The sequence below is a fragment of the Actinoplanes sp. NBRC 103695 genome, assembly GCF_030269485.1.
GTDB lineage: Bacteria > Actinomycetota > Actinomycetes > Mycobacteriales > Micromonosporaceae > Actinoplanes.
In genome coordinates, this window is the sequence record NZ_BSTL01000025.1 from 1 (window position 1) to 56,683 (window position 56,683).

The window sequence follows — 56,683 nt, forward strand, 5'->3', positions numbered from 1 at the left end:
GTCCGGTTGCCAGGCGGCCGGGCTGCCCGCTCACCGTCGCTGCCGCGCTCGCGGTGGTAGGACCGGGCGCTATCCCGCCCGGCTGACCGCTCCTGGCTACCACGCGCGCGGACAGTGGTAGCTCAGCGCGGCATTTCGGGCCGAATACCGCCCTGGCCCACCACTGCGTGCCTGGTCCTACCACTCGCGCTTGGTCCTACCACTCACGCCTGCTCCTACCACCGACCGCGCCCCGCCACGGCCACGAGCGGCGGCAGCAACGGCGACCAGGCAACCCCGGCGCCTGGCAGACCCGACCGAACCCCACACCGGACCCAAGCGGCTGCAGCAACAATGACTAGAACGCGCGGGTGAGGTCCTCGATCAGGGCGGCCCGGTCCTGCTGGACGACGGGGTCGGTGGTCGGGTGCCAGGGGCAGGCGATGTCCAGGGCGACCACGCGGTCGGTGTCCAGGATGCGGCGGACGGCCGCCACGACGTCGCCCGTGGACGGGCCGCCGGGGGCCGCGAAGAGCAGGCCCGGCAGTTCGGACGGGTCGATCACGTCGAGGTCGATGTGGACGATCAGCGGACCCTCCGGGAGGGCGGCCACGTTGAGGTCGGCCACGCCCGTACGCAGGATCCTGCTGGTGCGGAGGAAGGCCGCCTCCGCCGGGTCGAGGTCGCGGGCGTCGACCAGCACGCTGCGGTCCTCGGGAACCGGGCGGACGCCCAGGGGCTCCGCGAGGCGGTCGGCGTGGGCGCCCTGGAGCAGGCGCAGGGAGAGGCCGCCCAGGTAGCCCGAGGTGCTGCTCTCCAGGGTGTGCACGTCGCCGTGGGCGTCGAACCAGATCACCGCGGGGTCGTGGCCGGCTCGCTGGGCGCCGGCCAGGGTGGCCATCGCGACCAGGCAGTCGCCGGAGAGGACCGTGGTGTCGCCGTCGGCGCGGATCTCGGCGGCGATCGCGTCGGCCGCCGCGTCGTGCAAGGACACCAGGCGGGGCCAGATGTCGCCGGCCGGGAGATCCGGCGAGATCACCGTCGCGGCAGCGGTCAGGGGCAGCACGTCGTCGGCCAGGCGCTCGTCCTGGTGGTAGGGAACGAGGATCATCAGTGGCCCCAGCGCGCTTTCTCCAGCAGGTCCAGGGCTTCCGCGGCGGCGTCCTGGCCGTTCGCGCGGAGCACCCGGGCGGCCTCGTCGACCGTCTCGGTGAGCCGCTGCCATTGGGCGTCGCGCTCGCGGGTCGCCTCGCCCTGCGCCTTGAGCTGCTGGGTCTTGGTCCACAGTTCGACGAAGATGGACACCTTGGCGCGCAGCACCCACGGGTCGAACGGCTTCGTCAGGTAGTCGACCGCGCCGACCGCGTACCCGCGCAGGGCGAGCTGGGCATCGCGGTCGGCCGCCGTCAGGAACAGGATCGGCACGTGCCGGGTGCGTTCCCGGCGCTTGATGTGGCTGGCCGTCTCGAAGCCGTCCATGTTGGGCATCTGCGCGTCCAGCAGGATCACCGCGAAGTCGTCGGTGAGCAGCTGTTTCAGCGCTGCCTCGCCGCTCTCCACGGCCACCGCGGTGACCGGCAGGCCCTGCAGGATGGCCTCCAGGGCGAGCAGGTTGTCGCGTCGGTCGTCCACCAAGAGGGCTTTGGCCCGGTCAGCCACGCTCTGTCTCCGTCTCGTCGGCGTTGACCCAGCGGGCCATCAGCTCGATCAGCTCGTCCAGGTCGACCGGCTTGGTGATGTAGTCGCTGGCGCCGGCGGCCAGAGCCGACTCCCGGTCGCCCGGCATGGCCTTCGCGGTGAGGAACACTACCGGCAGATCGCGGAAGCGCTGGTTCCGGCGAATGCCGCGGGTCGTCTCATACCCGTCCTGGTCGGGCATCATGGCGTCCATCAGGACGATATCCACCTCGGGGTGCTCGGCCAGGATACGGACGCCGTCCACGCCGTTGTCCGAGTAGAGGACGTTCAGCCCGTGCATCTCCAGCGCGCTGGTCAGGGCGAAGACGTTGCGCACGTCGTCGTCCACGATCAGCACGGTGGCGCCGTCCAGCTGCCGGCTGGCCGGGGTCACCACGTGGTTGTCCTCCGGCCGCGGGCTGATCAACGGGAAGTCGAGGCTCGGCGACGTGCTGCGGGGCTGGGCCACAGCCGCCGGCACCGGTGGCAGGAGTGGTGCCGTCCGGGCATCGGGTACGAACGAGTCCGGCATGAACAGGGTGAACGTCGAGCCCTCCCCGGGCACCGACTCGACCACGATCTCGCCGCCCAGCAGCGCGGCCAGTTCCCGGCTGATCGACAGGCCCAGCCCGGTGCCGCCGTACTTGCGGGCGGTGGAGCCGTCGGCCTGCTGGAACGCCTCGAAGATCAGGCTGAGCTTCTCGTCGGAGATGCCGATGCCGGTGTCCGTGACCGCGAACGCGACCACCTGGCCGGACTGCCGCAACGACGGCATGTCGAAGGCGGCGCCGGGCGGCGCCGACGTGATGCTCAGCGTGACCCGGCCGGTGTCGGTGAACTTGACCGCGTTGGCGAGCAGGTTGCGCAGGATCTGCTGGAGCCGTTGCGAGTCGGTGACCAGCGCGTCGGGCAGGTCGGACGCCAGGTCCACCCCGAAGTCCAGGCCCTTCTCGTCGGCCTGTGGCCGGAACGCCTGCTCGACGTAGCTGCGCAGGCCCTCCAGGTCGACCTGGTCGGGTTCCACGTCCATCCGGCCGGCCTCGATCTTGGACAGGTCCAGGACGTCGTCGATCAGGGACAGGAGGTCGGAACCGGCGCTGTGGATCGTACGGGCGAACTCGATCTGCTTGCTCGTGAGGTTTCGGTCCGCGTTGTCGGCGAGCAGCCGGGCCAGCAGGAGCAGCGAGTTCAGCGGCGTACGCAGCTCGTGGCTCATGTTGGCGAGGAACTCGTTCTTGTACGCCGACGTGCGGGTGAGCTGCTGCGCCTTCTCCTCCAGGCCGAGCCGGGCCAGTTCGATCTCCCGGTTCTTGGTCTCGATGTTGGCCTTCTGATCGCTGAGCAGCTTGGCCTTGTCCTCGAGTTCGGCGTTGGTGCGCTGCAGCTCGGCCGACTGGTCCTGCATCTCGCGGGCCAGCCGCTGCGACTGGGAGAGCAGCTCCTCGGTGCGCCGGTTGGCCTGGATGGTGTTGAGGGCCACGCCGATGCTGGCGACCAGCCTCTCGAGGAAGGTCAGGTGCAGGCCGGAGAACGCGGCAACCGAGGCGAACTCGATCACGCCGAGCATCTCGCCCTCGAAGACCACCGGCAGCACGACCAGGTCGTTCGGCGGCATCGACATGAGCCCGGACCGCATCGTCAGCACGCCGTCGTGCGTCGCGCGTACCCGGATGGTCCGCCTGCTGACCGCGGCCTGGCCCACCAGTCCCTCGCCGGGCCCGAACATCACCTCGTGGTTGCGCGCCACGTAGCCGTAGGAGGCGGCGAGCCGCAGGCGCATCACCGCCTGCTCGTTGTCGACCAGGAAGAACGCGCCGAGCTGCGCGTCCACCAGAGGCGTCACCTCGGTCATGATCATCCGGCAGACCTCGCCGGGGTCGCGCTGGCCCTGCAGCAGACCGCCGATCCGGGCCAGGTTGGAGTCCAGCCAGCCCTGCTCCGCGTTCGTCTTGGTGGTGTCGCGGAGCGTGACGATCATCTGGTTGATGTTGTCCTTGAGCTCGGCGACCTCGCCCTGAGCCTCGACGGACACGCTCTGGGTCAGGTCGCCGCGGGTCACGGCGGTGGACACCTCGGCGATGGCACGAAGCTGGGTGGTGAGCGTGGAGGCCAGCTGGTTGACGTTGTCGGTGAGGTCCTGCCACGTACCCGAAACGCCCTTGACCTGGGCCTGACCGCCCAGCTTGCCCTCGATGCCGACCTCCCGGCCGACCCGGGTGACCTCGGTGGCGAACGAGCTGAGCTGGTCGACCATCGTGTTGACGGTCTCCTTGAGCTCGGCGATCTCGCCCTTGGCGTCGACCGTGATCTTCTGGCCGAGATCACCCTTCGCGACCGCGGTGGTGACCGAGGCGATGTTCCGCACCTGCGCGGTCAGGTTCGTCGCCATGTAGTTCACGTTGTCGGTGAGGTCGCGCCACGTACCCGCGACGCCCTTGACCTGGGCCTGACCGCCCAGCTTGCCCTCCGAACCCACCTCGCGCGCCACCCGCGTGACCTCGTCGGCGAACGACGACAGCTGGTCCACCATGGTGTTCACGGTGTTCTTCAGCTCGAGGATCTCGCCCTGGGCGTCGACCGTGATCTTCTGCGACAGGTCACCCTTGGCCACCGCGGTGGACACCTGGGCGATGTTCCGCACCTGGGCGGTCAGGTTCGTCGCCATGTAGTTCACGTTGTTGGTCAGGTCGCGCCAGGTGCCGGCGACGCCCCGCACCTGGGCCTGACCGCCGAGCTTGCCCTCCGAGCCCACCTCGCGGGCCACCCGCGTGACCTCGTCGGCGAACGAGCTGAGCTGGTCCACCATCGTGTTGACCGTGGACTTGAGCTCGAGGATCTCGCCACGGGCGTCGACCGTGATCTTCTGACCCAGGTCGCCCTTCGCCACGGCCGTGGTGACCGAGGCGATGTTCCGGACCTGGTTGGTCAGGTTGGTGGCCATGTAGTTCACGTTGTCGGTGAGGTCGCGCCACGTACCCGCGACGCCCTTGACCTGGGCCTGACCGCCCAGCTTGCCCTCCGAACCCACTTCGCGCGCCACCCGCGTGACCTCGTCGGCGAACGAGCTGAGCTGGTCCACCATCGTGTTCACGGTGTTCTTCAACTCGGCGATCTCGCCGCGCGCATCCACTGTGATCTTCTGCGACAGGTCACCCTTCGCCACCGCGGTGGACACCTGGGCGATGTTCCGTACCTGGTCGGTGAGGTTGTTCGCGAGCTGGTTCACGTTCTCGGTGAGGTCGCGCCAGGTGCCGGAGACGCCACGGACCTGCGCCTGACCGCCCAGCTGACCCTCGGTGCCCACCTCGCGCGCGACCCGCGTGACCTCGTCGGCGAACGAGCTGAGCTGGTCCACCATCGTGTTCACAGTGTCCTTGAGCTCCAGGATCTCGCCCTGAGCCGCCACCGTGATCTTCTGCGACAGGTCGCCCTTCGCCACCGCCGTCGACACCTGGGCGATGTTGCGCACCTGGCTGGTCAGGTTGGACGCCATCGAGTTCACCGAGTCGGTGAGGTCCTTCCAGGTGCCGGCCACGTTCGGCACCTCGGCCTGGCCGCCCAGCTTCCCCTCGGTGCCCACCTCGCGGGCCACCCGGGTCACCTGCTCGGCGAAGAGCCGCAGGGTGTCGGTCACGCCGTTCATGGTGTGCGCCAGCTCGGCCACCTCGCCGCGCGCCGACACCGTGATCCGCTGGGTCAGGTCGCCACGCGCCATCGCGGTCGCCACCTGCGAGATGGACCGCACCTGGTGGGTCAGGTTCGAGGCCATCGTGTTCACCGAGTCGGTGAGGTCCTTCCAGGTGCCGGCGACGCCGCGTACGTCAGCCTGGCCGCCCAGCTCACCCTCCGTGCCCACCTCGCGGGCCACCCGGGTCACCTCGTCGGCGAACGACGACAGCTGATCCACCATCGTGTTCACGGTGCGGCCGATCCGGAGGAATTCACCCCGCAGGGGTCGGCCGTCCATCTCCAGTGCCATGTGCTGGGAGAGGTCGCCGTCGGCCACGGCCACGATCACCCGGGAGATCTCGGTGGTCGGCCGGCCCAGGTCGTCGATCAGCGAGTTAACCGAGCGCACCGAGTCGGCCCACGCCCCGTCGAGACCCTCCTCGTCCAGGCGTTCGGTCAGCCGGCCGTCCCGGCCCACGATGCGGCTGATCTTGCGTACCTCGAGATTCTGCCGCTCCTGGAGCGAGACCACCTCGTTGAACGCGTCGGCCACCTCACCTGCGGTGCCCGACCACCGCGGGAGGCGTACTTTGAGATCGCCACGGCGCACCCGCCGCAGCGCCTCGGCCAACTCGCCGAGCAGAACCCCGTCGTCGGGCACGCCGACGCCGACCTGTTTGGCCGCAGTCATGCTGTCCTCACTCGCTGTCCACCGTCATAAGGTGCTTCATCATCCCTCGCCCGAGCGGGTCAATGCGAGACACGGCTTTGTGCATCGAGTGGGGAACAAGGGAGGATGCTGTCGTGTCGGTTGAAGCAGGAGCCGCGAGCGCATTGGTGCGCCGGGTCCGGCTGCCCAACGACCGGCGTACGCCCGCCGCCGCCCGCGCCCTGGTCCGCTCGGTGCTCGAGGAGGCCGGCCAGGACGCGCTGCTCAACGAGGCATTGTTGCTCACGACCGAGCTTTCCACGAACGCGGTGGTGCACGCCAACACCGAGCTCGACATCGAGGTGGCGGCCGACCACGAGGGCCTGACGGTCACCGTCACCGACTTCGCGCCCGGCCCGGTCGAGCAGCTCGCGATCGGCCCGCGCAACGAGAGCGTGGACATCGGCGAGGTAGCGGAACGTGGTCGCGGCCTGCTCCTGGTCGATCACTTCGCCAGCCGTTGGGGAACAGTTCACGAGGGCACCGGCAAGGGCGTCTGGTTCCGCCTGGAATCCCGGACCGGCGGCGCCACCGTGGTCGCGACCGTACCCACCGGCGCCTCGCCCGAGGCCGACCTGCCCAGCGTCGGCGCGCTCTCCACGCTGCTCGAGGTGCGCCCGGAGAGCAGCTCCGAGGAGGGCCTCGCCGACTTCGCCCTGGAGATGCTGTCCCGCCTGGCCCGGCTCACCGGTGCGGCCGGCGGCGTGGTGCGCCTCGACCGCGGCGACGGCACCGGGCGGCAGATCATGGCCCGCCATGGTCGCGCTCCCCGCGACGATGCGGCCACGATCCGGGTCGGGCTGGCCGTTCAGCGTCCGTACGCGGGTGAGCTGGAGCTGGACGCCTCCCCCGACGGGTACGGGCGCCCGCTCGCCGAGATCGTCGCCGAGCGCCTCTCCCTGCACGTCGACAACGACCGGCTGCGCCGTGCCGACCTGCGCCGGCAGACCTGGCTCACGTTCCTGGCCGAGGCCAGCGAGCTGCTCGCCCAGTCCCTCGACGTCAACCTCACGATGGCCCTGATCCCGCAGCTCGTGGTGCCGCGGCTCGGCCGGTGGTGCGCGGTGCACACCACCGACGCGTGGGGCCGGCTCCAGCTGGCCGCGGCCACCCACGCCGACGAGGCGGCGGTCGCGCAGCTGCACGCCACCCTGGCCGAGAGTGGCCCCGACTCGGTCCTGGCCCGGCTCGAGGAGGCATCCCGGCTGGGCACGCAGGTGATGTTCGGTGCGCCCGCCGACGGCTTCGCGGTGCCGCTCGTGGCCCGTGGGCAGCGCCTCGGCACCCTCGCGGTGGGCCGCCATCACCGGCACCGGCACGACGCCGACGAGGTCGCCGTCGTGGAGGACGTGGCCCGCCGGGCCGCCCTGGCCATCGACAACGCCCGCATCCATGACGAGAGGCGCAAGGTCGCGCGTACGCTCCAGGCCTCGCTCCTGCCACCCGCGCTGCCGCATGTCGACGGGGTGGGCTTCGCCGCCGAGTACGTCCCCACGGGCAGTGAGGTGGGCGGTGACTTCTACGACGTGGTCCCGACCGCCGCCGGGGACGGCTGGGTGGTCGTGGTCGGCGACGTGTCCGGCAAGGGCGTGCAGGCCGCCACGGTGACCGGCCTGGTCCGCGACGTGATCCGGATCCTGGTCGACGACGGCAAGCCGATGTCCGAGATCCTCTGCCGGGTCAACCGGACGCTGGTCCAGCGGGGCGGCGGCCGGTACTGCACGCTCGCCATGGCCTCGGTGTCCAAGGAGAAGGACGGCACCCTCTCGGTCTGCCTGCACCTGGCCGGCCACGACCGGGCGGTGCTGGTGCGGGCCGACGGCAAGACGTCCTTCGTCGGCGAGGGCGGGACAGCCCTGGGCCTGCTGGAGACGATCTCCTCGCCGGACGAGCTGGTGACCCTCGGCCCGGGCGACTCGCTGATCTTCTACACCGACGGCGTGACCGAGCGGCGGCGCGGACGCGAGCTCTTCGGCACGGCACGCCTGCGCGAGGCGGCGGCCCCGCTGGCCGGTTACCCCGCCGACGTGATGGCCGCCCGGCTGCGCTCCACCACGATCAACTACTCGGTCGAGGAGCCGCGCGACGACATCGCGATCCTCGTGCTGCGCAACGACGCCTGATTTTTGTCGTACCCCTTTGGCAGGCTTTCCGCATGCCTTCCACCACGTACTACACCGCCACCACGCTCGACGGGTTCATCGCCGATGCGGACAATTCGCTCTCGTGGCTGATGGAGGCCGACTCCGGCGACAACATCGACTTCCCGGCCTTCTTCGCGTCCGTCGGCGCCTTCGCGATGGGCCGCACGACCTGGGAGTGGGTGATCGAGCACGAGGGCCTGCGTTCCGACCCCTCGAAATGGCACGAGTACTACGGCGACACGCCCGCCTGGGTCTTCAGCAACCGCGAGCTCGAGCCGGTCCCCGGGGTCGACGCCCGCTTCGTCCGGGGCGATGTGCGTCCGGTGCACGCCCAGATGACCGCCGCCGCCGGTGGGAAGGACATCTGGCTGGTCGGCGGTGGCGAGCTGGTCGGCCAGTTCGCCGACGCCGGGCTGCTCGACAAGCTGATCGTCGGCGTCGCCCCCGTGACGCTGGGCGCCGGCGCTCCGCTGCTGCCCCGCCGCCTCGACTCATCCCGCCTCACCCTGACGGAGGTGCGGCAGGTGCATCAGTTCGCCTACTTGACGTACGCGGTCAGCTAAGCCATTTCACCCCCTTTTGTCCGCCGGGGATGGCATCGTGATCGTCGTGAAGACGCAGTACTACACCGCGACGAGCATCGACGGGTACATCGCCGACCCGGACAATTCGCTCGACTGGCTGTTCGAGGTCAACGAGGGCACCGACAACCCGTTCGGCGCGTTCTTCGCCGGCGTCGGCGCCTTCGCCATGGGCGCGACCACCTACGAGTGGATCCTCCGCAACGACAACCTGCTGGAGGAGCCCCAGAACTGGCACGACATGTACGGCGACGTGCCCTGCTGGGTCTTCACCCACCGCGACCTGCCACCGGTGCCGAACGCCAACATCTTCTTCATCAGCGGCGACGTCCGGCGCGTCCACGAGGCCATGGTGGTCGCCGCCCAGGGCAAGAACGTCTGGCTCGTCGGCGGCGGCGACCTGGTCGGCGAGTTCACCGACCAGGACCTCCTCGACGAGATCATCCTCGGCGTGGCGCCGGTCATGCTGGGCTCCGGTGCGCCGCTGCTGCCCCGGCGCCTGACCTCGCAGCGGTTGGCGCTGACGCAGGTGGCCCAGATGGGGCAGTTCGCCTACATGACGTACGCGGTCGGCAAGCTGGCCGACTTCGGCCGCCACAAGGCCGCGGAGGTCCTGGCCGCCCAACACCCCGCCGACCCGGCCGACCTCATCCACTGACCGGCCGTCGCCGACCCACCCGCTACCGCGGACCCACCCGCCGTGCGCCCACCCGCCACCGCGGACCCACCCGCCGCGCGCCCACCCGCCACCGCGGACCCACCCGCCGCGCGCCCACCCGCCACCGCGGACCCACCCGCCGCGCGCCCACCCGCCACCGCGGACCCACCCGCCGCGGACCCACCCGGCGCCGCGGACCCACCCGGCGCCGCGGACCCACCCGGCGCCGTCTCATCGTGCAGCTGCCGACCCACCCGCGGCCGTCCCACCTGCCCGAGGCCGCCCATCCACCCGCCGCCCGCCGACCATTCGCGGCCGCCCGACTTACCCGCGGCTGGCACCCGACCCGCGGCTGGCACCCATCCGTAGCGGTGTGTCGATGGAGACTCAGCGGGGGCTCGAACACTGCGGGCGTCGCCGCGCTCTGAGTGACCGCTCCCGCTTGGGCTCAGCCTGCGGAGACGGCGGTGACCTTCAAAGGGCATTTGACACGCATGGCGGTAAGGCGAGATGAGCGGCCAGGAAGAAGCGAAGCCGGCCAACCCGAGCCGCGTGTCGGCGGGTGCAGATCGTCAAGCCGGGCGGCGCAACGGCAGGTCGGGCATCTCGATGCCGATGGCCGTGATCGGCTCGGTGGCCTCGGTGACGTGTTCCTCGCCGGCCGTCCAGAAAACCGCATCGCCCACGGTGACCTCACGCCACGTGCCGTCGCCGCCCTGGACCCGGCCTCGGCCCGCCGTGATCAGCAGGAGCTGGTCGACCGTGGCGGGGTGGCGGCCGATCGAGCCGCCGGCCGCCACATGCAGGACCGTCACCGCGACGTCGGGCGCACGGACCAAGGCCTGCACTGCGAAGCCCGTGCTGCCGAAGGCGGTGACCTCGTGGCCGGCGCCACGGTCGAACGTCAGGATCTCCACCGTGTCACGCCAAGTTCGTGCGGTAGATGCGGTAGTCGGTCGGCACAGCCCACAGGGGTGCGAGGGCCGGATATCGGTCCTCGATCTGGCTCAGCCGGGTCGCGGTGTCGCCGACTGACTCCTCGTAGACGGCATTCACCAGCGAGGTGATGTCGTCGACCAGGGCCGGGTCGCCGGCGGTCAGTCGCTCGATCATCGGTCCATCTAATCGCCTCAGAACAACCAGCGGAATCGGCCTGAAACAAACTCACGCCGCACCGCCATGTCGACCCCCGCGGGCGGGCGCGGGATGCGCGCCCGAGCCCGTCGGCATTCGCGGAAGGCGCGCCCGACCCGCGCCCGGTCGCGGAAGGCGCGCCGGCGGCTCAGAACAACTCGCGCCGGTCCGCCATGTCGACCCCGCGCGCGGTCGCGGAAGGCGCGCCGGCGGCTCAGAACAACTCGCGCCGGCCTGCCATGTCGACGTCGCGGGCGGTTGCGGGAGGGGCGCTGACGATCACGGCGCGGCCGCTGCGGGCCATCAGGATGCTGCGGACCGTGTCGACGATGCGCTCGATGCGTTCGGGGTCGAGGTTGCCGGGGAGGACGGCGTGCACGGTGCCGACGCCGGCCGAGCCTCGGACGGGCACCGGGCCGCTGGCGGCGTCGCGGAGCGCGTACACCGCGGCGTGCAGGTCCTCGATGCGGACCGAGATGCGCAGGGCGACGTCTTTCGGGCCGAAGGGGTACCTGCCCCACCAGCTGGGCGCGAGCTCGGCGATCTCGGCGCCGGGACCGAGGATCTTGGCCAGCCGGCCGGAACGCTCGACCACGGACTGGGCGCCGCCCTCGAGCAGCACCGCGACCGAGCCGGGCGGCTGCGCGACGGTGCGGCCGGGAGCGGGCGTGGGCAGGTCGACCTCGACGGCGCTGGGGTCGACCTGCTGGGCCAGCGCCTCGTCGACCAGATTGTGCACCTGGAGCGGGGTGGAGACGGGCACCGAGACCCAGCGCCGCGCGGCGGGCAGCGGCTCGAGGCGCAGCGCCGCGGACAGGATCACGCCCTCGAAGTCGTCGCCGACCAGCTCCGCCTCGCGACGGCTGCCGGTGAGGTCGACGTAGCCGACGCCGGCGACCTGGCCGGCGGGTGTGCCGTACTTGTGGCGGAGCGGCCCGGACTCGTTGACGGCCAGCATGCCGCCGATCGTGGCCGAGCGGGACGGCGGGTCGACCGCCAGCCGCTGACCGCGCAGTGCCAGGGCGGCCTGGAGTGCCCGGACCGGGGTGCCGGTGCCGACCTCGGCGGTCAGCTCGGAGGGGCGGTGGTTCCAGAGGCCACCGAGGCGCCCCGTATCCACCAGGAGGTCGACACCGGGCGGCGGCGTACCCCAGTCGATCTTGCTGCCTGAACCTCGCGCCATCGCGGCGAGGCCGCGTTCCGCGGCAACCCGCAGGGTGTCCTCCACCTGGCGGGCGGTCGCCGGGACGGAGACGAAGCTCACCCGCCGGCCGCCGACGGTGTCGATCGAGCGGGCGGTGCGGGCGAAGTCGGGGCCGCAGATGTCGGCCAGTGCACGAAGCACCGGCTCGCGGCGTGGCGGCAGCGGCGGCAAGTCATTGGTCGCGGGCATCCACAATCCCCTGACATCGATGACCGGCGAAGATCGTCCATTCTGGCGTATCGTACACATGTTCGAAAGAGCCTGGGGAGGGCTGTTCATGCGACTAGCCGCCGCTGACTTGGGGGAACGCGCCGGTAACCTGTGCGGGGTGACGAGCAATGTGCCCGACAGCCCGCCCTCGGTCGCCCGTGTGCCCTCGGAGCGGACCTTCCACGGCGACACCGTGACGGACGAGTACGCCTGGCTGGCGGATAAGGACAACCCCGACACCATCGCCTATCTGGAGGCGGAGAACGCCTTCACCGAGCGGTCCACCACCCATCTGGCCGGCCTGCGCGAGACCGTCTTCGGCGAGATCAAGGCGCGGACGCAGGAGACCGACCTGACCGTCCCGGTCCGCAAGGGCGAGTGGTGGTACTACACCCGCACGGAGGAGGGCAAGCAGTACGGCATCCACTGTCGAGTGCCGGCCCGGCCCGGTGAGACGGACCCGCCCGCCGAGGGCCAGGCCGGGGAACAGGTGCTGCTGGACGGCAACGAGCTCGCCGCCGGCCAGGAGTTCTTCCAGCTGGGCGCGTTCGACGTGAGCCCGGACGGCAACTGGCTGGCGTTCTCCACCGACTTCTCCGGCGACGAGCGGTTCACCCTGAAGGTGAAGGATCTGCGGTCCGGCGAGGTGCTGGCCGACGAGGTCACCGACACGGGTTACGGCAGCGCGTGGTCGCTGGACGCGTCCGCGCTGTTCTACATCACTGTGGACGACGCCTGGCGGCCCTACCGGGTGTGGCGGCACACTGTCGGCCGCCCGGCCGCGGAGGACGTGAAGGTCTTCGAGGAGCCGGACGAGCGCTTCTTCGTGGGGGTGGAGCTCACCCGCAGCCAGAAGTTCATCCTGATCGACGCGCACAGCAAGATCACTTCTGAGGTACGCGCGATTCCCGCCGACGCCCCGGCCTCGGAGCCGATCCTGATCGCCCCGCACCGGCAGGGCGTGGAGTACTCGGTGGAGCATCACGGCCACCGCTTCCTGATCCTGCACAATCTCGGCGCCGAGGACTTCGCCCTGTCGTACACGTCGGCGGACGCGCCGGGCGACTGGGTGGACCTGATCCCGGAACAGGCGGGCATCCGGCTCGAGTCGGTCGACTCGTTCCAGCGGCACGTGGTGATCTCGCTGCGCAAGGACGGGCTGACCGGCCTGCGGGTGATCGCCGACGGCAGCACCGAGGCGTACGACATGGAGTTCCCCGAGCCGCTGCACAGCGTCGGACTGACCTCCAGCCCGGAGTACGACACGTCCACCGTGCGCATCAGCTACACGTCGATGATCACCCCCGAGTCGGTGTACGACGTGGACCTGATCACCCGCCAGATGACGCTGCGCAAGCAGCAGCCGGTGCTCGGCGGCTACGACCCGGCGGGTTACGAGCAGTTCCGCGAGTGGGCGATCGCCGACGACGGCACGAAGGTCCCGATCTCGATCGTGGCGCTGAAGGGCACGCCTCGGGACGGCTCCGCGCCGGTCCTGCTCTACGGCTACGGCTCGTACGAGTACAGCATCGACCCGTACTTCTCGATCGCCCGGCTGTCCCTGCTGGACCGCGGCGTGGTGTACGCGATCGCGCACATCCGCGGCGGCGGCGAGATGGGCCGGCGCTGGTACGAGGACGGCAAGATGCTCGCCAAGAAGAACACGTTCACCGATTTCGTGGCGTGCGCGGACGCGCTGGTCAAGAAGTCGTGGACGTCGGCCGATCGGCTGGTCGCCCGGGGCGGCTCGGCGGGTGGCCTGCTGATGGGCGCGGTGGCCAACCTGGCGCCGGAGGCGTTCGCCGGGATCGTGGCGCAGGTTCCGTTCGTGGACCCGCTGACCACGATCCTGGACCCGTCCCTGCCTCTCACGGTCACCGAGTGGGAGGAGTGGGGCAACCCGCTGGAGTCGGCGGACGTGTACGCCTACATGAAGTCGTACAGCCCGTACGAGAACGTCCGACCGGTCCGGTACCCGAGGATCCTGGCGATGAGCGGGCTGAACGACACCCGGGTGCTCTACACCGAGCCGACGAAGTGGGTGGCCAGGCTGCGCGCCGTGGCGCCGGAGGGCTCGTACCTGTTGAAGACGGAGATGGGCGCCGGGCACGGCGGGCCGAGCGGGCGCTACGACGCCTGGAAGGAAGAGGCCTTCATGACGGCCTGGACCTTGGACGTGCTGGGCCGCTCCTAATGGCGAAAGCCCCCCTCCGCGGAGGGGGGCTTTCACACGAGAAGACCTAGGTGGCGGGGCTTTCTTGGGCGTCGACAGCCTCATCCACCGAGGGGTACGTGTGCAGCACCTCGACCAGCCCGCTCACCTCGAGGATGCGCAGCACGCCGCGTTGCGGGGCGGCCAGGCGCACCACGCCACCGGCGTCGTCCGTGCTGTTCTTGGCCCGGACGAAGACCGACAGTCCGGTGGAGTCGCAGAACGAGACCTCAGCCAGGTCGAAGATCAGCCGGTTGCGACCCTTTTCCAGCAGGTCGCTGATCTGATCCTGGAGCTGAGGGGCGGTGGCCATGTCGAGCTCGCCGGCCACCGAGACGACGACGAGATCGCCACGTTGTTCCGTTTGTACCGTCAGGGACATTCAGGACCTCCAGTTATGAACAGACGGTACTCCACGGACCCGGTGACGTGCAGCACGGGGCGTTAGTTGGTGCACGGCAACTATTCGATGACCCGGTGGTAGAGTCCCGCCCGTCGGAGTCGGCCCGCAACATGAGGAGACCATCGTGGCGCTGAGTTCGGACGAGGCGAGCCGCTTCGCCGACCTGCTGAAGGGGCACTCTGACGAGCTGACCCGCAGGTGGACGGAAATCGTGGCGTCGAACTTCCGCGGCCGGTTGAGCCACGCCGAGCTGGAACGCCAGATGGGCGAGCTCCAGCGCGGTTTCCAGGCGGCGATGGACGGCGGCGCCGGCGATCTCGACGCCGACGCGTCCGGTGAGCTGCGCGGCCTGCTCAGTGACCTTTCGACGACGAGAGCCCGGCAGGGCTTTTCGGCGAATGAGACCGCGGTCAGCGTGTACGCCCTGAAGGAGGCCCTTCTGGGCATTCTGGATGGGTCTGGCGAGGCAGATGCGACTACGTTGCGTGACTTCGTGGCGTACTCGGCCTTCGTCGACCGGGCCGCCCTCTTCACCTTCGACAGCTACGTCCGGGTCCGCGAGGAACTGATCTCCGACCAGGCCGAGCAGCTGCTCGAGCTGTCCACCCCGGTGGTCAAGCTGTGGGACGGCGTGGTCGCGGTCCCGCTGGTCGGCACGCTCGACTCGGCCCGCGCCCAGGTGGTCATGGAACGCCTCCTGCAGACGCTGGTGGACACCAGTTCCCCGTACGCGATCATCGACATCACCGGCGTGCCGGCGGTGGACACCCAGGTCGCCCAGCACGTGCTGAAGACCGTGGTCGCCGCCCGCCTGATGGGCGCCGAGTGCATCATCTCCGGCATCCGCCCGCAGATCGCCCAGACGATCGTGGCGCTCGGCATCGAGTTCGGCGACATCGCCACCAAGGCGACCCTGGCCGACGCGCTGCGGCACGTCATCAAGCTCAACAGCGCCCAGCCGAAGGCGCGCTGAGGTGGAGCGCGTCCCGGTCCTGAAGATCGGTGACATCCTCCTCGTCTCGATCCAGATCGACATGGAGGACCAGGTCGCCCTCCAGCTGCAAGAAGACCTGGCGGATCGGATCGTCGCCACCGGCTGCCACGGCGTGATCATCGACATCAGCGCGCTGGACATCGTCGACTCCTTCGTCGGCCGCACCCTGGCCACCATCGCCTCGATCTCCAGGGTGCTGGACGCCGAGACCGTGGTGGTGGGCATGCGCCCGGCCGTGGCGATCACGCTGGTCGAGCTGGGCCTGTCGCTGCCCGGCATCCGCACCGCCCTGAACGTCGAGCTGGGCATGGCGATGCTGGCGCAGGACGAGCCCGAGCCGGAGCCCGTCGGGGGCGAGGAAGAGCCGGTAGCCACGTCATGAGCGATCGGATCACGGTCGCCTCCGACCAGGACGTCGTCCGCGTCCGCCAGCTGGTCCGGACCGCGGCCGTGGCCGCCAAGCTCTCCCTCGTCGACCAGACCAAGCTGGTCACCGCCGCCAGCGAGCTGGCACGCAACACGCTGGTCTACGGCGGCGGCGGCACGGTCGAGCTGATATCGGTGGACAACGGGCGCCGCAAAGGCATCCGGATCGTCTTCGCCGATGAGGGACCGGGCATCGCCGACCTGGACCTGGCCCTGACCGACGGCTACACCACCGGCGGCGGGCTGGGGCTGGGCCTGTCCGGCGCGCGCCGGCTGGTCGACGAGTTCGACATCGACACCAAGGTCGGGGAGGGCACGAGCATCACCGTGACCAAGTGGTGCCGGTGAACGGGGGCGCCGTCTCGCTGCCGGACGGGCTGCTGGACGGCGGGACCTGGTTCCGGGTCGAGGAGGCCGGCTCGGCGTCCGGCGTGCGCCGCGCGGCGGAACGGCTGGCCACCGAGCTCGCCCTGCCCGCCAAGCGGCTGGCCGACCTGTCGATCCTGGTCGCCGAAGCGGCCGGCAACCTGGTCAAGCACGCCGAGCAGGGCGTGATGCTGGTGCGTACGGTCCGGGACGCGACGAACGCCGGGGTCGAGGTGATCGCGGTGGACAGCGGTCCCGGCATGGCCGACGTCGCCCGGTCGGCCTTCGACGGGCACTCCACCACGGGCACGCTGGGCATCGGGCTCGGCGCGATCCTGAGGCAGGCCAGCTGGGCCGATCTGCACTCCGTACCCGGGAAGGGAACGGTGCTCGCCGCCCAGGTCTGGCCGACGACGGCGCCCGCGCCCCACCTGGCCGGCGGAATCACCCGGCCGCTGGCGGGCGAGCAGGTCAGCGGCGACGGGATCGCGGTGCGGATCGCGGACGGCCGGCGGCAGGTGCTCGTGGTGGACGGGCTGGGACACGGCCCGCTGGCCGCGGCGGCCGCCCACGAGGCCGTACGCGTCTTCACCAACACCGCACCCGCACCGCCCGCCACGGTCGTGGAGGCCCTGCACAGCGGCCTCTCGCACACCCGCGGCGCGGCCCTCGCGGTGGCCGAGATCGACGACGCGGCCGACGTCCTGCACTACGCCGGACTGGGCAACATCGCCGGCTCGATCCACACCACCGGCAGCCCGCGCCGTGGCCTGGTCTCGTTGCCCGGCATCGCCGGACATCAACGGCGGCAGATCCGGGCGTACGACTACCCCTTCCCGCCCGGCGCCATGCTGCTCATGCACTCCGACGGCGTGGTCGACAGGTGGCGCCCGGACGACTACCCCGGCCTGCTGACCCATTCGCCGCAGGTGATCGCGGCGACCGTGCTGCGCGACGCGGGGACTCGGCGCGACGACGCCGGTGTTCTGGTAGCCCGCCATGGATGACCTGCTGGCCCACATGCGGATCGGGGTCGCCCAGGACGTCTTCGCGGTCCGGCAGCTCGGCCGCGAGGTCGCCCGCGAGGTGGGCCTGGAGGGTCAGGACCAGACCAGGGTGGCGACCGCGCTCAGCGAGGCGGCCCGGGTGATGGTCGCCAGCGGGCAGGTCACCACCGTGGCGTTCCAGCTGCGGCGCGACCCGGCGCCTACTCTTCTGGTAGAGATGGAGCATCCGGCGCGGGGCGACGCGGCGACGCTCGCCCAGCAGCTGAAAGCCGTCGGCCGGCTGGTCGACACGATGGAGGTCGCTGATGGCGAGACGGGTACCGTGGTGCGCATGGCCCGCCGCCTGCCACCAGGCGCCGCGCGGCTGACTCTCGATCACATGGACGAGATCCGCGCCCGCCTCGACGAACACCGCCCCGGCACTCCTCTGGACGAGCTGGCGGTACAAAATCAGCAGCTCATCGCCGCCCTCGATGAGGTGCGCGCCCAGCGCGACGACCTGGCCCGCCTCAACGCCGAGCTGGAGGAGACCAACAAGGGCGTGATGGCGCTCTACAACCAGCTTTCCGAGGAGCTGGAGGAGACCAACCGCGGCGTGGTCGCGCTCTACGCCGAGCTGGACGAGAAATCGGTGCAGCTGCGCGCGGCGAGCGAGGCGAAGAGCCGGTTCCTGGCCAACGTCAGCCACGAGCTGCGCGCCCCGGTCACCGCGATTATCGGGCTGGGCCGGCTGCTCGCCGACGAGGGCTCGGACAAGTTGACCAGTGAGCAGGGCCGCCAGGTCGAGCTGATCCGCACCTCGGCCACCGATCTGCTCACGCTGGTCAACGACCTGCTCGACCTGGCCAAGGCGGAGGCCGGCCGGATCGATCCGGTGCCGTCCGATGTGGACCTGCGCGCGGTCTTCGGCCAGCTGCGCGGCACCCTGCGGCCGCTGGCCACCCGGCCCGAAGTGGAGTTCGTCGTCGAGGAGCCGGGGCTGCCGTCGATCCGGACCGACGAGGTGCTGCTCGGCCAGGTGCTGCGCAACCTGCTGACCAACGCGATCAAGTTCACCGCCGCCGGGTCGGTGCGGCTGCGGGTCACCCGGGCCGGCGACGACGCGGTCTTCGAGGTCGCGGACACCGGCGCCGGCATCCCGCCCGAGCTGCACGAGCGCATCTTCGAGGAGTTCTACCAGGTGCCCGGCAGCCGGGCGCTGAGCGGCAAGGGCACCGGCCTCGGCCTGCCGTACGCCCGCCGCCTGGTCACCATCCTCGGCGGCGCGCTCCGGGTCACGTCCGAGCCCGGGAAGGGCAGCACGTTCACCGTCGCCCTGCCGGTCGGTGGGCCATGACACCCGCCTCGATCCTGGTCGTCGACGACAGCGCCACCAAGCGTTACCTGCTGGTGAGCTGGCTGACCCGGGCCGGATTCCAGGTGCTGGAGGCGGAGACGGGCACGGACGCGCTGGCCCTGATCCCGGACGCCGATGTGGACCTCGTGGTGCTCGACGTGAAGCTGCCCGACATGAGCGGCTTCGACGTGTGCGAGAGGATCAAGAGCGATCCCGAGTACGGAGTGCTGCCGGTGATCCACGTGTCGGCTCACGCGGTGGACGTGGCCGACCGGGCGCAGGGCCTCAACCGGGGCGCGGACGCGTACCTGGTGGAGCCGATCGAGCCGGACGAGCTGATCGCGACCGTCCAGGCGGTGCTGCGCTACTACCGGGCCCGGCAGCGCGCCGAGACCCTGGCCGGACGCATGATCAAGCTCGCCGAGACCACTTTGGAGATCAACTCGGCGTCCACGTTGTCCGGTCTGCTGGATGCGGCTGCCGCCGGCGCGCGCGCGATCTTCGGCAGCCCCGTGGTGGTGCTGGCCGAGAACTCCGACGGCGTCAGCCTGGCCTCGACCGGTGCTGCCACCGCCGTCCCCTGGTCGCTCGACGAACGCAACGTGGCCGTCGGCTCCGTGGTGCGCACCGACGAGCCGGCCTCCTGGACCGTGGTCGACTGGCCGGACGGCGAGTCGGTGGCGGTGGCCGTGGCCCGGCTGCGGGCCGACCGCGCCCCGGTCTACGTGGCCGTGCCGAGCAGCTCGCAGACGCCCGGCTTCCCGGTGCTGCGCCAGCTCGCCCAGGCGGTGGCGGCCGCGGTGGAGGCGCAACGCTCGTACGACGAGGAGCACCGGATCGCGGTCATGCTCCAGCGCAGCCTGCTGCAGTCGCGGCTGCCGGTGGTGCCGGGCCTGGACCGCGCGGTCCGCTACGAGCCGGCCGGTCACCAGACCGAGGTCGGCGGCGACTTCTACGAGATGACCATGGTGGACGGCCGGCTCCTGGTGGCGATCGGCGATGTGGCCGGGCACTCGCTGCACGCGGCCACGGTGATGGCCGAGCTACGGCACGCGGTGCGCGCCTACGCGGTCGAGGGCCATCCGCCGGGCGCGGTTCTCGAGCTGGTCAACCACTTCATGCGTACGGTGCTGCCGACCGACTCGGCCACGGTGTGCCTGTTCACCCTGGAGCCGGAGACCGGTCGCGTCCGCCTGGCCAGCGCCGGGCATCCGCCGCCGCTGCTGCGTACCGCCGACGGGGTCCGCTTCCTGGAGACGCACGGCCCGCTGCTCGGCATCACCGCCAAGCGCCCCGACGACCTGGAGTTCGTCCTGCCTCCGGGCGGCACGCTGGTCCTCTACACCGACGGCCTGGTCGAGCGCCGCGACGCGGACATCGACGTCGGCCTGGCCGCCCTGGCCGAGTGCGCCGCCGACATCGAGCCGGACCTGGACGCCTTCTGCAGCCGCCTGCTCGACCGCCTGGCCGGCGGCGGCCAGCGCGCCGACGACATCGCCGTCGTCGCCCTGCGCCGCGCCACGGTCTGACCCGCGCCGATGGCCGGTGGGCAACTGATTCTCCTCGACGAGGAACACCATGGCACGGACTTCGGAGGGCGGCGGCTCGACCGCGTGTTCAGCGGCGACTTCCGCGAGCTGACCGTGGCGGGACCGGCGGGCGGCCCAACGAGATCACCGGCAACGACTTCCGCGAGGCGCTGATGCTCGGTGGCTGATCCGGCGGCTCGTGGCCGGCAACTGAGGCCTGTGGACAGCCGCACCTCAGGCCGCGGCGCCTCGCAGGAAGGCGTCGACCAGCACCTCGGCGAAACCCTCGTGCGGGACGTTCGGGTTCCAGTTGAGCCAGTTCTGCACCATGATGGGCGCGGTCAGCATCAGCAGGCTGAGCTCCACGTCCAGGTCGGCGCGCAGTTCGCCGTTGGCGATGCCGCGCCGGAGCACCTCGCGGGTCAGGTTGCGGCGGGGTTCCATGACGGCCGCGAACGCCGCCCGCAGCTCCTCGTCGCGCAACAGGTCGGGGAGCAGGCAGGCGGTGACCTTGCCGTACGCCTCCATGCGCTTGCCCCGGTTGGCGCTGGCCAGCGCGATCAGGTCGCCCCGGACCGACTCGCCGGGCGGCCGCACCGGCGGGCCTTTCATGGTGCGGACCGCGTCGATCAGCATGGCCTCCTTGTTGGGCCAGCGGCGGTAGATGGTGGCCTTGCCGACCCCGGCCCGGGCCGCGACCGCCTCCATCGACAGGGCGGACCCGGCCTGCCCCTCGCTGAGCAGGTCGATCACGGCACTCATGATGGCCTCGTCGGCCTTCGCACTGCGGGGCCGACCCGGAGCCCGGCCTTTGAGATCGGCACTGGGCTCCAGGTCGGCCGTCGTCTCCGCGCTGGCGGTCGTCATGTCATCCATTGTTGCTTGTGCGTTACGCCTCGACCAGGGCGACGCCCTGCTCCTCGGCCAGGCTCTCTTCCACGGTCGGCGCGGGCGCCTGCGGGGGACGCTTGCCGGGCAGCCAGATCGCTGCCGCGGCGACGCCCAGGAGGGCGACCACGACGCTGGCGATCGACGCGTAGTGCATCGCCGTGATGAAGGCGTCGTTGGCCGACTGGATCAGCCCGGCGCCGGCCGGACCCGCCTGCTCGGCCACGCCGTACGCACCGGAGATGGACTCCTCCGCGGCCGTGCGAGCCGCCGCCGGAAGGCCTTCGGTCGTGCCCGCGACGTTGTCGCGGTAGACCGAGCTGACCACGGCGCCGAGCGCGGCCACGCCGAGGGCGCCGCCGACCTGACGGATGGTGTTGCTGACCGCGGAGCCGACACCGGCCTTCTCCCGCGGCAGCGCCGCCATGATCGACTCGGTGGCCGGCGGCATGACGTTCGCCATGCCCACGCCCATCAGGAAGAACAGCCCGCCGACGATCCAGATCGGGGTGGTCGCGCCGATGAAGATGAACCCGGCCAGGCCGGCGGTGACCAGCAGCAGGCCGACCGTGCTGACCGCGCGGGGCCCGAACCGCTTGACCATGGCGGCGCTGCGCGGCGCGAAGACCAGCTGGCCGACCGCGAACGGCACGAACAGGGCACCGGAGGCCAGCGGGCCGTAGTCGCGGACCAGCTGGAGGTAGAAGGCGCTGAAGAACATCGCGCCCATGGCGGCGAAGAAGATCAGGCCGATCACGCCGGTGGAGGCGGCGAACTGGCGGTTGGTGAAGAGTTTGACGTCCAGCGCCGGGAACTCGCGGCTGCGCTCCCACAGCACGAAGCCGGTCAGCACGAGAACCGCGACGAGCAGGGCGCCCCAGGCCAGCGGGTCGGAGAAGCCCTTCTCACCGCCCTCGATCACGCCGTAGGTGAGCAGGCTGAGCCCGACCACCGAGAGCAGCACGCCGCCGATGTCGATCTTGCCGGGCCGCGGGTCGCGGGACTCCGGGACGAGCACCGCGACCAGCACGATGCCGACGATCACGACGGGCACGTTGATCAGGAAGACCGAACCCCACCAGAAGTTCTCCAGCAGGAGACCGCCGACGATCGGGCCGATCGCGACGCCGAGGCCGACGGCCCCGGCCCAGACGCCGATGGCACGGCCGCGCTCGCTGGGGTCGAAGACGTTGGCGATGATCGACAGGGTGGCCGGCATGATCGCGGCGGCGCCCAGGCCCATCACTGCGCGGGCGGTGATCAGCTGGCCGGAGGTCGCGGCGTAGGCCGACACCAGCGACGAGATGCCGAAGATCGACAGGCCGACGATCAGGCTGAGCCGGCGGCCGTAGCGGTCGGCCAGAACGCCGGCGGTGAAGAGCAGGCCGGCGAAGACCAGGGTGTACGAGTTGATGGCCCACTCGAGCTGGCTCTGGGTGGCACCCAGGCCGTGCTCCGGGTCGGCGATGGTGCGCATGGCCACGTTGAGGACCGTGTTGTCCAGGACGACGACCAGCAGGCTGATGACGAGGACGCCCAGGATCGCCCAGCGGCGGGGATGTCCGTTCATGTCGAGCTCACTTTCCCGTTTACGATACGGAACTGATCCGTATCCCATCAGCACACTACGATCGTCTGCTCCGATACGGAACGGACTCGTATCGAATGTGTCTCTCCTCACGTCGACCGAGCGCCCGGTCGAGCGCCGGTCGAGCGCCGGTCGAGCGCCGGTCGAGCGCCCGGTCGAGCGTCCGTCGAACCGTCGGCGGCTCCGCTACGTAGAACTGGCTGTGCGTGCTGACGAGGAGGCTGCCTACCAGGCTTTCTTCGCGCGCCATCACACCGATCTCGCGCGCCTGGCGTACCTGATCACCGGCGACCCGAACGCCGCGGCCGACATCGCGGCGGATGCGTTGGTGGAGATCTGGCGGCACTGGCGCCGGGTCAGGTCGACGGGCAACCCCCTGGGGTACGCCCGGGGCGTGCTCGCCAACACCGCCCGCGGCTGGCTGCGCCGGGAACGCCGGGAACGACTGGGTCTGCTGCGCAGCCGGCTGAGCACCGACGAGTACCGCGGGCCTGACGTCCCGGCGGTGCTCGACGTGCGGGCGGCGCTGCGCCGGCTGCCGATCCGGCGACGCGAGTGCGTGGTGCTGCGTTACGCGTTCGACGTGCCGGAGAAGGAGGTGGCGGCGATCCTCGGGATCTCGGTGGGCGCGGTGAAGAGCCACACCTCGCGGGGCGCCGACCAGCTCGCCACGCTGCTGCGCAAGGCGGGCACCGTGGACGACCTCGGCCTGCTGCCGGTCCTGGAGCGCCGATGAGCCACTCCGACGACCGGTTGCGGTTCGAGCTGCGGCACGCCGCCGACGCGTACGTGCCGGACAGCGCCGCGATCGCCCGCCGCGCCGCCACCCGGCGGGCCGCAGCCGCCCGTCGCGACCGGATCCGGCCCGCCGCGGTCGCCCTGGCCGTCGTGGCCGTGGCGGTCGGCGGTGTGGTGGCGGTCCAGCTGAACGACTCATCTCCCCCAGCGCCGGTGGCCGCGGTCGCCCCGCCCCCGGCAGCCTCGTCGGGCGCGGCGTCATCGGCCGCCGAGCCACCGGCTTCGAAGCGGCCCGCCTCCGAGCCACCGTCGACCCGGCCGGCCACGACGCCGCCCACCCGCCCGGCGACGACCTCTCCCGGGAAGCCGCCGGCCGAGCCCGAGCTCGTCGCGGTCTCCGGGACCGTGGACAAGAACTCCGGGTCGAACTGGACCCAGAACACCGTGACCATCAAGGCGGACGAGGCGGCCTGGGTCGAGGTGACCGTCCGGGTCGACCGGACCGACGACGCCACCCGGGCCGGCTGGTTCACCACCGTGCCGAACTCGGACCTCACGTTCACCGCGAAGGACACCCCGGACGCGCTGCTCTACACGTACCGGTTGAAGGACGGCGCCAAGCTCCGGCCCGGCACCTACGTCTTCGCGGCGCAGTTCTCGCACGGCCCCGGACGCGCCCACGACGGCGACTCGTTCGAAGTGGACGTCCGCGCGGGAGACGTCGACGCCACGTCCCGTGGCGATTTCATCTGAACTTAAGGAACTCGAGAGCAACCTTCGCGGGTGCTTTCCTCGGGTCCGGAAAATCTTGAACGAGCCCGGCGGGGACGTCCGTACCGATCGACGTAGACGTCCTAACGAAAGCCAGGTGGAACATGAACGGCTCGTGGCGCAGGCAGGGAACCCGCCGCTGGTGGAAGCCCGTGACGATCGGCGCGGCAGTGCTGGTGGCGACCGGCGCCGGTCTCGGCGTGGCGATGGCCTCCGAGAGTGGCGACAGCACCGGCGCGGCCGCTCCGTTCGGGGTCATCTCCTGCCCCGATGTGGAGAGCCAGCTGCCGGAGATCCCGGCGCGCGCGGCGGCCGAGGTCGAGCGCAACCTGGCGCTGCTGCAGACCCAGATCGACGAGGCCAACGCCCACCTGACCCGCGACGGCGACCAGGGCGGCCCGAACTTCGTGAACAACGCGATCATCGGTCCGCTCAAGGACAAGCGGATCAGCACGATCGACCGGATCGCCATCTCGATCGGACGGGCCGCCGAGAAGCCGCAGGGCCTCGATCGCCTGGCCGCGTGCTCGGTGTCCGACGAGGCCGCCCCGCCCGCTGAGGAAGCCCCGCCCGCTGAAGAGGCCCCGCCCGCTGAAGAGGCTCCGCCCGCCGAGGAAGCCCCGCCCGCCGAGGACGGCGGCGACGACGCCACTCCGTTCGGCGTCATCTCCTGCCCGGACGTGGCGAGCCGGCTGCCCGCCGTACCGGCGTCCGCCCAGGCCGAGATCGACGGCAACCTCGCCCTGCTGCAGACCCAGATCGACGAGGCCAACGCCCGCCTAACCCGCGACGGCGACCAGGGCGGCCCGAACTTCGTGCAGAATGCGATCATCGGCCCGCTGGAGGACAAGCGGGTCGCCACGATCAACCGCATGGCCACCGCCATCGGCCGCACCGCGGCGAAGCCGGTCGGATTCGACGCGCTAGCCCCCTGTGCGTTGAACTGACTGAGCCGCCTCCCCTGAGATCGGCGATCGCCCGTGGCCGCGCGGCGATCGCCGATCTCAGGCTGTTTTACGGCACCAACGGGCGCTACCACGTCCGTGACTAGTTGAGTATTCGCCCGAGGGCCCGCGTGACCAGCCGGAGCGCGGGCGCGACGGCTCTCGGGTCCAGGGCGTTCACCCGGCCGGCCACCTCCACCGCCACGTCGCGCCCGGGGATGACCTCCGCCAGTCCCCCGAGGCCGCGCCCCGACTCCTCGCAGTCGTAGGCGACACCGCCGCTCCGGATCCGGTCGAGCTCGCGCCGCAGCCGGCGCGGATCGGTGATCGTGCGCGGCCCGGTCGCGGCCAGCGACGCCGCGCAGATCCCATCGACGACCTCGGGGCTCGCGGCAGCCAGCAACGCCTTGCCGGCCGCACAGGCATGTGCCGCGACGGCCCTTTGCTCTGAGCACATATGCGCATCACGTGAAGCATGCCTCTCACGCTCGCTTTGCTCTGAGCACATACACGCATCACCCGGGTCGGCGGAAGCCAGGCGGATCGCGTACGGACCGTCGAGAACGGTCAGGTGGGCGGTCAGACCGGTGGCGGCGGTCAGGTCGGTCAGATGCGGCTCGGCCAGCGTGCGCAGGTCACCGTCGGTGGCGGCCAGCCGGCCGGTGGCGGCGACGAGCTCACCCAGCCGCAGGCCGGCGCCGGCCCGCCACAGAAATCCGTAGCGGACCAGCTCGGCGACCAGCCGCGAGGTGGTGGACATCGGCAACCCGGAACGACGGCTGACCTCGGAGACGCGCAGCGAGCGGTGGACGTCGTCGAAGCAGGTCAGGACGGCTGCGATGCGGGCGACGGCGACGTCGGGGATGTTCCGCTGAGCGGCACGTTCCATCGCTTCTCCTTGACAGGGAGGTGGCTGCGCCGGTTACTAACGTACCAGTTCGTACATCAAGTTTTAACGATGGAGCGTGGATGACCTCGATCCGGTGCGGCCTGATCGGCGCGGGCATAGCGACCTCGCTGTCCCCCGCCCTGCACGAGGCCGAGGGCCGTGCGCACGGGCTGGATCTGGCGTACACCCTGATCGACGTCGACCGCCCGGGCACGCCGCACGACCTGGGCACCCTGCTGGCTCGCGCCGAGTCCGCCGGCCTCGCCGGGGTCAACGTGACGCACCCGTTCAAGCAGCAGGTGGTCGGCCTGCTCGACGAGTTGTCGCCGCAGGCGCGGGACATCGGCGCGGTCAACACCGTGGTCTTCCGGAACGGCCGGCGCTTCGGCGACAACACCGACGCGCACGGCTTCGCGCAGGCGTTCCGGCACGGGTTGCCCGACGCGGCGATCGACCGGGTGGTGCAACTCGGGGCGGGCGGCGCGGGTGCGGCCTGCGCGTTCGCTCAGCTTGCTCTGGGCGTACGCCAATTGGTCGTGATCGACCCCGACGAACAGCGACGGGGCCTGCTCGCCGAAGCCCTCAGCGCCCGCTTCGAGATCGACCGCATCGCGGTCGCGCCTCCCGACCATCTCCCGGACGCGCTGGCCGCGGCGAACGGCCTGGTCAACGCCACCCCGGTCGGCATGCTCGCGCAGCCGGGCCTGCCGCTGCCGGTCGAGTTGCTGCATCCGGGGCTGTGGGTCGCCGACATCGTCTACATGCCCATGGAGACCGCCCTGCTGCGCGCCGCCGATCGGCTCGGCCTGCGCGCGCTCGGCGGCACCGCGATGTGCGTCTACCAGGCCGCGGCCGCGTTCGAGCTGTTCACCGGGCTCGTGGCGGACACCCGCCGGATGTTCGACCACCTGGAAAACCTGCTGCACGGAGGTATCCGATGAGCCGTCCGCCCGATTCCGAACCCGTCCTCCAGGATCTGCCCGAACCCCTGTCCCTGCGCAAGATGATCGGGCCCGGCGTCGTCGCGGTCGGCATCGGCCTGGCCGCCGGCGAGATCATCCTGTGGCCGTACCTGACCGCGATCGGCGGGCTCGGGCTGCTCTGGCTGGCGATCACCACGCTCGTCGTGCAGTTCGTGATCAACATGGAGATCGAGCGGTACACCCTGGCCACCGGGCAGACCGCGGTCGCCGGATTCTCCCGATGGTGGAAGGGCTGGGGTGTGATCATCTGCCTGGCCGGGGCGTTCCAGTACGTCTGGCCAGGGTGGGCCACCAGCGGCTCCACCGTCTTCACCTATCTGGTCGGCGGCGGCGACCCGGTGTGGATCACCGTCATCGCGCTCGTGCTCATCGGCGTACTCCTCAGCGTCTCCAAGGTCATATACTCCACGATCGAGCGCGTGGAGGCCGTCAAGGTCGGACTGACCCTGTTCTTCCTGGCCGTCGTGGTGGTGTTCGTGATCTCCGCGTCCACCTGGGGCAAGGGCGCCAAGGAGGCGGTCACCGGGTTCGGGCAGATTCCCGAGGCGATCACGTTCACGCTGATCCTGAGCGCGATCGGGGCGGCCGGCGCCGGCGGTGTGCACAATCTGGTGCTGAGCAACTGGATCCGGGACAAACGGTACGGGATGGGCGCGCACGTGCCTCGCCTGATCTCGCCGATCACCGGCCAGGAGGAGGCCTCCGGGGCGGCTCGCTACACGTTCCCGCAGGACCCGGCCAACCTGTCGCGCTGGCGGGTGTGGTGGAAGCGGGCCAACACTGAGCACCTGGTGGCGTTCCTGCTCGTCTGCTTCCTGACGATCACGATCATGAGCCTTCTCGCGTACGAGACGCTCTTCGGCCGTGACGACCTCAAGAGCGACCCGTCGTTCCTGCGCATCGAAGGTGATGTGCTGGCCGACTCGGTCGGACCGTGGCTGAAGATCCTGTTCTTCGCGATCGCCGCGGTGTCGCTGTGGGCCGCCGCGATGGGCCTGCTCGACGTGATCGGCCGGGTGGCGAGCGACTTCATCGTCTCCAACTTCGGCTCCCGCGTCTCGGAGTCGAAGCTGTATCTCGGCGTGGTGTGGGCCGAGATCCTGCTGGGGTCGATCATCCTGCTGGCCGGCTTCACCCAGCCGCTCGGCCTGCTGATCGTGTCCACCTGCGCGGCGTCGGTGGTCACCCTGCTCTATTCGTGCCTGCTGGTGAAACTCAACGTACGCGACCTGCCGGCGGCCATCCGCCTGCGCGGCTGGCGGCTGATCGGCCTGCTCGCGGCGATCGCGTTCTACGGCTTCTTCGCGGTCGCGATGGTCGTGACCCAGCTGCAGAAACTGTAGAGAAGGTGGCGGGGCGGCGGGAGCGCCTGTGGCCGGGCGCTCCCGCCGCTGTCCGTCAGTCGATGAAGCCGAACTCGTCGGCCTTGCACCCGCTGACGAACGCCGCCCACTCCGCGTCGCTGAAACGCAGCGCGCCGGCCGTGGGCTCGGTGCTGTTCCGGACCGCGACGCCACCGTCGACGGCGGCCACCTCCACGCAGTGACCGGCGGCTCCGCTGAAGGAACTCTTCCGCCAGGCGGTCACGTCGCCCAGCTCCTCGGCACTGAGAAACACACTCATCCCCAAACACCTTTCGTTGTTCTCGTGGCCCCTTCCCTCTAGTCAAACAGCTACTAGTCGCAGGGCAACGGACAGAATGTGCGTTTACTGCGAGCTCTCCTCACGTTGAGCTGCCACTCCACTACGCAGAGGCATAGACGGATGGGCCTTAATTGATCAAGTTTGAGTCACCTTGACAACTCGCTACCATGACCAGGCTTTGCATTCGTGCGCCGTCCAGCATGGAGGGCCCGACTTCAGGGACGACAGGTGGCCGGTCGGCGCAGTGCGGTGATCATCGGCGTCGACGACTCCGCTCTCGACGCCGGTCTTCCCTCGCTGCGTAACGCCGAAAAAGACGCACTGTCGGTGCGAGATGTTCTCTGCGATCCCGAGATCGGCACCTTCGACCCGGCCGACGTCGCACTTCACCTCGGACCCGACGCCACGGTCGACGCGGTCAAGGCCTCGCTGTCCCGCGCGGTTCGCGAGTCCGATGTTGATGACGTGCTCCTGGTCTACTTCGCCGGGCACACCATGGCCCCCGAGTGGAGCCACGACACCGACGTCTACCTGGTCACCTCCGACCTCGACGACCGGGCGCTCTCCCAGAACCCGGACGCCGGCCTGCGGATGGCCTACCTCAAACGGGACGTACTGGGCAAATGCCGCGGCACCGCCCTGCTGATCCTCGACTGCTGCCGCGCGGGCAGCCTGCTCGCCACCCCGGGCCAGCGGATCGACCTGATCAGCCACGAGGGGCGGCCGGAGGCGCGCTACAGCGCGCTCATGGCCAGCACGCACGACCGTCCCGGCGCCCTCTCCCGCCACGTGCTCGCCGGCCTGCGCGGCCAGGCGATGGACCGCCGCGGGCAGGTGACGTTCCAGGCCATGAGCAACTACGTCCTGGAACAGGACCTGGACCCGGCCCCGGGCGTCGTGACGAAGAGCTGGGGCGGCACCACCGTCCTCACCCGGCCGGGCGACGACCATTCCGAATCCGACCGCCCGGCCCTGACCTCGATGCCGGACGGCGTCATCCTGGAACGTCTGGAAAACCCGCTCGACCGGTACGCCGACGACATCCTCGCCCTCATCGACCGCATCTCCCGATTCGCCGCGGAGCCCCAGGCCTCGGGCGTTTCGCCGGACGGCGGCGAACGGGTCGAATACCTCCGTGCCGCCATGGGTGCCGATTCGGTGGCCCTTCTCGAGTACACCGCCACCGGTGTCGTGACGATCGACGGCACCTCCCGGTTCGACCGCGAGCGTCTGCAGCACTTCCTCCGGCCGCCGGAGGACGAGTTCATCCCGTCGAACCCGGTGTGGTTCGGCCACACCGTCCAGTACGACGGTCTCACGCTGTTCTGCGCACCGATCACCCGTGCGCTCTTCCTCGTGGTGGTGGACCCGCGACCGGAACTCGCGGCGATCGGGCAACCCCTGGCCAAGGTGCTGGAGACCGTCTGGCGCTCCGACTTCGCCGCGCACCCGCTGGAGGCGGAGACGCTGGTGCTGACCGCCCTGCGGCAAACCTGCGGCCGGCTACCCACCGCCCTGTACGAGCGCTGCTTCCAGCTCTACCAGGAGATTCTGCGGACGCTGAGCATCGTCTTCCAACCCATCGTCACGATCGGGGCGACCTGGCACCAGGTCGGCGTGCACAGCTACGAGGCGCTGGCCCGCCGCTCACTCGCCGACCAGAGCGCGCCGGGCGCCATGCTGCAGGTCGCACACACCTGGGGCGACCGTTTCGTCATCGAACGAGACAAGATCATTACCGAGAAGGCCCTTCTGGCGTACGCCCGTGCGCACACCGACGGCCCCTGGGACGTGCCGAAACCGGTGTCCGTCAACGTCTCCGTCCGATCGCTGCTCAGCGACTCCTACATCGCCACCCTGCGCGCCGCGATCGCCGCCGCGAACCTCGAACCGAGCGCCGTCACCCTGGAGATCTCCGAGGGCGACCCGATCGAGCCGCGCAGCGACGAGCAATGGCCGGACGAGCCGCACGCCCACTTCCACAACCGCCTGGCCGCGATCGCGCGCGACGTCGGCGTGGCGTTCGCGGTCGACGACTTCGGCTCCGGTTACGCGTCGACCTCCCGGATGGCGGAACTCCCACTGACCCAGATCAAGGTGGACCGCGCGGTCCTGCACCACCGGACAGCCCTGCAGGAACTCGACTTCATCGTGTCGGTGGCCCGCGACGCCCACGACCGGGGCGAAACCCACGCTCCCCGGGTGGTGATCGTCGAGGGCGTCGACGCCGAATCGCCGGTGACCCTGCGGCAGATCCACGAGAACAAGATCCGGCACGTCCAGGGCTACATCACCGGGCAGCCGGCCGCGGCGACGCTGCGGCAGATGGCCCTCGAGACCCGGAAGGAGATAGCCGACCGTGTCAGTGGCGACGTCGACCCCCGTGCGATTGAACTTGCCCGAGGAGGTCCTGCGGGAGATCGCGCTTCCCTACGAAAAGGTGCGTGACGTCGAGGGCGTCATCGTCGCCATCGACGGAATCAACGCGTCCGCCAGCATCGTCACCCTGGCCACCCTCCAGCAGTACGCGCCCCGGCTGGCCACCTCGATCCGGCAGTGGCGCCTGCGCCGGCCGCGGCGGGCCGGCGACGAGCCGATCAAGCTGACGGTCCGCGGCCCCGAGATCAGCCTGTCGATCGACCTGCCACCGAACGTCAGCACCGAGCAGCTGCTGGGCCGCCTCGACCCGCTGCTCCTGGGATCACCGTAATCCCACGCAGTCCCAGTCCCAGAAGGTGTGCAGGTAGACCAGCGTCCCGGTCATCCACTCCTCGTAGGACGACAGCTTGACCACCTGGAACGCAGCGTCCGGGATCCGCAGCGACGGCTTCCGGAACCCGTGGTCACCGCCCGGCGTGAAACCGCGGCGTGAGTAATAGGCCGGGTCGCCTTCAAGAAACAGCAGGGGTACGCCGCGCGCGTCGAGCAGCGCGACCCCGTGCTCGATCAGCCGCTTGCCGACACCCTGCCGCTGCCTGTCCGGCGCGACCGCGATCGGGCTGAGCACCTGCACATCCACCAGCCGCTCGGGCGCGTCCAGCAGGTTCTTGGTGAACAACACATGCCCGACCACCACACCGTCGTCCTCGGCGACCACACCCGTGCGGCCCGGTTCGTCACGCCGCAAGGCGTCAACCAGTTCGGCGACCTTGTCGCCATCCTCGCCGAACGCCACCCGGTGCAACTCACGCACCGCATCATGATCGGCGACCGCCTCTTCACGAAGGATCACGCCGCGCGACGTTACCGGGCATCATGTCCGCGTGACTGTCATTTTCGACGGCGAGATCCACGTCCACTACCGCTTCATCAACCTGACCGTCGACGACGACCTGCCCGACCTGTCGCACGCCTCAGGCGGCCAGCGCAACGGCCTGTGCGGCGCCGCCGAGCCCGGCGCGCTCGCGATGATCACCGGCCTGCACACCGGACCCGTGCCCTTCACCATGACCTGGCACGACACCGAGCCGCCGCCCGCCGACGACTGGGAGGAGGTGGTGGAGGTCCCCTTCGAGGCGGCGTCGCACGACGTCACCCTCTCCGCCTTCGAGGAGTCCCACCAGCTACGCCTCCCGGCGACCGGCAGCCTCCGCGCCCGCTACTGCGCGACCGGCATGGAGGAGGCCACCGACCTGGAGACTCCGGTCGACCGCTACCTGCTCCAGCTCTGGCCGGCGGCGCCCGCGCCCGACGCCATCCTGCGGGAGACGAGCCGGAGCGCCGCGTACTGGCACGGCGTCGCGCAGGAGACCCCGCCGCCACCGACCCAGGCCGAACGGGCCGCGGCCCGCGCCGCCGAGGAGCAGAAGAAGGCAGCCCAGCAGGCCCAGTGGGCAGCCGAACGCGAACGCCGCGAATGGGGCGGCGTGGCACCCACACCCCGTCTGCGCGAGCTGACCGGCAACGCCCGCACCATGGCCGCCACCCACCGCGACCTGCTCGACGACCTGGCCCTGCTGCCCGCGCCACGCCAGCGGGAGATCGCGCGCTGGCTCGCCCGCGAGGCTTTCACGCACGCCGGCCTCACCGACGACCCGCAAGCGGTGGCAGCCCTGGACGCCCTGGACCGAGACGTCCCGCTGCCGCCACCTTTCACCGACCTGGATGCGGCATTCGCACATCTCCATCCAGACCCGACAAGGTTGATCGCGTCGTCCAGGTTCGTCAGGCCGGACGACCCGCCCCCGCCCCGCTACCCGATCCACCGCCCGTCCTTCGCGATCCCGGCCCTCTTCGGCGCAACCGAGGACGACCCGCTGCAGGCAGTGGTCGAGGCGTTCACCCACACCGAAGCGACCTACGAGGACCGCGCAGCCGACCTCGTCGCCGCCCTACGAGCCCGCTTCCTCGTCTGACATGGGCCCCGACGCGCTTCTGGATCCTCCACGGACATACGGTCGAGCCGACGTACTCGCGCGACCTTCCCCGGTGCCGCGCAAGTCCGGGGTGTACGGCTGGTACTTCGACGAGACGCCACCCGGCGTGCCGACCGACGGGTGCCACTCGACCGACGCCGGTCAGTTGCTGTACGTGGGAATCGCTCCTCGGGAGCCCGCCGCCAACGGTGCCTCGCCCAGCCGCCAGACTCTCCGGAACCGGCTGCGCAACCACTGCCGAGGCAACGCCTCGAGTTCCACGCTTCGCCTCACCCTCGGGTGCCTGCTCGCGGAACGCCTGGATCTGGGTCTGCGCCGGGTCGGCAACAGCGCCCGGCTGACCTTCGTCGAAGGCGAGCACGTGCTCAGCGCCTGGATGGCCGACCACGCGCGGGTCGCGTGGATGGAACACGAGGAGCCGTGGCTGCTCGAGTTGGAGCTCATCAAGAACCTTGTGCTGCCGCTGAATCTGAAGGACAACAGCCACGGTCCATTCCGCGCGGCCCTGCGGGCGGCGCGGGCGGCCCAACGCGAGATAGCACGCACCCTGCCGGTCGTCCCAGGTCCCGGCGGGACGGTCGCCGGCTGATCGCTGTCGCACAGGCGCACGTGTCGAGTGGCCAGATGCCGCGTCAGCTCGGCGCTAGGGTTGCGGCATGATCGGCGAGGCGGGTGTGGCGGACGTCGATGAGGTGGCGCTGGCCTATCGGGCTGCCGGGGATCCGGATCGTCCGCCGATGGTTCTGCTGCACGGACTCGGGGACGCGGCCGCGGACTGGGACGGGGTGCTGCCCGCGCTCGCCCGGCGGCATCGGGTCTTCGCGCTGGATCTGCGGGGGCACGGGCTCAGCTCGCAGCCGGGGCGCTACTCGTTCGAGCTGATGCGGGACGACGTCGCCGGGTTCCTCGCGGCCCTGGGCATCGAGAAGTGCGTGCTCGTGGGGCATTCGATGGGCGGGACGGTGGCGATCCTGCTCGCCCAGACCGCACCGGAGCTGCTCGATCGGCTGGTGCTCGAGGACGTGACAGCGCCCCGGCCGGGTGCGCTGCCGCGGCCGCCGCTGGATCCGCCGGAGGAACCGACACCCTTCGACTTCGCGGCGGTCAACGCCATCCGGGCGCAGATCAACGAACCGGACCCCGCCTGGTGGGAGGGGCTGGCCGGGATCACGGTCCCGACCCTGATCGTCGGCGGCAGCAACAGCCCGATCCCCCATGAGCTGCTCACGGACACCGTCGAGCTGATGCCCGACGCCCGCCTTGTCACCCTCGACGCGGGCCACCACGTCCACAAGGACCGCCCGGCCGAGTTCGTAGCAGCGGTGGACGCCTTCCTGGGGTCTGCCGATCAGCCGGACACGCTTTAGCGACTTTCGCAGGAAGTCCGGTAGGGCCCGGGCCTTCTGGTGGGTGCGCTTGCTGCCGGCGCTTTCGCCGGGCGTGGGGTTTCGGCCGGGTATGCCAGGGCCCGACCCCGCCGAGCGTGAGCTGCGGCAGCAGGTCGGGCGCGAGGCGCGAGGTCGGGCGCGAGGCGCGGGGTCGAGCACGGGCGCGAGGCGCGGGGTCGAGCACGGGCGCGAGGCGCGGGGTCGAGCACGGGCGCGAGGCGCGAGGTCGAGCACGGGCGCGAGGCGCGAGGTCGAGCACGGGCGCGAGGCGCGGGGTCGAGCACGGGCGCGAGGCGCGGGGTCGGGCACGGGCGGGCGCGGGGCCGGGCGCGACCTAGCTCGCGGTCGCCGCGTCGCTGTCCGCGTGGGCGATGCTGGTCAGGGAGCGCCACAGCAGGACCACGAAGACCGCAGAGCCCGCGAACGCGAACCAGAACGGCGCAGTCACGCCGAAGTGGGTGGCCAGGACGCCGCCGACGGCCGAGCCGGCGACGAGGCCGCCGTACACGCTGATGGTGTTGACGCTGGTCACCCGGCCCTGCAAAGCGTCGGGGACGGCGCGCTGGCGGACTGTGACCGACGTTGTGCCCCAGATGAAGGCGTGCGCGCCGAAGACGAAGAAGATCGCCAGCGCCACCGGTGCGGCGGTGGTGACGGCCAGGGCCAGGTGGGTCAGGGTTTCGATGATCAGGCCGGCGCGCATCACGTTGCCCAGGCTGACGCGGGCGGTGATCCAGCCGTACAGGCCTGTGCCCAGCAGGCCGCCGACCGCGGACACGGTGGTGAGCAGGCCGAAGCCGAGCGCGCCCAGGCCGAGGCGTTCGGAGGCGTAGAGCACCAGGACCGACCAGGCGGCGCCGAAGGTGACGTTGAAGATCAAGATCGTCAATACGAGGGTACGGACGGCGGCGTGCCTGATCGTCCACGCGAAACCCTCGCGGATGTCCCGGAGCACGCCGCGTTCCCGGTTCGGCGCCGTGGCGGGTGGCAGCACCAGGCGGGACAGCAGCAGCAGACCGGCGCACACCAGGATGGTCTCGGCGACGAACGGCCACACGTACCCGGCTGCGAACAGTGCCGCGCCGATCGGTGGGCCGGCCAGCTGGTTGAGTGTCAGGAAGCCGGTCTGGACGCGGGCGTTGGCGATCGCCAGGTCGGCGCGGGGCACCAGCATCGGGGTGAGCGTGGCGGTCGTGTTGTCGGCGAACACCTCGGCCGTGGCGAGCAGGCCCAGACCGGCGAGCGCCCCGGCCACGGTCAGCCGGTCGGTCGCCAGGGCGGCCACCAGCCCGGCCAGCACCAGCAGGCGGACGGCGTTGGCGACCAGCACGATGCGCCGCCGGTCGTGCCGGTCGGACAGCACCCCGGCGTAGAGGCCGAAGACCATCGGCGGCGCCCACCGCAGCAGCGCGGCCATCGACACCAGGAACGGCTCGTCGGTCAGCGCCGCGACCAGCAGCGGGCCGGCGGCGGCCGCGATGCCGTCGCCCAGGTTCGTCGACCAGGACGAGCCGAGCAGCCATCGGAAGGGCACACCCAGGCGGGGCGGCAGCGCCCGGTCCACCAGCCTCATCACCGCGCGACTGTACGCGCCGAGGGGCCGATGTCAGGAACCTATTAGGTTTGCGGCGCATCGGTTGAACGGCGGTTATGGTCGTCGCCGTGTGCGCATATCTGCTGGTCGCCGAGGATGACCGCGGTCAGGCCGAGGTGCTGCGGCGCTATCTGACGGCCGACGGCCACGACGCGCTCGTGGTGCACGACGGGCGGGCAGTTCTGGAGCACGCCCGGCGGCGTCCTCCGGATCTGCTGGTGCTGGACATCATGATGCCGCGCCTGGACGGTTTGAGCGTGTGCCGGATTCTGCGGGCGGAATCGGACATCCCCATTTTGATGCTCACCGCGCGCGCCGGTGAGGACGATCTGCTGACGGGTCTGGACGGCGGTGCCGACGACTATCTGACGAAGCCGTACAGTCCGCGGGAATTGACCGCGCGTGCGCGGGCGCTGCTGCGGCGTACGAAAACGTTCAAAAGGATGACCGTCGGCCGGGTGACCGTGGACGTGACCCTCCATCGGGTGCACGTCGACGACGAGCTGGTGGAGTGCACGCCGGGCGAGTTCGCGATCCTGGCCGCGATGGCCGGGCAGCCGGAGCGGGTCTTCACCCGCGCGCAGCTGTTGCAGCACACCCGGGGCGTGGACCGGGATTCGGTCGAGCGCAGCATCGACGTGCACGTGCTCAATCTGCGGCGCAAGATCGAGCCGAACCCTCGGCGGCCGTCCCGCCTGCTCACGGTGTACGGGATCGGCTACAAGCTGACCGCGGGCCCGCCGTGACGCGGGTTCCTCCGCATCGCAGCCTGATCGTCCGCCTGCTGGTGGCGTCCCTGACGATCGCGGTCGCGGCGATCGTGGCGGCCTCGTGGCTGGCGTCGCAGGCCACGTCGCGGACCATCCAGCAGCAGCTCGGGCAGTCGCTGAGCGACGACAAGGGCGTGTACGACGAGTTGCTCGGCTACGCGGCCACGCACCGGGACTGGTCGGGTGTGCGGCCGCTGGTCGCCACGCGGGCGGCGAAGCTGGATCGGCGGATCACGCTGATGACGGTGGACCGCGAGGTGATCGTCGATTCGCGGGCGGGCCCGTCTCTGGCGACGGCGCGTCCCTCGGCGACCGTGGATCCGCTGTCGGTGGATCCGGGGCTGGCCGGGCGTACCGGTCGCATCGATCCTCGGGTCGTCGGTCCTTATCGGACGACGCCGGCCGAGCAGAGACAGATCCGCGCGAAGCTGGCGGAGTCGATGGAGTGCATCCGCCACAACGACGCGGACGGGCAGATCGTCGACGGTCCGCACGGCCGTCCCACGCTGGTGGTCACCAATGTCAGTGCGAAGCCGAACTTCCCGTGCGCGGTGGTGCCGCCGGCGACGCCTACCGAGACCCGGGCGCTCGCCTCGCTCGGCAAGCTCATCGCCGCCTGTGCCGGGGCGGATCCCCGGAAGTTGCTGGTCGGCCCGGACCTCTCGGTGCGGGTGCTCGACGAGGCCACCGGCTGGTTCGACCAGGGTTTGACGGATCGGGCGGCCGGCTGCGTGGATCAGGCTCGGCGGACCCAGCTCGAGCCGTACGCCGCGCCTCCGGCCTTGCTGTTCGTCACCGACCCGGCCGATCCGACCGCCCAGGCCGCCTTCCCGCTCTCCCGCCAGAACCTCATTCGCACGGGTACGGCCACAGCTGTCGTGCTGATCCTCGCCGTGCTCGTCACGATCCTGGTGGGCGGCCGGCTGGTGCGGCCGCTGCGTGCGCTGACCGAGGCGGCGCAGCGACCGGCCGACAACCAGCGAGTGGCGGTCACCAGCCGTGACGAGATCGGTTATCTGGCTACCGCGCTGAACGAGCTCGCCGAACGCCGGGAACTGGCCGAGCGGCAGCGCAAGGCGATGGTCAACGACGTGGCCCACGAGCTGCGCAACCCGCTGACCAACATCCGCAGCTGGCTGGAGGCCGTGCAGGACGGTTTGGCGACGGTCGACGGCCCGCTGCTCACGCTGCTGCACGACGAGACGGTGCACCTGCAGCACATCGTGGATGACCTGCGTGACCTCGCCGCGGCGGACGCCGGGAGCTTGCGCATGCACCCGGAGGCCCTGCACGTGAACGACGCGGTGGACCAGGTCGTCGACGCGCATCTGCCCAACGCCGGGGCCGGCGGGGTGCGGCTGGTCACCGAGTACGCCGGGGATCCGGAGGTGGTGGCGGACCCGGTGCGGCTGCGTCAGCTGGTCGGCAACCTGCTCTCCAACGCCATCCGGCACAGCCGTCCGGGCGACGCGGTCACTGTCCGTACCGGCGTCGAGGCGGACCGGCTCAGCATCGCGGTGATCGACACCGGGGCCGGCATCGCCGCCGAGGACCTGCCGAGGCTGTTCGACCGGTTCTGGCGCGCCGACGAGTCGCGCAACCGGGCCACCGGGGGCAGCGGGCTGGGCCTGCCGATCGCCCGCAAGATCGCCGAGGCGCACGGCGGTGACATCACCGTGGAAAGCAGGCTGGGCTCGGGGACGACGTTCACGGCCACCCTGATGTACTAATTAGTACATGGAAGTCGCGGATCGACGGCGTGATGCCGAGCGCACCCGGGCCGACATCTTGGCGGTCGCCACCGAGGAGTACGCGCAGAACGGCTACAGCGGCGCCCGGGTGGACGAGATCGCCGCGCGTACCCGCACCACGAAACGGATGATCTACTACTACTTCGGCGGCAAGGAGCAGCTCTACCTCGCCGTGCTGGAGCGGGCGTACGCCGAGATCAGGGCCGCCGAGCGCGAGGTCGACGTCGAACATCTCGACCCGGTCGGCGCGATCCGCCGGATCGCCGAGGTGACGTTCGACCATCACGAGGCCCATCCGTCGTTCATCAACCTGGTCGGCGCGGAGAACGCGCAGCAGGGCAGGCACATGACGCACGTGGCCCGGCTGGTCGACCTGAACAGTTCGGCCGTCGACGTGCTGCGCGGCGTGCTGGCCCGCGGCCACGCCGACGGGCTGTTCCGCGACGACGTGGACGCCTTGGACGTGCACATGATGATCAGCGCGTTCTGCTTTTTCCGGGTGGCGAACCGGCACACGTTCGGCGCGATCTTCGGCCGGGACCTGCTGGACCCGGCGAGCCGGGAGCACTACCGCACGATGGTCGCCGACATGGTGGCCGGTTACCTGCAGAAGCCATGACCCGCCGATCGATCGCCACGGTCTGCGTCTCCGGGACGCTGGACGACAAGCTGGCCGCGGCCGCCGCGGCCGGGTTCGACGGGATCGAGCTGTTCGAGAACGACCTGATCGTGTCGCCGTGGTCGCCGGCCGAGGTCCGGTCCCGGTGCGCCGATCTGGGCCTGAGCATCTATCTCTACCAGCCGTTCCGCGACTTCGAGGCGACCCCGCATCCGGCCGCTGCTCTGAGGCGCGCTGAGCACAAGTTCGAGGTGATGGCCGAGCTCGGCGCCGACACGCTGCTGGTGTGCAGCTCAGTGTCGGCCGAAGCGATGGACGATGACGACCTGGCAGCGGAACAGCTGGCGGCACTGGCGAACGCGGCGGCCGGGAGAGGGATCCGCATCGCCTACGAGGCCCTCGCCTGGGGCCGGCACGTCAACACCTGGGATCACTCGTGGCGGATCGTCCGGGCCGCCGACCACCCCGCGCTGGGGCTGTGTCTCGACTCGTTCCACATCCTGTCGCGATCGTCCACTCTCGACGGTATCGAGGACATCCCGCCCGAGAAGATCTTCTTCGTGCAGCTGGCGGATGCGCCGCACCTGCGGATGGACGTCCTGCAGTGGAGCCGGCACCACCGGCTCTTCCCCGGCCAGGGATCGTTCGATCTGTCCGATTTTCTCGGCCGGCTGAAGAACTACGACGGCCCCCTGTCCCTGGAGGTCTTCAACGACGTCTTCCGGCAATCCGATCCGGAACGAACGGCCGTGGATGCCATGCGTTCGCTGCTGGCCCTGGAGGAGGTTCCCGCCGCACCGGAGTTGCGGGCTCACGCCTTCACCGAGTTCGGGGTGGACGGCCGCTCCGGGCCGGAACTCCAGGAAGCGTTGCGCGGCCTGGGTTTCACGCACACGGGCCAGCATCGTTCCAAGCCGGTCGAGCTCTGGGAGCAGGGCGCCTGCCGGGTGATCCTGAACAGCGCCGTGACCCGCCCGCGGACTCCCGGCACCGCGTCGCTCAGCGCCTTCGCCCTGACCAGCGCGGACCCCGCACAGTCCGGCGTCCGCGCCGAGGCCCTGCTGGCGCCTCCGCTCCCCCGGACCCGCGGCCCGCGCGAGGCGGAGCTGACCTCGGTGGCCGCCCCGGACGGCTCGACGATCCTGTTCAGCCGCGACGATGACGACTGGCGGGCGGACTTCCTGGCCACTGGCGAGATCGACACCGGCGGCGCCGGGCTCACCCACACCGACCATCTCGGACTGGCCCAGCCGTTCGACCACTTCGACGAGGCCGGTCTGTTCTACCGCTCGGTGCTCGGCCTGACCCAGCTCACCACCGAGGAGTACGCGGCGCCGTTCGGCCTGATGCGCTCACGGGCCTTCGCCACCGGCGACCGCACGATCCGGCTGGCCCTCACGGTGGCCCTGCTGCGTCGCGGCGACTGGGCGCCCGCGGTGGTCGACCCGCAGCACCTCGCCTTCGCCACGGACGACATCTTCGCCACGGCCGAGGCGATCGGCCCGACCCTGCCGGTGCCGGACAACTACTACGCCGACCTGCGGGCTCGCTTCGCGCTGCCGGACGAGACCGTGGAACGCCTGCGCCGCTTCGGCATCCTCTACGACCGCGACGCGACCGGCGGCGAGCTGCTGCACCTCTACACCCCGGTCTTCGGCGGGCGCGTCTTCTTCGAGATCGTCCAGCGCACGGGCGGTTACGACGCCTTCGGCGAGACCAACGCTCCGGTACGGATGGCAGCGCACCGCCACGCCCGCCTGTCGAGTTGAGCCGGGCGACGGCCACGATCAGGTCTCGTCAGGAGAACCTTGTCGACGCGGTGCCGAGGACGGTCAGCGTCGCCGACACCTCGATACCGGCCATCACCGGGACCATCGGGCCGAGCGCGCCGGAGAGCACCACCTGCCCGGCCCGCAGCGGGTCGCCGAGATCGCGGGCGGACGCGGACATCATGCGGGCACCGGAAAGGTGGTGCCGATGCCCATGCCGGTGATCCACTCGGGCACCGGCTCGTAGCTGTCCCAGACCAGCGGCAGCCCGGCCGCCGCGTGGCCGACCAGCCAGGTGCGGACCTCGTGACCGCCGCTGCCCGCCTCCTCCTCCAGTTTGTCGTGCCCCAGCGCGACGATCGGATCGAGGTCGAGTGTGTGGAGCTGACGCAGGAACCAGCGGTCCCAGTCGGCGTTGACCGGGGCGTCCGGGTTGCCGGCCATCGCGCGTACCCGGGGTTCCCGGACCGCGGCGAACGCGCGGGCGTCCTCGCGGCCGTGGATCAGGGACGCGCGGCGGTCGCCGACCACCGACGGGTCGCGTGGGTCGTTGGAGGGCAACCAGTGCGAGAGCCCGCCGCTGGCCACGATCAGCACCCGTCCGGCGTCGGGCGCCCGACGGATCGCCGTGCCGAGCGCCTCACCCAGCGCGACGCAGCGGGCCAGGCTCGGCAGCGGCGGCGCGGCCGTGTTCAGGACCAGCGGCACCATCGGGACCTCGAGTCCGCCGGTGCTCATCTCGTAGCTCTGCACCACGCCGTGGTCGACGGTCAGCGCGTACGACAGCGAGACGTCGAACCCGGCGTCGTCCAGCCCGTCCCGGATCGCCCAGCCCAGCCGGGACGCGACCGGCAGCGGACCGGCCGTGCTGCCGAAGTCGCCGAAGCCGACGGCCTCCTCGACGCCGAGCACGAACGGCGGCATCTGGTCGTAGAAGTTGGCGTGGAAGTGGTCGGGCCCGATCACCACGACGGCATCCGGCCGTAGCTCGGAGACCGCCGTGGCGACCAGGCGCGCGTCGGCCAGGAAGTGCGTGCCGGGCTCCCCCTCGGCGCCCGGCGGCAGCAACGTGGCGAACGGCGAGTGGGACATCCCCACGAAGCCGATGATCTCGGTCATTGTGGGTTCCCTCGCGAGACGGCTCTGTCGAGCAGCAGAAAGTCGCGGTGCGCGTCCAGGTATTCGCCGACCTTCTCCCACTGCGGCCAGTGCCCGGCGTCGGCGATCACGTGCAGGCGGGCGTCCGGCAGCCAGCCGAGCAGCAGGTCCGCCTCGTCCAGGCCGCCGGTCGGGTCGTGCTCGGTCCAGAGCAGCAGCGTCGGCGCGGTCACCCGGCTCACCCAGTGCGGCCCCCAGGCGTAGTCCTTGCGTACCTCAGGATCTTGAAGCACCAGGGTGTTGGTGATCGCCTGGACGAATCCGGGCCGGCTGTAGACCGCCTGGCGCAGCCGCACCAGCTCGTCGGTGACCATCTCCTTGTGGTGGAAGAGGAACTCCACCCGCCGCCGGACGGTCGCGTCGCTCGGGTCGCGGACCGCGGCCATCGTGCTGTCCCGCATCCGGGCCATCACCTCGGGCTTGTTCGCGATGTTGCCCGGGGTGTTCAGCACCAGCCGATCCACCCGTTCCGGATGATGCGCGGCGGTCCAGGCCACCACCCAGCCGCCGAGTGATTCGCCGGAGAGGTGGGCGCGGGCGATGCCCAGCGTGTCCATCAGCCCGATCAGATGATCAGACAGGACATCGATGGTGTACGGGCGGTCCGGCGTGTCCGACCACCCGTGCCCGGCCATGTCGTACGCGGTGACCCGGAAGTCGGCCGCCAGCCCGGCGATGTCGCGGGCATACGCCTCGAGATGACCACCCGTGCCGTGCAGCAGGATCAGGTCCGGGCCGTCGTTCCCCGCTCTCAGGACTCGGGTACGGACGCCGCCCACGTCCACGAACCGCAGCTCGTGCTCGACCGTGGCCAGCTCGCCCCAGATGCTGATGTGCGTCATGTTGTGCTGGCCACGCTCCGCGGCTCGGCGATCATTCGCCGTCGTGCTTGAGGCCGTAGCCTCCCCGCTCCCGCTCATATCCCCTCCCGGGCTTCCTTCATGGTCACGAGGCCGGCGCTCTCCCGGCGGGCGACGCCGAAGAGGCTCAGCAGCCGCGAGTTCTCGATCGTCAGGAACTCGACCGGCTGGTCCGCGGAGTCGTTGTGGTGCCGGTGCCAGGTCCACGGCGGCGTGTAGACGAACGCGCCGGTGGACCACTGCTCGACCTCGTCCTCCACCTCGGTGTGGCCGGTTCCGGAGATCACGAAGTGCACGGTCTCGTGGTAGTGCCGCTGCATGTCCGAGCTCAGCCCGGCCGGGATGGTCTGCCGGAACAGCTCGAACGTGGCGGTCGGCAGTCTCCCGGCGATCCGCAGCGTGGTCGGGTTGTGCACCTTCGCGGCGGGCAGCGTCTCCAGCTCGCTGTCGTGCACCACGATCGGGCGGGCCTGGCTGGGCCGTACCCGCGCCGAGATCGCGCCGAGGAAGTCGGCCATGTCGAAGTTCGGTCCGGACGTCGCCATCAGGGGGTCTCCGTTCTGCCACCGTCGACCGTGAGCACGGTCCCGTTGACGTAGCTTGCGGCAGCCGAGGCGAGGAACGCGACGGCCGCGCCGACCTCCTCGGGCAGGCCCGCCCGCCCGAGGGGAACCGTGGCGACGTCGGCCGCGTCCAGCTCGGCGTAGGTGGTGCCGGCGGCGTCCGCCCGGGCCGTCAGGATCTGGCGACGCCGGTCGGTGGCGGTGGGTCCGGGCGCCACGCAGTTGACCGTGACGCCGCGGTCCGCGTACTCCCGGGACAGCAGCTTGGCCGCGCTGGTCACCGCCGCCCGCAGCACCACGCTGGTGGCCAGGTCGGGTTGCGGCTGCCGGACGGCCGTCGAGGTCACCAGGACCACCCGCCCGAAGCCCCGGTCGGCCATCGCCGGCAATGCCGCGCGGGCCAGCCGCAACGGCCCGCGCAGCAGCAGATCGAAGGCGTGCTGCCAGCCGTCGTCGGTCACGTCGAGGATGCGGCCGGGCGGCGGGCCACCGGCGTTGAGCACGAGCACGTCGGCGGCGGTCGTGAGCCGCGGAACGTCCACGGCCAGGTCGGCGACGACCGTGCTGACCGCGGCGCCGGTGCGCTCGGCCAGCGTGGCCGCGGCCTTGTCCAGCGGCTCCGGGCGACGGCCGACCAGCACGACGTCGTGCCCGGCCCGCGCCAGGCACTCGGCGCTCGCGAAGCCGATGCCCGAGGCGCCGCCGCCGACAAGCGCCGTTCTTCTGCTGACTGGCTCCGTCATAGCGCCTAGCCTGACCGTCATGACCTTTCCGGACCTACGGTGAGTCCCGCTGAGCGGGACGCCGGCGCCGGCGGGCTGGATCGGGCCGCCGCGATCCTCGGCGCCTTCGACGAGCAGCACCGCGAGCTGACGCTGGCCGCGCTGGTCGCCCGCTCCGGGCTGCCCCGGTCCACCACCCACCGGACCGCCGACAAGATGCTCAGGCTGGGCTGGCTGGACAAGCCGGCCGAGCGGTACCGGATCGGCAACCGGCTGTTCGAGCTGTCCGGCCTGGCGCCGGTCCGGCACGAGCTGCGCGAGGCGGCGCTGCCGTTCCTGCAGGACCTGTTCCACGCCACTCGGACGACCGTGCAGCTCGGGGTGCTCAGCGGCATCCAGGTGCTGCTCGTCGAGAAGATCACCGGACATCGTCCGATGCCGATGTTGTCGCAGGTCGGGGCGTTATTGCCGGCGTACTGCTCGGCCCTCGGGCGGGCGATCCTGGCACACAGCGACGAGGCCACCGTGCAGGCGGTCATCGACGGCGGGCTGGAGCGGCGCACCCCGCGGACCATCACCACGGCCACCGCGCTGCGCCGGGAGCTGGCCGCCATCCCCGATCGCGGGCTGGCCGTCGAGCGCGAGGAGGGCAACATCGGGATGAGCTGCGTGGCGGCGCCGATCTTCGGGCCCCTGGGCGGGGTGGTCGCCGCCGTCTCGGTGACCGGGCCGGCCGCGCTGATCCGGGCCGACCGGGCCGGGCCGGCGGTGCGTCTGGCCGCGGCGGCCGCCTCCCGGGCGTACTCCAGCTCCAGTTTTCCGTCCCGCTGAGCGGGACCGTCGCTAGGCCGTTTTCTTCGCCGGACCGCACGCTGTGAACCAGCGCACATCCCCCGGAAACGTGGAGGTAACCGTGAGTCTCGGCGGTGGATACATGCTCAGCTCGCGCAAGGGGACTCAGATCCCGGCGATCGGGCTGAACATCACGATGAAGGCGAACGGGTCGGCGACCCGCGACGCCTACTCACTCTTCGAGTACGCGATCCCGCCGGAGACCAACGGCCCGCCACCGCACACCCACACCCGCGAGGACGAGTCGTTCATCTGCCTCGCCGGGCGGCTGGACGTGTCGCTCGGCGGCGAGGAGTTCACCCTCGAGTTCGGCGACTACCTCTACCTGCCGCGCAACGTGGTGCACACGTTCCGGAACCCGTACGGCGACGAGGCCCGGGTCGTCTCGGTGGTCTCCCCGGCCGGCCTGGAGGCGTACTACCAGGCGCTCGGTGAGCTGCCGCCCGGCCCGAAGGACATGGCGACGCTGAAGCCGATCATGGAGGAGTTCGGGATCCAGATGCAGCTCCCGCCGCCCGGCGGGGGGGCACTGAAGCCATGCGCGTCGGGATCATCGGCGCCGGCGTGGCCGGGTTGACCACCGCCAAGACGCTTCAGCAGGCGGGACACGAGGTTGTCGTCTACGACTCGGCGCCGGACGTGGGTGGCGTCTGGAGCCGTACCCGCCGTTACCCGGGACTGACCACGCAGAGCGCCAAGTCCACGTACGGCCTCTCCGACTACCCGATGCCGAAGGACTTCCCGGAGTGGCCGACCGGCGCCCAGGTGCAGTCGTGGCTGGCCTCCTACGCCGCAGAATTCGGCATCGCACCGCGCCTGAACACTCGCGTCGAGCGGGCCGCCCCGATCGACGGCACGTGGGCGCTGACGCTCGACTCCGGCGAGGTCGACGTGGTGGACCGGCTGGTCGTGGCCAACGGCGTGTTCTGCGAGCCGAACATGCCTTCCTGGCCCGGCGTCGACGAGTTCACCGCGGCCGGCGGCGAGGTTCTGGCCGGAACGCAGATGCATGACGCCTCGATGGCGAGCGGCAAGAACGTGCTGGTCGTCGGCTACGGCAAGTCCGCCTGCGACGTGACCGTGCCGCTCAGCGAGGAGGCCGCGAGCACCCACGTGATCGCCCGGCAGCTGCTGTGGAAGGTGCCGCGGAAGATCGCCGGCGTGGTGAACTTCAAGATGCTGCTGCTCACCCGGATGGGCGAGGCGCTCTTCCGTTACCACCGGCTGCGCGGCCTGGAGAAGTTCCTGCACGGCCCGGGCAACCCGATGCGCCGCAACATGCTCAACTCGATCGGCTCGGTGTCCCGCCGGCAGTTCAAGCTCGACAAGCTGGGCCTGGTGCCGCGCGGCACGATGGAGGGCATCGTCAAGGGCGCGATCGGGCTGGCCACCGAGGGCTTCTTCGAGGGCGTCGAGGCGGGCCGGATCGTCGTCCACCGGGACGTCACGATCACCCGGCTGCGGCCCGGTTTCGCCGAGCTCTCCGACGGCACCGTGCTCCCGGCCGACCTGATCGTCTGCTCGACCGGGTTCAAGCAGGGCGTGCCGTTCCTCTCCGGTCTCGAGGAGAAGCTCTTCGACGAGCGCGGCAACTTCCTGCTCTACCGGCAGATCCTGCCGCTGGGCGTCGACGGCCTCTACTTCAACGGCTACAACTCGTCCTTCTTCAGCCCGCTCAACGCGGAGATGGCCGCGGTGTGGATCGCGGCCCATCTGGCCGGCGCGGTGCCGCTGCCGGACCCCGAAGAGATGCGTACGCGGGCGGAGAAGCAGATCGCGTTCATGGACGAGGCCACCGACCGGCACCACAGCCGCGGCACCAAGATCATCCCGTTCTCCATGAAGAATGTCGACGAGGTGCTCGACGACCTGGACCTGAACATCAGCAAGCGGGTCCGCGCGTCGCACTGGCTGAACCCGGTGGACCCGTCCGCGTACCGCGAGGTGACCCCGGCCCTGGTGGCCCGGCTCCGAGCTCAGTCCTTGGAGGGCATACCGCCCCGACCAACCTCGTTGCCGTCCGGGTGGCGGTAGCTGACACCGTTCTCGTAGTTCTCCCGCGACTCAGGCTCGAGGCAGCGCGACGAACAGGTTCCACGCCATGCCAGAGATTGGCGGGCGTTGAACCATGTCCAAAACCACCCGTTGTGAACCGCGGGGGGTGTGGCATGCGCGAAGGCCGGTACGGTTCCGTCGTGTCCCAGATGCCGACGGGTGTGATCGCCAATCGTTACCGACTGGTGGCGCTGGTCGGCGCGGGTGGGATGGGCCGCGTCTGGGCTGCTCGCGACGAGTTGCTCGGCCGGGAGGTGGCGGTCAAGGAACTGGTGCTGCCGAAGGGTCTCTCCGAGGTGGAGCAGGCCGACCTTCGCGTACGCGTGATCCGTGAGGCCCGTGCCATCGCCCGGATCGACCATCCGAACGTGGTCCGCATCTACGACGTCCTGCACCAGCGCGGCGAGCCGTGGATCGTGATGGAGCTGGTCCCGTCCCGCTCCCTGTTCGACGTCGTCAGCAAGGACGGCCCGATGCAACCGGCACGGGCGGCCGAGGTCGGGCTCGGCGTGCTGGCCGCCCTGCGCGCCGCGCATCAGGCCGGGCTGCTGCACCGCGACGTCAAACCCGCGAACGTGCTGCTGGGCGCCGCCGGCCGGGTCGTGCTGACCGACTTCGGGCTGGCCACGGCCGCCGGGGACAGCTCGATGACCAGCACCGGGGTGGTTCTCGGCTCACCGTCGTACCTGGCGCCGGAGCGTGCGCTCGACGAGCCGATCGGGCCGCCCGCCGACCTGTGGTCGCTGGGCGCGACGCTCTACGCGGCCGTCGAGGGCCGGCCGCCGTACTCGAAGTCGTCCCCGATGGCGACCCTGGCCGCGCTGGCCACCGAGCCGCCGCGTCCGCCGACGCAAGCCGGGTCGCTGAAGCCCGCACTGGACGGCCTGCTCCAGAGGGATCCGGCGAAACGGGCCGACGCCGCGACCGCCGAGCGCCTGCTCCGGGCGGCGCTGACCGGCGTACCTCCGCGCAAGTCCCGCAGGAAGCTGATCGCCGCCCTGGTGGCCGCCGCGGCAGTCGTCGCGATCGTCGGCATCACGGCCCCCCCGATGCTCACCACGGCCCAGGACACGCCGGTCCTCGTCCCGGCGCCGCAGACCGTCCCGTCCTCGGCACCGGGCGCGCCGTTCGTGCCGCCGTCGGTGCCGGCCGCCAAGCCGCAGGCGTCCGCCTCCGAGCAGCAGGCGCCCGTCCCCTCGGCGGGTCCGACCAAGCGGAAGCCGGTCGCGCCGTCGAAGCCGTCGTCCACTCCCGCCAAGCCGGCCGCGGCGGGCAGCCCGCTCGAGAACGTGCAGTCCGGCACCTGCTTGCACCTCCCCGACTCCGGGGGCGCGCTGCAACTGGGGTCGTGCGACGGCACGGCCGGGCAGAAGTTCAACCTCGCCACCGACGGCACGCTGCGGGTGCTCGGCAAGTGCGTCCAGATCCAGGGCACCGACAACGGCGCCCGGCTGCTCGCTGCCACCTGCTCCGGCTCGGCGTTCCAGAAGTTCGCCTACAGAAACGCGTCCGACCTGGTCAGCGTCGCCGCCGACAAGTGCGTCGACGCGCCGGACGGCAGCAGCGCCGGTGGGGCGCAGGCCCAGATCTGGGGTTGCAACGGCACCGGCAACCAGAAGTGGCGCCACTGACATGCGCGTCATCGCGAAAAAGACCCGCCCACCCCGGCGGCGCTGGCTCCTGTTCGTCACGCTGCCCGTCGTCGTGTTGTTGCTGGCCGTCGCCACGGTCTACCTCTGGCCGCTGGGCGACGACCGCCTGCGGCGTTCGTCGGCGCCGGCGCTGGATTTCGCCGCTGCCACGGCCGCGGCGCAGCGTCAGGTCACCCAGGACCAGACCGATCCGACGGTACGCACGGAGTGCCGAACCCAATTCCTGACGCACGGCCGGCGCACCGCCCGCACCGTCCTGATGTTGCACGGCTACACCGGCTGCCCCGACGGCTTCAGCCGCCTGGCGAAGCTCTTCTACGACCGCGGCTACAACGTGTACGTCCCCCGCGAGCCCCGCCACGGCCGCGTCGACGAGGACGCTCACGAGTGGGTGTCCGCCCACGAGCTGATCGACTACGCGGACGGTTCCGCAGCCGTTTCCGCGGGCCTGGGCGACGAGTTCGGCGTGGTGGGCCTGTCCGGCGGCGGCAACCTGGCGACCTGGCTGACCGAGTACCGCTCCGACGTGAAGCGCGCCCTCCTGCTGGCCCCCTTCTACGCCCCCGACGCCACCCAGGCCCCACCGGCGCTGATCAAGCCGATGACCGTCCTGTGGGGCCACCGCCTGGTCCCCGAGCGCAAGAACGGCGACATGTTCTATTCCGCCCTGGCCCAGTACCTCCAGGTGCGGGCCAATTACAAGGACCGCCCGGTCAACGAGTCCCTGACCGCGCTCGCGGTGACGGCGTCCGGCGCCGACCGCCTGATCGACCTGCGTGAGGCTTTCGAGATCCCCCGCGAGATAGCCGAGACCAACGACGTCAAGCTCACCGAGTACGTGATCCCCGCCGACCTCGACCTCCCGCATGACATCGTCGGCCCGAACAGCCTCGGCCCCCGAGCCGCCGACCTGTACGCCCGCTACATCTCCCTCTACGAGGGCACGTAGCGCGCCAACCACGCCAGGCACTACCACTCGTGCACGGATCTACCACCGCGCCCATGGCCACAGACGCGAGCGGCAGGGCCACAGACGCGAGCGGCGTAGCCACGGCGAGGCACCCCCGGCCGCCTGGCAACCCCGGCGCTGGGCGGCCGATGCGGGCCTCAGCCCGGATCCGGACGGGGTGCGAGCGGCAACCGCAGAGACGCTGAGGAAGTTCGTCGCCGCCTCGGCATCAGGTGAGCGTCGAGCAGATCGTGCCGTTGAGGGTGAAGACGCTGGGCGGGACGTTCGGGCCGCTGTAGGAGCCGGTGAAGCCGACCGTCGTCGGTGTGCCGGTGCCGGTCACCCGGACGGTCCGGCCGACCTGCTCCCACGTCGCGTTCCAGCCGCCGGTCATGGTCTGCCAGGTCGTGGGCCACGTGAAGGTCAGGGTCCAGTCGGCGGGCGGCGTGCCGGTCGTCGTGACGTCGAGGTTCCAGACGAAGCCGTTGCCCCAGTCGGTGGTGCGGACCAGCCACACGCCGCACGTCGAGGTCGCGGGCGCCGGCGTCGTGAACGTCAGCGGCGCCGACGGGCGGGACGGGCGGCCGGCGGCGTCGCGGGCGATGACGTTCACCGTGTAGCGGCGGCCGGGTTCGAGGTTGCCCACCGTCAGCCCCGTACCCGTCGTCTCGCCCCAAAGCTCGCTCGCCCCGCCGTGCTGGCGGTAGACCTCGAACTTCGCGCCGGGCCGGCCGGTCCAGCCGATCGTCGCGGAGCGGTCGGTGACCGCGCTCGCCGCAAGACCGTTCGGCGCGGGCGGCCCCGCTTCGGCGCGGGCGGGTTGCAGGGTCACCAGGGTCAACGAGTACGCCGGGAGCACGCCAGCGCTGCCGGGGGTGACGGCCGTCGCGCCGTTCGTGTAGGTCGTCACGACCGGCGCAGCGGTCGACGGTGTCCAGCCGTGATAGTTGATCTCGATCGGCCGCGCGTTCGACGGATCCTTGTTGACCAGCAGCACCGCCAGGCTGCCGTCGGGCCGGCGGGACGCGTGGGCGCTGACCAGCGGATCGTCGGCGCTCGCCCGGACCAGCCGGTCACCGGGCCGCGCGAAGTCACTGACCATCGACAGCGCGTGGTACGGCGCGAACGGCGTGTTCAGAGCCGGCTCGCACACCGTGCCGTCGGAGGTGCAGGTGCCGCTGGACAGCAACCCGAAGTCGCCGTAGTCACGCTGCCCGGCGACGGTCGACACGGTGCCGATGCCGTTGTGCACGTTCCACCACTGCACGGTGAAGACGCCCTGTTCCAGCAGTCCGGTGTAGACGTCGGCGAGGAACAGCGCCCCGGGCTGGGTGTTCGGTCCGACGCCGACGTTGGTCTCGGTCAGGCTGATCCGGGTGCCGGGCCTGCCGTACGCGTCGATCTGCTCCCGCAGCAGGTGGACCGCGTCCTCGATGTGGGCGGCCTTGTCCACCGCTTCCGCCGCGGTGCCGCCGCCGGGATACCAGTGCACGTCGACGAAGTCGATGACGTCGCCGGCCCGGGTCAGCACCTCCTGGTTCCAGGTGCCAGTGTCGCCTTCGCCGACGAGGCCGTCCGGCCAGTTCCCGGGCATGGTCAGCACGGCGCCGATTTCGATGTCCGGGTCGACCGCCTTCATGGCCCGTGCGTAGGCGACGACGGTGGCCGCGTACTCGCGGGGGCTTTTGTCGGCGTGCTCGTCGGCCTCCCAGGCCGCGCCGTAGTGACCGTTGCCGTAGTTCTCGTTGCCGATCGTCCAGTACCGGGCGTCGTAGCCTTTGGTGACGTTGGCGTAGCGGACCCAGTCGGCCGCCTCCTGCGCCGTCCCGGTCCCGTAGTTGGCGATGATCATCGGCTCGGCGCCGGTCCGCCGGGCGCCCGCCATGAACGTGTCGAAGTCGGTGTTCGGCGCGACGTAGCCGCCCGGCGCGGTGTGGTCGCGCCAGTGGTAGATGTCGGCGTAGGAGCCGCCCGGGTAGCGGACCATCCGGACGCCGGCGTCGCGCAGCTTGTCGGCGACGGCGTTCGTGCCGAGTTCGGCGTCCCAGATGGCGTGGTTGACGCCGATCGCGGTGGCGGGCACGGTGGCGAGCCCGGCACGGACGTCGACGTCCACGGTGGTGGCCGCGGCCGAAGCGGGAGCGGCAAGGACGAGGGATGCGGCCAGGGTGGCGATGGGCAGGTACATGCTGTGCTCCTGAGGACGTAAGGATGTGGGAGCGCTCCCACAGTTCAGTCCATGCAGTGACAGCTGTCAATGGGCGGCCTACGCGTGCCTGAGCATCCCCTTCGGGATCGACGTCTTCGCATACCGCAGCGAACGCCACGTCTCCAACGCCCACTCCAGGTCGCCGGCGTCGTCGGTCAGCACGGCAAGCTGCACGTAGGAGGCGCGGCGGACGGTGTACCCGTACAGGCCCCACTGCCCGTCCTCCGCATACCAGGACGCGTAGCGCACCTCGTACGCATCAGATCCTGGCTCTCGGAATTTCTGCTCGGGCGCCTGGTGCACGTCCTGGAGGATCTCGTCGAGGACCGCCTCCGGCGCGCGCGTGGGCGGCGGCGTCGACACGTTCACCCACACCGTGCGCCCGCCGGGCCCCGCCAGCCGCATCGCACCCTGCTCGTCGCGGACGCGGAAGTCCTCGGAGAGCTCGATGCTCCAGTCCTCAGTCAGTCGTCGCCTCGCCACATGACCATCCTCCTGGATGGACGCAACGATGTCACCGCGCGATGTACCGCAGCATCACAACCTCGCCGAGCGATGGCTGCCGACTCCTGCCTCGGTGGGCCGGGACCGCGGGCCCGGCCCACCGAGACGGGCTCGTCCCTATCGGGTGGCGGGGACGATGCCGTTGAAGTCGCGCCAGGCTGTTCCGTAGTCCTGGAAGCCGATCCGGGCGCCGGCCGTACGCGTCGTCGTGCCCTTGGCGAGGATCTTGCCGCTCGCGGCCACCGAGTAGATCGGGCCGCCGCTGTCGCCGGGGCGGGCCGCCGTCTGGCCCTCGGTCTGTTCCGCCTCGACGAGGTCCTCGCGGTCGGCGTAGTAGAACAGCACCTTCAGGTTGCAGACCGGGCGGCCGAGCTCACGGGAACTGGTGACGCCGGACTGGCACAGGTACTCGCCGATGAACGTCCAGCCCCAGCCCTCGACCAGCGCGACCACGTTGTCGGTGGGCGTGCCGACGTAGACGTAGCCGTCGACGCTGGAGGTCGGCACCAGTTCCACGTCGTGGTCCTGGTGGCGAGAGGTGATCGTGCCGATCGCCTCGCCCCGGGCGTCGGTGTAGCGCTGACCGGTCTGGCCGCAGTGTGCCGCGGTGAGGATGTAGCTGGCCGACCCGTTCCGCACGCCGAAGCCCGAGGTGCAGGCAGTGCCCTGGTCGCGGTTGACGATCGTCGCTCCGCCCTTCCACGGCGCCGAGTCGTCGTCCCGGCTGACCTGGTCGAGCCCGGCCTCCACGGCCACGTCGACCGGGACGCCGACGTCCGGCACCGAGGCTCGTAGCGACGAGGGGACCGACACGACCAGACCGCTGCCGTCGGGCTTCAGCTTGATCGCCTGGACCGCGTCGCCACCGCCCGGCCAGCTCGCCCGCAGCCGCTCGGCGGCGCCGCGCAGTTCGGCCATCGAGTGGTCGGCGGCGCGCACCCGCACCGGCGCCGACTTGGACGCCTGCGCGACGACCCCGCGCAGGGACGTCGGCAGGGCGCCCTTCCACCACAGGTCGACGGCGGATTCCGCGAGGGAGATCCCGGCGTAGCCCGCGTAGTCGTGACGCTCGACCTCCCATCGGAGGACGGAGGCGGCTGCGATCAGCGGACGCTGCCGTTCCATCCGTTGAAGGTCCGCGGCCGCCAGCAGGGTCGTGGCGTCGACGACGGCGGGGCCGCCGGTGGTGGCGGCCGAGGCGGGCGCGGTGCAGAGGGCGGTCACGGTCACGGCGGCCGCAGCGGCCACCAGCCAGCGCCGATGCGGTGACATCGATGTCATCTTCGATCAACCTCCTGGGGGAGAGGACGAACACGGGGATCATCCATCGATGGATGTGGATGGAAGGTAGCACGCGGGGAGATCGCTGGCACCACCTGGCATCAATATGGCTTGTGCTGGCATCACTGTGGTGCCATAGTGGTGCCATCGCGGCGTCATCGACTGGAGAATCGACCATGGAAAAGCAGGGACCGGCGATCCGGGTCAGCGGATTGCGGAAGTCGTACCAAAAACTTGAAGTGCTCAAGGGTGTTGATTTCGAGGTCGCGCGCGGCAGCATTTACGCGCTGCTCGGCTCCAACGGAGCGGGCAAGACCACCATTGTGCGGATCCTTTCCACACTGCTCCAGGCGGACGACGGCGACGCGAGCGTCAACGGGTTCGACGTCGTCGCCGAGCCGGCGCGGGTACGCGAGTCGATCAGTCTCACCGGACAGTTCGCCGCGGTCGACGAGATCCTCACCGGCCGGGAGAACCTGGTCATGATCGGCCGGCTCCGGCGGATCGACGACCCGCGCCGGACCGCCGATGAGCTGCTCGAACGCTTCGGGCTCGCGGAGGCGGCCGGGCGCCGGGTGGCGACCTACTCGGGTGGCATGCGCCGCCGCCTCGACATCGCCATGAGCCTCATCGGTGACCCGCCGGTCATCTTCCTCGACGAGCCGACCACCGGACTCGACCCGGAGGGCCGGCTCGAGGTGTGGCAGGTGATCCAGAAACTCGCGCACGGCGGCACGACGATTCTGCTCACCACTCAATATCTCGACGAGGCGGAGAAGCTCGCCGACCGGATCGCCATTCTGCACGACGGCACGATCATTGTTTCCGGCACGCTCGCGGAACTGAGAGAACTGCTACCGCCGGCAAAGGTGGAGTACGTCGAACGTCAACCGACCCTCGAAGAGATCTTCCTGGCGATTGTGGGGCAGCGATGAATGACATCCGCGTGATGCTCGGGCGCTCGATGCGGCACGTGACGCGCAGCCTGGACACCATCATCACGGTGACGATCATGCCGATCGCGTTCCTGCTGCTGTTCAGATACGTGTTCGGTGGTGCCATCCAGACCGGCACCGACAACTACACCAACTACCTGATGCCCGGCGTCCTGCTGATCGCGATCGCCAGCGGCATCTCGTACACGGCGTTCCGGCTGTTCATGGACATGAAGAGCGGCATCTTCGAACGGTTCCACTCGATGCCGATCGCCCGGTCGTCCGTGCTGTGGGGGCACGTGCTCACCTCGCTGGTGTCCAACGCCATCTCGGTGGTGGTCATCATGCTCGTGGGGCTGATCATGGGCTTCCGCTCGTCGGCCGGCGTGCTGGCCTGGCTCGGCGTGGCCGGCATCCTCGCCCTGTTCACGCTCGCGCTGACCTGGCTCGCCGTGATTCCCGGCCTGACGGCATCCACGCCGGACGGCGCATCCGCCTTCTCCTATCCGCTCGTCTTCCTGCCGTTTGTGAGCTCGGCGTTCGTCCCGACCGGCACGATGCCCGGCCCGGTCCGCGTCTTCGCGGAGAACCAGCCGGTGACCGCCATCGTCAACGCGATCCGGTCGCTGTTCGAGCAGCAGCCGGTGGGCAACGACATCTGGATCGCCCTCGCCTGGTGCGCCGGCATCCTCGTGGTGGCCTACGGCTTCGCGATGGCGGCCTACCGCCGCAAGATCGCCTGAGGCGGCGGCCTGCCGCCGCAAGGACCGCCCGAGACGATGGCCGCCGGCCGCCGCAAGATCGCCTGAAGGCGTTAAGAAGTCGTCAAGAGGCACGCCCGGCCGCACCGAGACCCGCATTCTGTCCGGATGGACGGTGCGCGGGACTCGGTGCGGCTCGCGGTGGTGGTCGGCGCGCTCGGTGTGGTGTTCGGGGACATCGGCACCAGCCCGATCTACACCCTGCAGACGGTGTTCAACCCGGAGGACCCGCACCCCGTGCCGGTCAGCACCGACAACGTGTACGGGGTCGTGTCCCTGGTGTTCTGGTCCGTGATGATCATCGTCACGGTCACCTACATCCTGCTGGCGATGCGGATCAACAACGACGGCGAGGGCGGCATCATGGCGCTCATCGCGCTGCTGCGCCGGCGGGGCGCCCAGCAGGGCCGGCGTGCCGCCGGGGTGCTGGCCGCGGTCGGGATCTTCGGCGCCTCGCTGTTCTTCGGCGACAGCATGATCACCCCGGCGATCTCGGTTCTCTCCGCCGTCGAGGGTCTCAAGGTCGTCGAGCCGTCGCTGGGCGCCCTGGTCGTACCGATCACCGCCGTGATCATCGTGATGCTGTTCGCCGTGCAGCGTAAGGGGACCGCCGCGGTGGGCCGGGTCTTCGGGCCGGTGATGATCGGCTGGTTCGTGGTGATCGGCGTGTGCGGGGCGACCGGCATCGCCGGGAACCCGGCGATCCTGCGGGCGCTGTCGCCGACCTATGCGATCGGCTTCCTGACCGGCCACTTCGGCATCGCGTTCTTCGCCCTGGCCGCGATCGTGCTCGCGGTCACCGGCGCCGAGGCGCTGTACGCCGACCTGGGCCACTTCGGCCGGCGGCCGATCAGCCGCGGATGGCTGTTCCTGGTCTTCCCCGCGTGCGTTCTCAGCTACCTGGGGCAGGGCGCGCTGATCCTGGCCGATCCGGCGAACATCAGCAGCCCGTTCTTCCTGCTGGTGCCGGAGTGGGGCCGCCTGCCGATGGTGCTGCTGGCCACGGCGGCGACGGTGATCGCCTCGCAGGCGGTGATCACCGGCGCGTTCTCGGTCGCCTCCCAGGCCGCGCAGCTCGGCTACCTGCCACGCCTGCGGATCGCCCACACGTCGGAGTCCTCGATCGGGCAGATCTACGTGCCGTGGATCAACTGGCTGCTGCTGGTGTCGGTGCTCACGCTGGTCTTCGCGTTCCGCAGCTCGGCCGCGCTGGCCTACGCGTTCGGAATGGC

53 protein-coding genes (1 of these 53 cut by a window edge) are annotated in these 56,683 nt (G+C 70.7%); 32 read left to right on the plus strand and 21 right to left on the minus strand.

All coding sequences use genetic code 11. The features are described 5' to 3' along the window. Positions 1-337: 337 nt before the first annotated feature. From QSK31_RS35595 to QSK31_RS35605, 3 genes are read right to left on the minus strand one after another with little or no spacing between them, the layout of a single operon-like run. Positions 338-1,090: an arginase family protein gene (locus tag QSK31_RS35595; RefSeq protein ID WP_285689060.1), complete on the minus strand. Its 753-nt coding sequence runs from the start codon at positions 1,088-1,090 to the stop codon at positions 338-340. Continuing rightward, a complete protein-coding gene (locus tag QSK31_RS35600) occupies positions 1,090-1,638 on the minus strand; it encodes a response regulator (RefSeq protein WP_285689062.1) in 549 nt (182 codons plus the stop codon). The genes QSK31_RS35595 and QSK31_RS35600 overlap by 1 nt, the downstream gene beginning before the upstream one ends. Next, positions 1,631-6,016: a hybrid sensor histidine kinase/response regulator gene (locus QSK31_RS35605; protein ID WP_285689063.1), complete on the minus strand. Its 4,386-nt coding sequence runs from the start codon at positions 6,014-6,016 to the stop codon at positions 1,631-1,633. Before QSK31_RS35605 ends, QSK31_RS35600 begins: the two co-directional genes overlap by 8 nt. A gap of 113 nt (positions 6,017-6,129) precedes the next feature. On the opposite strand from QSK31_RS35605, the gene QSK31_RS35610 reads away from it, so the two are divergent. Genes QSK31_RS35610 through QSK31_RS35620 form a run of 3 tightly spaced genes read left to right on the plus strand, consistent with a single transcriptional unit; the run spans position 6,130 to position 9,417 of the window. Further along, positions 6,130-8,157, plus strand: a complete 2,028-nt coding sequence (locus QSK31_RS35610) for a SpoIIE family protein phosphatase (protein WP_285689065.1) — start codon at positions 6,130-6,132, stop codon at positions 8,155-8,157. A 32-nt stretch (positions 8,158-8,189) separates the two neighbouring features. After that, entirely contained in the window at positions 8,190-8,741 is a 552-nt protein-coding gene (locus QSK31_RS35615; protein ID WP_285689067.1) for a dihydrofolate reductase family protein, read from the plus strand. A gap of 46 nt (positions 8,742-8,787) precedes the next feature. Continuing rightward, complete coding sequence (locus tag QSK31_RS35620) at positions 8,788-9,417, plus strand: dihydrofolate reductase family protein (protein ID WP_285689214.1); 630 nt, start codon at positions 8,788-8,790, stop codon at positions 9,415-9,417. A 572-nt stretch (positions 9,418-9,989) separates the two neighbouring features. On the opposite strand, the gene QSK31_RS35625 is transcribed toward QSK31_RS35620, so the two are convergent. The 3 genes from QSK31_RS35625 to QSK31_RS35635 form a co-directional block, all read right to left on the minus strand. Next, a complete protein-coding gene (locus QSK31_RS35625) occupies positions 9,990-10,334 on the minus strand; it encodes a cupin domain-containing protein (protein ID WP_285689069.1) in 345 nt (114 codons plus the stop codon). A gap of 4 nt (positions 10,335-10,338) precedes the next feature. After that, positions 10,339-10,530, minus strand: a complete 192-nt coding sequence (locus QSK31_RS35630; RefSeq protein WP_285689071.1) for a hypothetical protein — start codon at positions 10,528-10,530, stop codon at positions 10,339-10,341. A 235-nt stretch (positions 10,531-10,765) separates the two neighbouring features. Continuing rightward, positions 10,766-11,944: an FAD-binding oxidoreductase gene (locus tag QSK31_RS35635; protein WP_285689073.1), complete on the minus strand. Its 1,179-nt coding sequence runs from the start codon at positions 11,942-11,944 to the stop codon at positions 10,766-10,768. Positions 11,945-12,083: 139 nt separating this feature from the next. Between QSK31_RS35635 and QSK31_RS35640 the strand changes: the two genes are divergently transcribed. Next, positions 12,084-14,159, plus strand: coding sequence for a S9 family peptidase (locus tag QSK31_RS35640; RefSeq protein ID WP_502873062.1), 2,076 nt, complete (start codon positions 12,084-12,086; stop codon positions 14,157-14,159). A gap of 46 nt (positions 14,160-14,205) precedes the next feature. Here the strand turns inward: QSK31_RS35640 and QSK31_RS35645 are convergent, their stop codons facing one another. Beyond that, entirely contained in the window at positions 14,206-14,559 is a 354-nt protein-coding gene (locus tag QSK31_RS35645) for an STAS domain-containing protein (protein WP_285689075.1), read from the minus strand. A 145-nt stretch (positions 14,560-14,704) separates the two neighbouring features. Between QSK31_RS35645 and QSK31_RS35650 the strand changes: the two genes are divergently transcribed. From QSK31_RS35650 to QSK31_RS35675, 6 genes are read left to right on the plus strand one after another with little or no spacing between them, the layout of a single operon-like run. Then, positions 14,705-15,553, plus strand: coding sequence for an STAS domain-containing protein (locus tag QSK31_RS35650; RefSeq protein ID WP_285689077.1), 849 nt, complete (start codon positions 14,705-14,707; stop codon positions 15,551-15,553). A gap of 1 nt (position 15,554) precedes the next feature. After that, entirely contained in the window at positions 15,555-15,956 is a 402-nt protein-coding gene (locus tag QSK31_RS35655; RefSeq protein WP_285689079.1) for an STAS domain-containing protein, read from the plus strand. Beyond that, complete coding sequence (locus tag QSK31_RS35660) at positions 15,953-16,348, plus strand: ATP-binding protein (protein ID WP_285689081.1); 396 nt, start codon at positions 15,953-15,955, stop codon at positions 16,346-16,348. Before QSK31_RS35655 ends, QSK31_RS35660 begins: the two co-directional genes overlap by 4 nt. Next, a complete protein-coding gene (locus QSK31_RS35665) occupies positions 16,336-17,373 on the plus strand; it encodes a SpoIIE family protein phosphatase (RefSeq protein WP_285689083.1) in 1,038 nt (345 codons plus the stop codon). Before QSK31_RS35660 ends, QSK31_RS35665 begins: the two co-directional genes overlap by 13 nt. Next, complete coding sequence (locus QSK31_RS35670) at positions 17,366-18,709, plus strand: sensor histidine kinase (RefSeq protein ID WP_285689085.1); 1,344 nt, start codon at positions 17,366-17,368, stop codon at positions 18,707-18,709. The genes QSK31_RS35665 and QSK31_RS35670 overlap by 8 nt, the downstream gene beginning before the upstream one ends. Then, a complete protein-coding gene (locus tag QSK31_RS35675; RefSeq protein ID WP_285689088.1) occupies positions 18,706-20,238 on the plus strand; it encodes a SpoIIE family protein phosphatase in 1,533 nt (510 codons plus the stop codon). Before QSK31_RS35670 ends, QSK31_RS35675 begins: the two co-directional genes overlap by 4 nt. A 234-nt stretch (positions 20,239-20,472) precedes the next feature. Here the strand turns inward: QSK31_RS35675 and QSK31_RS35680 are convergent, their stop codons facing one another. Together QSK31_RS35680 and QSK31_RS35685 are read right to left on the minus strand one after the other, a co-directional pair. Next, positions 20,473-21,105, minus strand: a complete 633-nt coding sequence (locus QSK31_RS35680) for a TetR/AcrR family transcriptional regulator (RefSeq protein WP_285689090.1) — start codon at positions 21,103-21,105, stop codon at positions 20,473-20,475. Positions 21,106-21,127: 22 nt separating this feature from the next. Beyond that, positions 21,128-22,696, minus strand: coding sequence for an MFS transporter (locus tag QSK31_RS35685; protein ID WP_285689092.1), 1,569 nt, complete (start codon positions 22,694-22,696; stop codon positions 21,128-21,130). A gap of 220 nt (positions 22,697-22,916) precedes the next feature. Here QSK31_RS35685 and QSK31_RS35690 point away from each other — a divergent pair, with 220 nt between their 5' ends. From QSK31_RS35690 to QSK31_RS35700, 3 genes are all read left to right on the plus strand, one after another. After that, positions 22,917-23,450 carry a SigE family RNA polymerase sigma factor gene (locus QSK31_RS35690; RefSeq protein WP_285689093.1) on the plus strand — a complete coding sequence of 178 codons (534 nt, stop codon included), beginning with the start codon at positions 22,917-22,919 and terminating at the stop codon, positions 23,448-23,450. Beyond that, the gene (locus QSK31_RS35695) at positions 23,447-24,205 is read left to right on the plus strand and encodes a hypothetical protein (protein WP_285689095.1); all 759 of its coding nucleotides are present in this window, start codon (positions 23,447-23,449) and stop codon (positions 24,203-24,205) included. The genes QSK31_RS35690 and QSK31_RS35695 overlap by 4 nt, the downstream gene beginning before the upstream one ends. Positions 24,206-24,327: 122 nt before the next feature. Then, the gene (locus QSK31_RS35700; protein WP_285689097.1) at positions 24,328-25,170 is read left to right on the plus strand and encodes a hypothetical protein; all 843 of its coding nucleotides are present in this window, start codon (positions 24,328-24,330) and stop codon (positions 25,168-25,170) included. Between the two features lie 100 nt (positions 25,171-25,270). Here QSK31_RS35700 and QSK31_RS35705 read toward each other — a convergent pair whose 3' ends face one another. Then, positions 25,271-26,056 carry an IclR family transcriptional regulator gene (locus QSK31_RS35705; RefSeq protein WP_285689100.1) on the minus strand — a complete coding sequence of 262 codons (786 nt, stop codon included), beginning with the start codon at positions 26,054-26,056 and terminating at the stop codon, positions 25,271-25,273. 80 nt (positions 26,057-26,136) lie between these two features. Between QSK31_RS35705 and QSK31_RS35710 the strand changes: the two genes are divergently transcribed. Together QSK31_RS35710 and QSK31_RS35715 are read left to right on the plus strand one after the other, a co-directional pair. Continuing rightward, positions 26,137-26,997, plus strand: coding sequence for a shikimate dehydrogenase (locus QSK31_RS35710; protein ID WP_285689102.1), 861 nt, complete (start codon positions 26,137-26,139; stop codon positions 26,995-26,997). Continuing rightward, complete coding sequence (locus QSK31_RS35715) at positions 26,994-28,382, plus strand: Nramp family divalent metal transporter (protein WP_285689104.1); 1,389 nt, start codon at positions 26,994-26,996, stop codon at positions 28,380-28,382. Before QSK31_RS35710 ends, QSK31_RS35715 begins: the two co-directional genes overlap by 4 nt. 55 nt (positions 28,383-28,437) lie before the next feature. Here the strand turns inward: QSK31_RS35715 and QSK31_RS35720 are convergent, their stop codons facing one another. Beyond that, complete coding sequence (locus QSK31_RS35720) at positions 28,438-28,662, minus strand: DUF397 domain-containing protein (protein ID WP_285689106.1); 225 nt, start codon at positions 28,660-28,662, stop codon at positions 28,438-28,440. 249 nt (positions 28,663-28,911) lie between these two features. Between QSK31_RS35720 and QSK31_RS35725 the strand changes: the two genes are divergently transcribed. Together QSK31_RS35725 and QSK31_RS35730 are read left to right on the plus strand one after the other, a co-directional pair. Beyond that, complete coding sequence (locus QSK31_RS35725; protein ID WP_285689107.1) at positions 28,912-31,131, plus strand: EAL domain-containing protein; 2,220 nt, start codon at positions 28,912-28,914, stop codon at positions 31,129-31,131. Next, positions 31,124-31,393: a hypothetical protein gene (locus QSK31_RS35730; RefSeq protein WP_285689108.1), complete on the plus strand. Its 270-nt coding sequence runs from the start codon at positions 31,124-31,126 to the stop codon at positions 31,391-31,393. The genes QSK31_RS35725 and QSK31_RS35730 overlap by 8 nt, the downstream gene beginning before the upstream one ends. Here the strand turns inward: QSK31_RS35730 and QSK31_RS35735 are convergent. Further along, positions 31,385-31,915, minus strand: a complete 531-nt coding sequence (locus QSK31_RS35735; protein WP_285689109.1) for a GNAT family N-acetyltransferase — start codon at positions 31,913-31,915, stop codon at positions 31,385-31,387. The two genes, QSK31_RS35730 and QSK31_RS35735, sit on opposite strands and share 9 nt — an antisense overlap. A 31-nt stretch (positions 31,916-31,946) precedes the next feature. On the opposite strand from QSK31_RS35735, the gene QSK31_RS35740 reads away from it, so the two are divergent. The 3 genes from QSK31_RS35740 to QSK31_RS35750 all read left to right on the plus strand — a co-directional run bounded on the left by QSK31_RS35740 (position 31,947) and on the right by QSK31_RS35750 (position 34,426). Then, the gene (locus tag QSK31_RS35740) at positions 31,947-33,038 is read left to right on the plus strand and encodes a hypothetical protein (protein WP_285689110.1); all 1,092 of its coding nucleotides are present in this window, start codon (positions 31,947-31,949) and stop codon (positions 33,036-33,038) included. 73 nt (positions 33,039-33,111) lie between these two features. After that, entirely contained in the window at positions 33,112-33,648 is a 537-nt protein-coding gene (locus QSK31_RS35745; protein ID WP_285689111.1) for a GIY-YIG nuclease family protein, read from the plus strand. A gap of 67 nt (positions 33,649-33,715) precedes the next feature. Continuing rightward, entirely contained in the window at positions 33,716-34,426 is a 711-nt protein-coding gene (locus tag QSK31_RS35750) for an alpha/beta fold hydrolase (RefSeq protein WP_285689112.1), read from the plus strand. Between the two features lie 355 nt (positions 34,427-34,781). Here the strand turns inward: QSK31_RS35750 and QSK31_RS35755 are convergent, their stop codons facing one another. Then, positions 34,782-36,020: an MFS transporter gene (locus QSK31_RS35755; RefSeq protein WP_502873066.1), complete on the minus strand. Its 1,239-nt coding sequence runs from the start codon at positions 36,018-36,020 to the stop codon at positions 34,782-34,784. Between the two features lie 77 nt (positions 36,021-36,097). On the opposite strand from QSK31_RS35755, the gene QSK31_RS35760 reads away from it, so the two are divergent. From QSK31_RS35760 to QSK31_RS35775, 4 genes are read left to right on the plus strand one after another with little or no spacing between them, the layout of a single operon-like run. Continuing rightward, positions 36,098-36,787, plus strand: coding sequence for a response regulator transcription factor (locus QSK31_RS35760; RefSeq protein ID WP_502873063.1), 690 nt, complete (start codon positions 36,098-36,100; stop codon positions 36,785-36,787). After that, positions 36,784-38,541, plus strand: coding sequence for a sensor histidine kinase (locus QSK31_RS35765; RefSeq protein WP_285689115.1), 1,758 nt, complete (start codon positions 36,784-36,786; stop codon positions 38,539-38,541). The genes QSK31_RS35760 and QSK31_RS35765 overlap by 4 nt, the downstream gene beginning before the upstream one ends. 7 nt (positions 38,542-38,548) lie before the next feature. Continuing rightward, positions 38,549-39,181, plus strand: a complete 633-nt coding sequence (locus tag QSK31_RS35770; RefSeq protein ID WP_285689116.1) for a TetR/AcrR family transcriptional regulator — start codon at positions 38,549-38,551, stop codon at positions 39,179-39,181. Then, on the plus strand, positions 39,178-40,950 hold the full coding sequence (locus tag QSK31_RS35775; RefSeq protein ID WP_285689117.1) for a bifunctional sugar phosphate isomerase/epimerase/4-hydroxyphenylpyruvate dioxygenase family protein: 1,773 nt from the start codon (positions 39,178-39,180) through the stop codon (positions 40,948-40,950). Before QSK31_RS35770 ends, QSK31_RS35775 begins: the two co-directional genes overlap by 4 nt. A gap of 28 nt (positions 40,951-40,978) precedes the next feature. Here the strand turns inward: QSK31_RS35775 and QSK31_RS35780 are convergent, their stop codons facing one another. From QSK31_RS35780 to QSK31_RS35800, 5 genes are all read right to left on the minus strand, one after another. Further along, a complete protein-coding gene (locus tag QSK31_RS35780; RefSeq protein WP_285689118.1) occupies positions 40,979-41,134 on the minus strand; it encodes a hypothetical protein in 156 nt (51 codons plus the stop codon). Beyond that, entirely contained in the window at positions 41,131-42,069 is a 939-nt protein-coding gene (locus tag QSK31_RS35785; protein WP_285689119.1) for a DODA-type extradiol aromatic ring-opening family dioxygenase, read from the minus strand. Before QSK31_RS35785 ends, QSK31_RS35780 begins: the two co-directional genes overlap by 4 nt. Continuing rightward, entirely contained in the window at positions 42,066-42,950 is an 885-nt protein-coding gene (locus QSK31_RS35790; RefSeq protein WP_285689120.1) for an alpha/beta fold hydrolase, read from the minus strand. Before QSK31_RS35790 ends, QSK31_RS35785 begins: the two co-directional genes overlap by 4 nt. A 74-nt stretch (positions 42,951-43,024) precedes the next feature. Next, positions 43,025-43,513, minus strand: coding sequence for a cupin domain-containing protein (locus QSK31_RS35795; protein ID WP_285689121.1), 489 nt, complete (start codon positions 43,511-43,513; stop codon positions 43,025-43,027). Continuing rightward, complete coding sequence (locus QSK31_RS35800; RefSeq protein ID WP_285689122.1) at positions 43,513-44,274, minus strand: SDR family oxidoreductase; 762 nt, start codon at positions 44,272-44,274, stop codon at positions 43,513-43,515. The genes QSK31_RS35795 and QSK31_RS35800 overlap by 1 nt, the downstream gene beginning before the upstream one ends. Before the next feature lie 39 nt (positions 44,275-44,313). Between QSK31_RS35800 and QSK31_RS35805 the strand changes: the two genes are divergently transcribed. The 5 genes from QSK31_RS35805 (at position 44,314) to QSK31_RS35825 (ending at position 49,761) form a co-directional block, all read left to right on the plus strand. After that, entirely contained in the window at positions 44,314-45,084 is a 771-nt protein-coding gene (locus tag QSK31_RS35805; protein WP_285689123.1) for an IclR family transcriptional regulator, read from the plus strand. A gap of 82 nt (positions 45,085-45,166) precedes the next feature. After that, entirely contained in the window at positions 45,167-45,682 is a 516-nt protein-coding gene (locus QSK31_RS35810) for a cupin domain-containing protein (RefSeq protein ID WP_285689124.1), read from the plus strand. Beyond that, positions 45,643-47,139 carry a flavin-containing monooxygenase gene (locus QSK31_RS35815; RefSeq protein ID WP_285689125.1) on the plus strand — a complete coding sequence of 499 codons (1,497 nt, stop codon included), beginning with the start codon at positions 45,643-45,645 and terminating at the stop codon, positions 47,137-47,139. Before QSK31_RS35810 ends, QSK31_RS35815 begins: the two co-directional genes overlap by 40 nt. A gap of 170 nt (positions 47,140-47,309) precedes the next feature. Next, positions 47,310-48,791, plus strand: coding sequence for a serine/threonine protein kinase (locus tag QSK31_RS35820; RefSeq protein WP_285689216.1), 1,482 nt, complete (start codon positions 47,310-47,312; stop codon positions 48,789-48,791). A gap of 1 nt (position 48,792) precedes the next feature. After that, positions 48,793-49,761, plus strand: coding sequence for an alpha/beta hydrolase (locus QSK31_RS35825; RefSeq protein WP_285689126.1), 969 nt, complete (start codon positions 48,793-48,795; stop codon positions 49,759-49,761). A 229-nt stretch (positions 49,762-49,990) separates the two neighbouring features. Here QSK31_RS35825 and QSK31_RS35830 read toward each other — a convergent pair whose 3' ends face one another. The 3 genes from QSK31_RS35830 to QSK31_RS35840 form a co-directional block, all read right to left on the minus strand. Then, positions 49,991-51,949, minus strand: a complete 1,959-nt coding sequence (locus tag QSK31_RS35830; RefSeq protein WP_285689127.1) for a cellulose binding domain-containing protein — start codon at positions 51,947-51,949, stop codon at positions 49,991-49,993. Positions 51,950-52,027: 78 nt separating this feature from the next. Continuing rightward, entirely contained in the window at positions 52,028-52,453 is a 426-nt protein-coding gene (locus QSK31_RS35835) for a hypothetical protein (protein WP_285689128.1), read from the minus strand. 138 nt (positions 52,454-52,591) lie between these two features. Beyond that, positions 52,592-53,746: a chymotrypsin family serine protease gene (locus QSK31_RS35840; RefSeq protein WP_285689129.1), complete on the minus strand. Its 1,155-nt coding sequence runs from the start codon at positions 53,744-53,746 to the stop codon at positions 52,592-52,594. A 185-nt stretch (positions 53,747-53,931) separates the two neighbouring features. Here QSK31_RS35840 and QSK31_RS35845 point away from each other — a divergent pair, with 185 nt between their 5' ends. The 3 genes from QSK31_RS35845 to QSK31_RS35855 form a co-directional block, all read left to right on the plus strand. Continuing rightward, the gene (locus QSK31_RS35845; protein ID WP_285689217.1) at positions 53,932-54,690 is read left to right on the plus strand and encodes an ABC transporter ATP-binding protein; all 759 of its coding nucleotides are present in this window, start codon (positions 53,932-53,934) and stop codon (positions 54,688-54,690) included. Further along, on the plus strand, positions 54,687-55,433 hold the full coding sequence (locus QSK31_RS35850) for an ABC transporter permease (protein ID WP_285689130.1): 747 nt from the start codon (positions 54,687-54,689) through the stop codon (positions 55,431-55,433). The genes QSK31_RS35845 and QSK31_RS35850 overlap by 4 nt, the downstream gene beginning before the upstream one ends. A gap of 126 nt (positions 55,434-55,559) precedes the next feature. Continuing rightward, positions 55,560-56,683, plus strand: the 5' portion of a protein-coding gene (locus QSK31_RS35855; protein ID WP_285689131.1) for a potassium transporter Kup. Its footprint extends 781 nt past the window's final position; only the first 1,124 of its 1,905 coding nucleotides appear in the window; the start codon lies at positions 55,560-55,562; the stop codon falls past the right edge of the window.

Excerpts from the sequence above, each read along its gene's own strand:
- QSK31_RS35700 (WP_285689097.1), top strand. The coding sequence starts at position 24,328 with ATGAACGGCTCGTGGCGCAGGCAGGGAACCCGCCGCTGGTGGAAGCCC.
- QSK31_RS35750 (WP_285689112.1), top strand. The coding sequence starts at position 33,716 with ATGATCGGCGAGGCGGGTGTGGCGGACGTCGATGAGGTGGCGCTGGCC.
- QSK31_RS35675 (WP_285689088.1), top strand. The coding sequence starts at position 18,706 with ATGACACCCGCCTCGATCCTGGTCGTCGACGACAGCGCCACCAAGCGT.
- QSK31_RS35695 (WP_285689095.1), top strand. The coding sequence starts at position 23,447 with ATGAGCCACTCCGACGACCGGTTGCGGTTCGAGCTGCGGCACGCCGCC.
- QSK31_RS35815 (WP_285689125.1), top strand. The coding sequence starts at position 45,643 with ATGCGCGTCGGGATCATCGGCGCCGGCGTGGCCGGGTTGACCACCGCC.
- QSK31_RS35710 (WP_285689102.1), top strand. The coding sequence starts at position 26,137 with ATGACCTCGATCCGGTGCGGCCTGATCGGCGCGGGCATAGCGACCTCG.
- QSK31_RS35715 (WP_285689104.1), top strand. The coding sequence starts at position 26,994 with ATGAGCCGTCCGCCCGATTCCGAACCCGTCCTCCAGGATCTGCCCGAA.
- QSK31_RS35830 (WP_285689127.1), bottom strand. The coding sequence starts at position 51,949 with ATGTACCTGCCCATCGCCACCCTGGCCGCATCCCTCGTCCTTGCCGCT.
- QSK31_RS35605 (WP_285689063.1), bottom strand. The coding sequence starts at position 6,016 with ATGACTGCGGCCAAACAGGTCGGCGTCGGCGTGCCCGACGACGGGGTT.
- QSK31_RS35825 (WP_285689126.1), top strand. The coding sequence starts at position 48,793 with ATGCGCGTCATCGCGAAAAAGACCCGCCCACCCCGGCGGCGCTGGCTC.
- QSK31_RS35795 (WP_285689121.1), bottom strand. The coding sequence starts at position 43,513 with ATGGCGACGTCCGGACCGAACTTCGACATGGCCGACTTCCTCGGCGCG.
- QSK31_RS35615 (WP_285689067.1), top strand. The coding sequence starts at position 8,190 with ATGCCTTCCACCACGTACTACACCGCCACCACGCTCGACGGGTTCATC.
- QSK31_RS35660 (WP_285689081.1), top strand. The coding sequence starts at position 15,953 with ATGAGCGATCGGATCACGGTCGCCTCCGACCAGGACGTCGTCCGCGTC.
- QSK31_RS35680 (WP_285689090.1), bottom strand. The coding sequence starts at position 21,105 with ATGACGACCGCCAGCGCGGAGACGACGGCCGACCTGGAGCCCAGTGCC.
- QSK31_RS35720 (WP_285689106.1), bottom strand. The coding sequence starts at position 28,662 with ATGAGTGTGTTTCTCAGTGCCGAGGAGCTGGGCGACGTGACCGCCTGG.
- QSK31_RS35785 (WP_285689119.1), bottom strand. The coding sequence starts at position 42,069 with ATGACCGAGATCATCGGCTTCGTGGGGATGTCCCACTCGCCGTTCGCC.
- QSK31_RS35645 (WP_285689075.1), bottom strand. The coding sequence starts at position 14,559 with ATGTCCCTGACGGTACAAACGGAACAACGTGGCGATCTCGTCGTCGTC.
- QSK31_RS35705 (WP_285689100.1), bottom strand. The coding sequence starts at position 26,056 with ATGGAACGTGCCGCTCAGCGGAACATCCCCGACGTCGCCGTCGCCCGC.
- QSK31_RS35635 (WP_285689073.1), bottom strand. The coding sequence starts at position 11,944 with ATGCCCGCGACCAATGACTTGCCGCCGCTGCCGCCACGCCGCGAGCCG.
- QSK31_RS35755 (WP_502873066.1), bottom strand. The coding sequence starts at position 36,020 with ATGAGGCTGGTGGACCGGGCGCTGCCGCCCCGCCTGGGTGTGCCCTTC.
- QSK31_RS35800 (WP_285689122.1), bottom strand. The coding sequence starts at position 44,274 with ATGACGGAGCCAGTCAGCAGAAGAACGGCGCTTGTCGGCGGCGGCGCC.
- QSK31_RS35630 (WP_285689071.1), bottom strand. The coding sequence starts at position 10,530 with ATGATCGAGCGACTGACCGCCGGCGACCCGGCCCTGGTCGACGACATC.
- QSK31_RS35840 (WP_285689129.1), bottom strand. The coding sequence starts at position 53,746 with ATGTCACCGCATCGGCGCTGGCTGGTGGCCGCTGCGGCCGCCGTGACC.
- QSK31_RS35780 (WP_285689118.1), bottom strand. The coding sequence starts at position 41,134 with ATGATGTCCGCGTCCGCCCGCGATCTCGGCGACCCGCTGCGGGCCGGG.
- QSK31_RS35595 (WP_285689060.1), bottom strand. The coding sequence starts at position 1,090 with ATGATCCTCGTTCCCTACCACCAGGACGAGCGCCTGGCCGACGACGTG.
- QSK31_RS35770 (WP_285689116.1), top strand. The coding sequence starts at position 38,549 with ATGGAAGTCGCGGATCGACGGCGTGATGCCGAGCGCACCCGGGCCGAC.
- QSK31_RS35850 (WP_285689130.1), top strand. The coding sequence starts at position 54,687 with ATGAATGACATCCGCGTGATGCTCGGGCGCTCGATGCGGCACGTGACG.
- QSK31_RS35760 (WP_502873063.1), top strand. The coding sequence starts at position 36,098 with ATGGTCGTCGCCGTGTGCGCATATCTGCTGGTCGCCGAGGATGACCGC.
- QSK31_RS35790 (WP_285689120.1), bottom strand. The coding sequence starts at position 42,950 with ATGACGCACATCAGCATCTGGGGCGAGCTGGCCACGGTCGAGCACGAG.
- QSK31_RS35775 (WP_285689117.1), top strand. The coding sequence starts at position 39,178 with ATGACCCGCCGATCGATCGCCACGGTCTGCGTCTCCGGGACGCTGGAC.
- QSK31_RS35845 (WP_285689217.1), top strand. The coding sequence starts at position 53,932 with ATGGAAAAGCAGGGACCGGCGATCCGGGTCAGCGGATTGCGGAAGTCG.
- QSK31_RS35685 (WP_285689092.1), bottom strand. The coding sequence starts at position 22,696 with ATGAACGGACATCCCCGCCGCTGGGCGATCCTGGGCGTCCTCGTCATC.
- QSK31_RS35670 (WP_285689085.1), top strand. The coding sequence starts at position 17,366 with ATGGATGACCTGCTGGCCCACATGCGGATCGGGGTCGCCCAGGACGTC.
- QSK31_RS35820 (WP_285689216.1), top strand. The coding sequence starts at position 47,310 with ATGCCGACGGGTGTGATCGCCAATCGTTACCGACTGGTGGCGCTGGTC.